The sequence below is a fragment of the Entomohabitans teleogrylli genome, assembly GCF_001484765.1.
GTDB lineage: Bacteria > Pseudomonadota > Gammaproteobacteria > Enterobacterales > Enterobacteriaceae > Entomohabitans > Entomohabitans teleogrylli.
The window spans coordinates 1-57,671 of the sequence record NZ_KQ947382.1 but is presented as its reverse complement, the minus strand read 5'-3'; the positions used below and the strand labels follow the sequence as shown (position 1 = coordinate 57,671).

Annotated in this window: 53 protein-coding genes and 5 tRNA genes (1 of these 58 running past the window's edge); 13 read left to right on the top strand and 45 right to left on the bottom strand. The window is 56.5% G+C overall.

The window, feature by feature from the left end; all coding sequences use genetic code 11:
* The 6 genes from AQ981_RS10985 to AQ981_RS27635 form a co-directional block, all read right to left on the bottom strand.
* A protein-coding gene (locus AQ981_RS10985; RefSeq protein WP_058911794.1) for a GlxA family transcriptional regulator crosses the window boundary here: on the bottom strand, positions 1–96 show its 5' end (the start). It extends 825 nt beyond the left edge of the window; only the first 96 of its 921 coding nucleotides appear in the window; the start codon lies at positions 94–96; the stop codon falls past the left edge of the window.
* Positions 97–117: 21 nt separating this feature from the next.
* Positions 118–660 (bottom strand): cysteine hydrolase family protein, encoded by a 543-nt coding sequence (locus AQ981_RS10980; protein ID WP_058911793.1) that lies wholly within the window; start codon positions 658–660, stop codon positions 118–120.
* 137 nt (positions 661–797) lie between these two features.
* Entirely contained in the window at positions 798–1,241 is a 444-nt protein-coding gene (gene yiaA / locus AQ981_RS10975) for an inner membrane protein YiaA (RefSeq protein WP_058911792.1), read from the bottom strand.
* Between the two features lie 215 nt (positions 1,242–1,456).
* A complete protein-coding gene (xylB, locus tag AQ981_RS10970) occupies positions 1,457–2,908 on the bottom strand; it encodes a xylulokinase (protein WP_058911791.1) in 1,452 nt (483 codons plus the stop codon).
* A gap of 75 nt (positions 2,909–2,983) precedes the next feature.
* Positions 2,984–4,306, bottom strand: a complete 1,323-nt coding sequence (gene xylA, locus AQ981_RS10965; protein WP_058911790.1) for a xylose isomerase — start codon at positions 4,304–4,306, stop codon at positions 2,984–2,986.
* 382 nt (positions 4,307–4,688) lie between these two features.
* A complete protein-coding gene (locus AQ981_RS27635; protein WP_154675931.1) occupies positions 4,689–4,829 on the bottom strand; it encodes a hypothetical protein in 141 nt (46 codons plus the stop codon).
* A gap of 266 nt (positions 4,830–5,095) precedes the next feature.
* Here AQ981_RS27635 and xylR point away from each other — a divergent pair, with 266 nt between their 5' ends.
* Positions 5,096–6,274 (top strand): D-xylose utilization transcriptional activator XylR, encoded by a 1,179-nt coding sequence (gene xylR, locus AQ981_RS10960; protein WP_058911789.1) that lies wholly within the window; start codon positions 5,096–5,098, stop codon positions 6,272–6,274.
* A 29-nt stretch (positions 6,275–6,303) separates the two neighbouring features.
* Here the strand turns inward: xylR and corA are convergent, their stop codons facing one another.
* The 8 genes from corA to lptM form a co-directional block, all read right to left on the bottom strand.
* Positions 6,304–7,254 carry a magnesium/cobalt transporter CorA gene (gene corA, locus AQ981_RS10955; protein WP_058911788.1) on the bottom strand — a complete coding sequence of 317 codons (951 nt, stop codon included), beginning with the start codon at positions 7,252–7,254 and terminating at the stop codon, positions 6,304–6,306.
* Positions 7,255–7,405: 151 nt separating this feature from the next.
* The gene (ysgD, locus tag AQ981_RS28515) at positions 7,406–7,513 is read right to left on the bottom strand and encodes a YsgD/CorL family protein (protein ID WP_420809752.1); all 108 of its coding nucleotides are present in this window, start codon (positions 7,511–7,513) and stop codon (positions 7,406–7,408) included.
* A 63-nt stretch (positions 7,514–7,576) separates the two neighbouring features.
* Positions 7,577–9,739, bottom strand: coding sequence for a DNA helicase II (gene uvrD / locus AQ981_RS10950; protein WP_058911787.1), 2,163 nt, complete (start codon positions 9,737–9,739; stop codon positions 7,577–7,579).
* 125 nt (positions 9,740–9,864) lie between these two features.
* Positions 9,865–10,581: a 5-amino-6-(5-phospho-D-ribitylamino)uracil phosphatase YigB gene (yigB, locus tag AQ981_RS10945; protein WP_058911786.1), complete on the bottom strand. Its 717-nt coding sequence runs from the start codon at positions 10,579–10,581 to the stop codon at positions 9,865–9,867.
* Positions 10,578–11,486, bottom strand: a complete 909-nt coding sequence (gene xerC, locus AQ981_RS10940; RefSeq protein ID WP_058911785.1) for a tyrosine recombinase XerC — start codon at positions 11,484–11,486, stop codon at positions 10,578–10,580. Before xerC ends, yigB begins: the two co-directional genes overlap by 4 nt.
* A complete protein-coding gene (locus AQ981_RS10935) occupies positions 11,483–12,187 on the bottom strand; it encodes a DUF484 domain-containing protein (protein WP_058911784.1) in 705 nt (234 codons plus the stop codon). The genes xerC and AQ981_RS10935 overlap by 4 nt, the downstream gene beginning before the upstream one ends.
* On the bottom strand, positions 12,184–13,008 hold the full coding sequence (gene dapF / locus AQ981_RS10930) for a diaminopimelate epimerase (protein WP_058911783.1): 825 nt from the start codon (positions 13,006–13,008) through the stop codon (positions 12,184–12,186). The genes AQ981_RS10935 and dapF overlap by 4 nt, the downstream gene beginning before the upstream one ends.
* Positions 13,009–13,042: 34 nt before the next feature.
* Positions 13,043–13,249 (bottom strand): LPS translocon maturation chaperone LptM, encoded by a 207-nt coding sequence (gene lptM, locus AQ981_RS10925; RefSeq protein ID WP_058911782.1) that lies wholly within the window; start codon positions 13,247–13,249, stop codon positions 13,043–13,045.
* A gap of 183 nt (positions 13,250–13,432) precedes the next feature.
* On the opposite strand from lptM, the gene cyaY reads away from it, so the two are divergent.
* Positions 13,433–13,753 carry an iron donor protein CyaY gene (gene cyaY, locus AQ981_RS10920; RefSeq protein WP_058911781.1) on the top strand — a complete coding sequence of 107 codons (321 nt, stop codon included), beginning with the start codon at positions 13,433–13,435 and terminating at the stop codon, positions 13,751–13,753.
* Here the strand turns inward: cyaY and cyaA are convergent, their stop codons facing one another.
* On the bottom strand, positions 13,754–16,315 hold the full coding sequence (cyaA, locus tag AQ981_RS10915) for a class I adenylate cyclase (RefSeq protein ID WP_058911780.1): 2,562 nt from the start codon (positions 16,313–16,315) through the stop codon (positions 13,754–13,756).
* 290 nt (positions 16,316–16,605) lie between these two features.
* Here cyaA and hemC point away from each other — a divergent pair, with 290 nt between their 5' ends.
* The 4 genes from hemC to hemY are packed head-to-tail and all read left to right on the top strand — an operon-like array spanning position 16,606 to position 20,689.
* Positions 16,606–17,547, top strand: coding sequence for a hydroxymethylbilane synthase (hemC, locus tag AQ981_RS10910; protein WP_058911779.1), 942 nt, complete (start codon positions 16,606–16,608; stop codon positions 17,545–17,547).
* A complete protein-coding gene (gene hemD, locus AQ981_RS10905; protein WP_058911778.1) occupies positions 17,544–18,284 on the top strand; it encodes a uroporphyrinogen-III synthase in 741 nt (246 codons plus the stop codon). The genes hemC and hemD overlap by 4 nt, the downstream gene beginning before the upstream one ends.
* Positions 18,285–18,305: 21 nt before the next feature.
* Positions 18,306–19,496 carry a uroporphyrinogen-III C-methyltransferase gene (gene hemX / locus AQ981_RS10900; protein ID WP_058911777.1) on the top strand — a complete coding sequence of 397 codons (1,191 nt, stop codon included), beginning with the start codon at positions 18,306–18,308 and terminating at the stop codon, positions 19,494–19,496.
* A 2-nt stretch (positions 19,497–19,498) separates the two neighbouring features.
* On the top strand, positions 19,499–20,689 hold the full coding sequence (hemY, locus tag AQ981_RS10895) for a protoheme IX biogenesis protein HemY (protein WP_058911776.1): 1,191 nt from the start codon (positions 19,499–19,501) through the stop codon (positions 20,687–20,689).
* A 684-nt stretch (positions 20,690–21,373) separates the two neighbouring features.
* Here hemY and AQ981_RS10890 read toward each other — a convergent pair.
* The 19 genes from AQ981_RS10890 to trxA all read right to left on the bottom strand — a co-directional run bounded on the left by AQ981_RS10890 (position 21,374) and on the right by trxA (position 38,649).
* A tRNA-Pro gene (locus AQ981_RS10890) sits at positions 21,374–21,450 on the bottom strand.
* 35 nt (positions 21,451–21,485) lie between these two features.
* Positions 21,486–21,572: transfer RNA gene (locus tag AQ981_RS10885), tRNA-Leu, on the bottom strand.
* An 18-nt stretch (positions 21,573–21,590) separates the two neighbouring features.
* Positions 21,591–21,666 (bottom strand) — tRNA-His (locus tag AQ981_RS10880).
* Between the two features lie 66 nt (positions 21,667–21,732).
* Positions 21,733–21,809: transfer RNA gene (locus AQ981_RS10875), tRNA-Arg, on the bottom strand.
* Positions 21,810–21,911: 102 nt separating this feature from the next.
* Entirely contained in the window at positions 21,912–23,297 is a 1,386-nt protein-coding gene (gene thrP, locus AQ981_RS10870) for a bifunctional threonine/serine APC transporter ThrP (protein WP_058911775.1), read from the bottom strand.
* A 370-nt stretch (positions 23,298–23,667) separates the two neighbouring features.
* Positions 23,668–24,408 carry a lipopolysaccharide N-acetylmannosaminouronosyltransferase gene (gene wecG, locus AQ981_RS10865; protein WP_058911774.1) on the bottom strand — a complete coding sequence of 247 codons (741 nt, stop codon included), beginning with the start codon at positions 24,406–24,408 and terminating at the stop codon, positions 23,668–23,670.
* A gap of 10 nt (positions 24,409–24,418) precedes the next feature.
* Entirely contained in the window at positions 24,419–25,783 is a 1,365-nt protein-coding gene (gene wzyE / locus AQ981_RS10860) for an ECA oligosaccharide polymerase (RefSeq protein ID WP_058911773.1), read from the bottom strand.
* Positions 25,783–26,859 (bottom strand): TDP-N-acetylfucosamine:lipid II N-acetylfucosaminyltransferase, encoded by a 1,077-nt coding sequence (locus tag AQ981_RS10855; protein ID WP_058911772.1) that lies wholly within the window; start codon positions 26,857–26,859, stop codon positions 25,783–25,785. Before AQ981_RS10855 ends, wzyE begins: the two co-directional genes overlap by 1 nt.
* Positions 26,856–28,106, bottom strand: a complete 1,251-nt coding sequence (gene wzxE, locus AQ981_RS10850; protein ID WP_058911771.1) for a lipid III flippase WzxE — start codon at positions 28,104–28,106, stop codon at positions 26,856–26,858. Before wzxE ends, AQ981_RS10855 begins: the two co-directional genes overlap by 4 nt.
* A 1-nt stretch (position 28,107) precedes the next feature.
* Complete coding sequence (gene rffA, locus AQ981_RS10845) at positions 28,108–29,238, bottom strand: dTDP-4-amino-4,6-dideoxygalactose transaminase (RefSeq protein ID WP_058911770.1); 1,131 nt, start codon at positions 29,236–29,238, stop codon at positions 28,108–28,110.
* A gap of 4 nt (positions 29,239–29,242) precedes the next feature.
* The gene (rffC, locus tag AQ981_RS10840) at positions 29,243–29,920 is read right to left on the bottom strand and encodes a dTDP-4-amino-4,6-dideoxy-D-galactose acyltransferase (protein WP_058911769.1); all 678 of its coding nucleotides are present in this window, start codon (positions 29,918–29,920) and stop codon (positions 29,243–29,245) included.
* Complete coding sequence (rfbA, locus tag AQ981_RS10835; protein WP_058911768.1) at positions 29,898–30,779, bottom strand: glucose-1-phosphate thymidylyltransferase RfbA; 882 nt, start codon at positions 30,777–30,779, stop codon at positions 29,898–29,900. Before rfbA ends, rffC begins: the two co-directional genes overlap by 23 nt.
* Positions 30,780–30,800: 21 nt before the next feature.
* On the bottom strand, positions 30,801–31,874 hold the full coding sequence (gene rffG / locus AQ981_RS10830) for a dTDP-glucose 4,6-dehydratase (protein WP_420809751.1): 1,074 nt from the start codon (positions 31,872–31,874) through the stop codon (positions 30,801–30,803).
* Positions 31,865–33,127: a UDP-N-acetyl-D-mannosamine dehydrogenase gene (wecC, locus tag AQ981_RS10825; RefSeq protein ID WP_058911767.1), complete on the bottom strand. Its 1,263-nt coding sequence runs from the start codon at positions 33,125–33,127 to the stop codon at positions 31,865–31,867. Before wecC ends, rffG begins: the two co-directional genes overlap by 10 nt.
* Positions 33,124–34,254 (bottom strand): non-hydrolyzing UDP-N-acetylglucosamine 2-epimerase, encoded by a 1,131-nt coding sequence (gene wecB, locus AQ981_RS10820; RefSeq protein ID WP_058911766.1) that lies wholly within the window; start codon positions 34,252–34,254, stop codon positions 33,124–33,126. Before wecB ends, wecC begins: the two co-directional genes overlap by 4 nt.
* A 61-nt stretch (positions 34,255–34,315) precedes the next feature.
* Positions 34,316–35,362: an ECA polysaccharide chain length modulation protein gene (gene wzzE / locus AQ981_RS10815; protein ID WP_058911828.1), complete on the bottom strand. Its 1,047-nt coding sequence runs from the start codon at positions 35,360–35,362 to the stop codon at positions 34,316–34,318.
* Positions 35,363–35,373: 11 nt separating this feature from the next.
* Positions 35,374–36,492, bottom strand: coding sequence for a UDP-N-acetylglucosamine--undecaprenyl-phosphate N-acetylglucosaminephosphotransferase (gene wecA, locus AQ981_RS10810; RefSeq protein ID WP_058911765.1), 1,119 nt, complete (start codon positions 36,490–36,492; stop codon positions 35,374–35,376).
* A 206-nt stretch (positions 36,493–36,698) separates the two neighbouring features.
* Positions 36,699–37,958, bottom strand: coding sequence for a transcription termination factor Rho (gene rho, locus AQ981_RS10805; RefSeq protein WP_002444150.1), 1,260 nt, complete (start codon positions 37,956–37,958; stop codon positions 36,699–36,701).
* Between the two features lie 361 nt (positions 37,959–38,319).
* On the bottom strand, positions 38,320–38,649 hold the full coding sequence (trxA, locus tag AQ981_RS10800) for a thioredoxin TrxA (RefSeq protein WP_002444149.1): 330 nt from the start codon (positions 38,647–38,649) through the stop codon (positions 38,320–38,322).
* A 118-nt stretch (positions 38,650–38,767) separates the two neighbouring features.
* On the opposite strand from trxA, the gene rhlB reads away from it, so the two are divergent.
* On the top strand, positions 38,768–40,033 hold the full coding sequence (rhlB, locus tag AQ981_RS10795) for an ATP-dependent RNA helicase RhlB (RefSeq protein WP_058911764.1): 1,266 nt from the start codon (positions 38,768–38,770) through the stop codon (positions 40,031–40,033).
* Between the two features lie 6 nt (positions 40,034–40,039).
* A complete protein-coding gene (gene gppA / locus AQ981_RS10790; RefSeq protein ID WP_058911763.1) occupies positions 40,040–41,533 on the top strand; it encodes a guanosine-5'-triphosphate,3'-diphosphate diphosphatase in 1,494 nt (497 codons plus the stop codon).
* A gap of 61 nt (positions 41,534–41,594) precedes the next feature.
* Here gppA and rep read toward each other — a convergent pair whose 3' ends face one another.
* Positions 41,595–43,613, bottom strand: coding sequence for a DNA helicase Rep (rep, locus tag AQ981_RS10785; RefSeq protein ID WP_058911762.1), 2,019 nt, complete (start codon positions 43,611–43,613; stop codon positions 41,595–41,597).
* Between the two features lie 121 nt (positions 43,614–43,734).
* Here rep and ppiC (AQ981_RS10780) point away from each other — a divergent pair, with 121 nt between their 5' ends.
* Both ppiC (AQ981_RS10780) and ppiC (AQ981_RS10775) read left to right on the top strand, forming a co-directional pair.
* Positions 43,735–44,016 (top strand): peptidylprolyl isomerase PpiC, encoded by a 282-nt coding sequence (gene ppiC / locus AQ981_RS10780; RefSeq protein ID WP_058911761.1) that lies wholly within the window; start codon positions 43,735–43,737, stop codon positions 44,014–44,016.
* A 50-nt stretch (positions 44,017–44,066) separates the two neighbouring features.
* Entirely contained in the window at positions 44,067–44,348 is a 282-nt protein-coding gene (gene ppiC, locus AQ981_RS10775; RefSeq protein ID WP_058911760.1) for a peptidylprolyl isomerase PpiC, read from the top strand.
* Positions 44,349–44,429: 81 nt separating this feature from the next.
* Here ppiC (AQ981_RS10775) and ilvC read toward each other — a convergent pair whose 3' ends face one another.
* The gene (gene ilvC / locus AQ981_RS10770; protein WP_058911759.1) at positions 44,430–45,905 is read right to left on the bottom strand and encodes a ketol-acid reductoisomerase; all 1,476 of its coding nucleotides are present in this window, start codon (positions 45,903–45,905) and stop codon (positions 44,430–44,432) included.
* 164 nt (positions 45,906–46,069) lie between these two features.
* On the opposite strand from ilvC, the gene ilvY reads away from it, so the two are divergent.
* The gene (gene ilvY / locus AQ981_RS10765) at positions 46,070–46,954 is read left to right on the top strand and encodes an HTH-type transcriptional activator IlvY (RefSeq protein ID WP_058911758.1); all 885 of its coding nucleotides are present in this window, start codon (positions 46,070–46,072) and stop codon (positions 46,952–46,954) included.
* Here ilvY and AQ981_RS10760 read toward each other — a convergent pair.
* The 7 genes from AQ981_RS10760 to ilvL form a co-directional block, all read right to left on the bottom strand.
* On the bottom strand, positions 46,949–47,653 hold the full coding sequence (locus tag AQ981_RS10760; RefSeq protein ID WP_058911757.1) for a DUF2461 domain-containing protein: 705 nt from the start codon (positions 47,651–47,653) through the stop codon (positions 46,949–46,951). The two genes, ilvY and AQ981_RS10760, sit on opposite strands and share 6 nt — an antisense overlap.
* Before the next feature lie 10 nt (positions 47,654–47,663).
* The gene (gene ilvA / locus AQ981_RS10755) at positions 47,664–49,208 is read right to left on the bottom strand and encodes a threonine ammonia-lyase, biosynthetic (protein WP_058911756.1); all 1,545 of its coding nucleotides are present in this window, start codon (positions 49,206–49,208) and stop codon (positions 47,664–47,666) included.
* 2 nt (positions 49,209–49,210) lie between these two features.
* A complete protein-coding gene (ilvD, locus tag AQ981_RS10750; RefSeq protein ID WP_058911755.1) occupies positions 49,211–51,061 on the bottom strand; it encodes a dihydroxy-acid dehydratase in 1,851 nt (616 codons plus the stop codon).
* Between the two features lie 64 nt (positions 51,062–51,125).
* A complete protein-coding gene (gene ilvE / locus AQ981_RS10745; protein ID WP_058911754.1) occupies positions 51,126–52,055 on the bottom strand; it encodes a branched-chain-amino-acid transaminase in 930 nt (309 codons plus the stop codon).
* A gap of 16 nt (positions 52,056–52,071) precedes the next feature.
* Positions 52,072–52,335: an acetolactate synthase 2 small subunit gene (ilvM, locus tag AQ981_RS10740; RefSeq protein ID WP_058911753.1), complete on the bottom strand. Its 264-nt coding sequence runs from the start codon at positions 52,333–52,335 to the stop codon at positions 52,072–52,074.
* Positions 52,332–53,978, bottom strand: coding sequence for an acetolactate synthase 2 catalytic subunit (ilvG, locus tag AQ981_RS10735; protein WP_058911752.1), 1,647 nt, complete (start codon positions 53,976–53,978; stop codon positions 52,332–52,334). The genes ilvM and ilvG overlap by 4 nt, the downstream gene beginning before the upstream one ends.
* Before the next feature lie 140 nt (positions 53,979–54,118).
* Positions 54,119–54,217: an ilv operon leader peptide gene (gene ilvL / locus AQ981_RS25990; protein WP_071608871.1), complete on the bottom strand. Its 99-nt coding sequence runs from the start codon at positions 54,215–54,217 to the stop codon at positions 54,119–54,121.
* A 339-nt stretch (positions 54,218–54,556) separates the two neighbouring features.
* Between ilvL and AQ981_RS10730 the strand changes: the two genes are divergently transcribed.
* Positions 54,557–56,086: a YifB family Mg chelatase-like AAA ATPase gene (locus AQ981_RS10730; protein ID WP_058911751.1), complete on the top strand. Its 1,530-nt coding sequence runs from the start codon at positions 54,557–54,559 to the stop codon at positions 56,084–56,086.
* Positions 56,087–56,149: 63 nt separating this feature from the next.
* On the opposite strand, the gene AQ981_RS10725 is transcribed toward AQ981_RS10730, so the two are convergent.
* Positions 56,150–56,488, bottom strand: a complete 339-nt coding sequence (locus tag AQ981_RS10725; protein WP_058911750.1) for a MaoP family protein — start codon at positions 56,486–56,488, stop codon at positions 56,150–56,152.
* Positions 56,489–56,607: 119 nt separating this feature from the next.
* Between AQ981_RS10725 and hdfR the strand changes: the two genes are divergently transcribed.
* Positions 56,608–57,429 carry an HTH-type transcriptional regulator HdfR gene (gene hdfR, locus AQ981_RS10720; RefSeq protein WP_058911749.1) on the top strand — a complete coding sequence of 274 codons (822 nt, stop codon included), beginning with the start codon at positions 56,608–56,610 and terminating at the stop codon, positions 57,427–57,429.
* A 114-nt stretch (positions 57,430–57,543) separates the two neighbouring features.
* Here hdfR and AQ981_RS10715 read toward each other — a convergent pair.
* Positions 57,544–57,619: transfer RNA gene (locus AQ981_RS10715), tRNA-Trp, on the bottom strand.
* Positions 57,620–57,671 lie beyond the last annotated feature (52 nt).

Here is a 57,671-nt window from a genome sequence, read left to right as displayed (position 1 = left end):
GAAGGCATCACCGGCCAGCGCGAAAGTTTCCGCCGGCCCGGTAAGATCCAGCGCCAGCACGCCAGGTAACACAACAAACCAGATATCTGTCGCCATCTTCTTTCCTGCCAGGGAATATCAGTCCAGCGCTGCCAGGCAACCGTCTACATCCATCACGGTGGCAAAACGCCCATTCAGCACGGTTTCGGTACGGTGGCGCAGCGTCGCGCTATCCAGCGTTACCCCCTGCCAGCGCATCGGAAAAGTGAGCATCGCGGCGCTGACAAAGGTCACCCGATACCCCATATCAGACGCAATGCGCGCCGTGGTTTCACAGCACTGCTCAGTGCGGGTACCGCAAATAATCAGGTGATTAATATCCCTGACCCGCAGCCAGTGGTCCAGCCCGGTATCGGTAAAAGCGTTATGGACATGCTTATAGAAACTGACCGCTGGCTGATGATGCAGAAAAGGCATCGCCCGCACGTGGCCGGAGGCCAGCGAGAATGGCCCCGCCTGCGAAACGTGAAAAATATCCACCACCGGAACGCCACGCGCCTGGCAGCCGTCGATCAGCCGCAACATCTCCTGCTGAAACGCCGGAACATCCTGCTGCTGCCAGAAATCACAGTGCATGAAAGAGCACTGGGTATCAATATTCAGTAACGCACTACGGGTCATATTCGGACTCCTGATTTTGATGAGGAAGCCCTATTGTGGTGGGATTATTGACTGTGAAGAAGACCAGAATCGGACAGCAAACGACGCATTATGGACAATCGCGCCGGGCGCTTATGGCAGCCCGGCGCGTCCTGCGCTTAGTCGTGTTCCTGAGACGCCGGCATCGACAGAATGCTGTCCTCGCCTTTGTCATTGACCGCGTCGCGCACGTTCTTCTGAACGGCGATCGCGCCAAACAGGCTCAGGAAGAACGCCAGCCCATAGAACCCTTTCTCACTGAGTAGCAGTTCTGCGTTCCATAGCCCCACGGCCAGCAGCAATACGGCAACGATAAACGCCAGCAGGCAGGCGCCAAAATAGATAGGCGTGGTGGGAATATCCTCCATCCGGTCGCGCACCGTTTTCTGCAGCGAGATGGCGGCAAACAGGCCAAGAACCAGTACCGCAAAATAATAGCCCTTTTCATTGAGCTGCATTTCAGCACGCCACAACCCGATAAGATAAACCACAATACCGCCGATAAATGCCAGCCATGAAACGGCATTAAACGCCGGCGAAGTAACCTGAACAGACTTTTCCATTTAACGTTCCCTGATTGATCGATCCATTGATTAGGCTGCACGTTAGCAACCCGGCGCTCAGAATAACAGAGCGACGCAGAAACCGGCACCTGACAGAACCAGGAGTTATTCTCAATTTACTCCCCGGCCCCTGACGTAACAATACTGCGGCATGGCAAAAGAAAAAGGCCGCCCCGCAAACAGCGGTACGGCCCCGGTCTTCTGATTTTTTGCTGTCACATCAACGGCTTCAGCGTCTGGTAGAGCTGACTGAAAACCTGGCGCCGCCCGGCATAGTCGGCGTGACGCTGTGCATCAGGCTCATGCCGTTGCTCAAGTGGCAGTTGCGGCAACAGGGTGTGCAAATCGCAGCCCGGCGTCATGGCGATCTGCGCCAGCCGCGCCGCGCCCAGCGCCGGACCAACATCACCGCCGGTGCGGTAGTCAAGGGTCTGGCCGCTGATATCCGCCAGCATCTGACGCCAGTACGCGCTGCGCGCGCCGCCGCCGATCAGCGTGATACTCTGCGGCTTTACCCCACATTCGTGTACCACATCCATCCCCTGCGCCAGCGCATAACCCACCCCTTCAAGCACGCTGCGAGCCAGTTCTGCCGGGCCATGCTGATGGGTCAGGCCAAAGAAAACGCCTTTAGCCTGCGGATTATTGTGCGGCGTGCGTTCTCCGGAAAGATAAGGCAGGAACCACAGCGCGCCAGCGTCCTCGCTGGCCTGTTGCGCCGCGCTAATCAGCGCCGGCACGCTGTCCATACCGGTCAGTTTCACCGCCCAGTCGAGGCAGGAGGCCGCACTGAGCATCACCGACATCAGATGCCAGCGCGACGGCAGGGCATGACAGAAACTGTGTACCGCCTGTTCCGGCCGGCTGAGAAACCCGTCGCTGACGGCGAAATACACCCCGGAGGTACCCAGCGATAGCATGGCCTGCCCGGCATCGACCATCCCGGCGCCGATGGCTCCCGCCGCATTATCGCCGCCGCCCGCCACCACCGGCACCTGCGCCATTCCCCAGCGCCCGGCCGCCTCTGCGCTTAAAGCGCCCGTAACCTGGCACCCCTCAAACAGCGCCGGCATATGTTCCCGGCTCAGGTGACAGGCGTCGAGCATCCTGTCACTCCAGTCGCGCTGCGCCACATCCAGCCACATCGTGCCGGCGGCATCGGACATGTCGCTGGCGAACTCGCCAGTCATCCGCAACCGCAGGTAATCTTTCGGCAGTAAAACCTTCGCGACCTGGCGAAAGATCTCTGGTTCATGGCGTTCCACCCACAATAATTTCGGGGCGGTAAAACCGGGCATCATCAAATTGCCGGTGATGTCGCGCGACTGCGCTACCAGGGACTCCAGCAACTGGCACTCCCGGGCGCAGCGTCCGTCATTCCACAATATTGCCGGGCGCAGAACTCGCTGATGTTTATCAAGCAGCGTTGCGCCATGCATCTGGCCGGCGAGGCCAACGGCTTTAACACCGCGCAAATCATGCTGCCGTCCCAGCGCCTGCATCGCCTTATCCGTCGCCTGCCACCACTGCTCCGGGTCCTGTTCGGACCATAGCGGATGAAGGCGGGATACCGTCAGCGGTTCGGTACGGGAGGCCAGCACGTCTCCCTGCTCCCCGAGCAGTATCGCTTTCACCCCCGAGGTGCCAAGATCGATCCCGATATACATTGCCACCACTCCTTAACAGAGCGCCACGGCAGGCGTGGCGCAGTGTGGTTTATTTATTGAAAAGATATTCAGATCTTATTTATCGAACAGATAGTAGTTAACCAGGTTTTCCAGCCGCTCCTGCTGGCCGCTGCGATGTACCGGATCGAGGTTATGCTGCTGCGCGTATTGCGCCAGTTCCGCCAGCGTCAGCTGCCCCTTGAGGATTTGCTGCCCCAGCTCGCCGTTCCACCCGGCATAGCGCTGCGCCACACGCTTATCCAGTTCACCGTCCTCAATCATGCGGGCCGCGACTTTCAGCGCCAGCGCCATGGTATCCATCGCGCCGATATGGCCATAGAACAGGTCATATTTATCGGTGCTCTGGCGGCGCACTTTCGCATCAAAGTTCAGACCGCCGGTCGTGAAGCCTCCGGCTTTAAGGATCTCATACATCACCAGCGCGTTCTCTTCCACGCTGTTCGGGAACTGGTCAGTGTCCCAGCCCAGTTGCGCATCGCCGCGGTTGGCATCCACCGAACCAAAAATTCCCAGCGCGATCGCCGAGGCGATTTCATGATGGAACGAGTGACCGGCCAGCGTGGCGTGGTTAGCTTCGATGTTAACCTTGATCTCTTTTTCGAGGCCGAACTGTTTCAGGAAGCCGTACACCGTCGCCACATCATAATCATACTGGTGCTTGGTTGGCTCCTGCGGTTTTGGTTCGATCAGCAATGTACCGCGGAAACCTATTTTGTGTTTGTGCTCCACCACCAGTTGCATAAAGCGGCCAATCTGCTCGCGCTCCTGGCGCAGATCGGTATTCAGCAGGGTTTCGTAACCCTCACGCCCCCCCCACAGGACATAATTTTCCCCACCCAGTTGCTGAGTCGCATTCATCGCTGTAAACACCTGGGTCGCCGCCCGGGCGAACACTTCCGGGTCCGGGCTGGTGGCGGCGCCGGCGCCGTAACGTGGATTGGTAAAACAGTTAGCGGTTCCCCACAGCAGCTTCATACCGCTCTGCTGCTGTTTTTCTCCCAGTACATCAACCATTTGGGCAAAATGACTCAGATATTCATTCAGCGTCGCGCCTTCCGGGGAAACATCCACATCATGGAAGCAGTAATACGGTACATTCAGTTTGTAGAAAAATTCGAACGCCACATCGGCTTTCAGCTTCGCCATCGCCAGCGCGTCGCCGGCGTGCTGCCAGGGACGATCGAACGAGCCGATACCAAACATGTCGGCGCCGTTCCAGCAGAATGTGTGCCAGTAGCAGGCGGCAAAACGCAGATGATCCTCCATACGCTTGCCCAGCACCAGCTCGTCCGGGTTGTAGTGGCGAAATGCCAGAGGGTTAGTGGTTTTCGGGCCTTCATAGCGTACGCGGTCGAGTTGATCGAAATAGGCTTGCATAATGTGAACTCCGTATTCAGGGAAATGATGCTCTACAGCAGTAGAACCATCCTGGATTTTCCCTGCGCGGCGCTCAATTACGTTATTTCACAGGCGGATTCAGAGAATACCCAAACGTGCGCCAGCTCGCAAAAAAGGCTATATCACCGTCGTCAATAAAATTTTTACGGCACCATAAAATACGCTGACGATTAAAATTCGATCGCGGTCATATTTCACTTAAATAGATAAAAAATCATAACCCGGTAATAAGAACCCGTAATTGCCAGGCGAAAAGATCTGATATTAATGTTAGCCGTTGTTGTTAACGTTTCTTCATCTGAGTATCCGCGACCGGAGGCCTTACATGACCCACAACCACATATCCGGGCTGACGACTCTCTCAGGCGCATCCGTGCGCAACGGTGCCGTAACCCGCCACCCGGATAATATCCCGTAGCCAGCCCGCGCCATTATCCGGAGAAACGTTTAAAATAATCGCCCCTTTCATTTTATTCTCTTCAGGATGTTCAGATGTGGTCATAATAAGGGAGTCACAATAATGTATTCATCAAACCACAGCGCCGCGATTTACCCGCCCATCAATAATCAATGCCCGACATTTCTCTGCCTCACCAGCGGCGTATTAAGCCACCTTGTCGGCGTCCGGAAAATAATAAATCCACGGTTCAGTAACCTTAGTGCAAAAGGAAAGCCGCAACAGCTCACATTCTCAACGGTAAATCCCCCGGCAGCGTTTATTATCTGCTATTGAGTTGAGTGCTAACGTCTACGTCTGGAAACTACAACATGTTTGAGAAGCGTCACCGTATTACCCTGTTATTCAACGCCAACAAGGCCTATGACCGCCAGGTGATTGAAGGTGTGGGGGAGTACCTGCAGGCGTCGCAGTCTGAATGGGACATCTTCATTGAAGAGGATTTCCGTACCCGTATTGAACACATTAAAGAGTGGCTGGGCGACGGCGTCATCGCCGATTTTGATGATAAAGAAATCGAAATCCTGTTGGCCCATACCGATGTGCCAATCGTCGGCGTCGGCGGCTCTTACCATCGCCCGGAGGACTATCCGGCGGTGCACTATATTGCTACCGATAACTTTGCGCTGGTGGAGCGCGCTTTCCTGCACCTGCGGGAAAAAGGCGTCCACCGCTTTGCCTTTTACGGTCTGCCTGCCTCCGGCGGCAAGCGCTGGGCGCAGGAGCGGGAACACGCGTTTCGTACTCTGGTCAGCCGCGAGAACTATCAGGGGGTGGTTTATCAGGGGCTGGAGACGGCGCCGGAAAACTGGCAACACGCCCAGAATCGCCTCGCCGACTGGGTGCAAACGCTCCCGCCCCAGACCGGTATTATCGCCGTCACCGATGCCCGGGCGCGCCATCTTCTACAGGTCTGCGAACATTTACACATCCCGGTGCCGGAAAAGCTGTGCGTGATCGGTATCGATAATGAAGAATTGACCCGCTATCTGTCCCGGGTAGCGCTGTCATCCGTCGCCCAGGGCACTCGCCAGATGGGTTATCAGGCCGCCAAACTGCTGCATCGCCTGCTGGCCGGGGAAACATTACCCCTGCAGCGCATCCTGGTTCCGCCGGTACGGGTGATCGAACGCCGCTCCACCGACTACCGCTCGCTTACCGATCCGGCGGTAATCCAGGCCATGCACTATATCCGCAATCATGCCTGTAAAGGGATTAAAGTGGAGCAGGTGCTGGATGCCGTGGGCATATCGCGCTCCAATCTGGAGAAGCGTTTTAAAGAAGAGGTGGGTGAGACCATTCACGCGGTGATCCACGCCGAAAAGCTTGAGAAAGCCCGCAGCCTGCTGATCGCCACTTCGCTGTCGATCAACGAGATCTCCCGGATGTGCGGCTATCCGTCGCTACAGTATTTTTATTCGGTGTTTAAGAAAGAGTATGACGCCACCCCCAAAGAATATCGCGAACGTCATGGCGAAGCGCTGATGTAAGGCCGACGCGGCGCCGGCCTCACAGAGGGTCACAGCCAGTTACGGCGCTTAAAGTACAGGTACGGCGCCAGCCCGGCCAGAATCATGAAAATGATCGCCGCCGGATAGCCAAAACTCCAGCGCAGCTCCGGCATGAACTCAAAGTTCATCCCGTAGCTGGAGGCCACCAGCGTCGGCGGCAGGAATACCACGGAGACCACTGAGAAGATCTTAATAATCCGGTTCTGCTCGATGTTAATGAAGCCCATTGCCGCCTGCATCAGGAAGTTCACCTTCTGAAACAGTGATTCGTTGTGCGGCAGCAGGGATTCAATATCGCGGATGATCTCTCTGGCCTGCTCCAGTTGGCTGCCGGGCAGACGCGCTTTACGTACCAGAAAGTTGAGCGCACGCTGGGTATCCATCAGACACAGGCGCACTTTCCAGCCGATATCTTCCTGCCCCGCCAGCGTGGAAAGCGCGTCGTCATACTCATCCCCCTGCTGGCCCTCCATGATCACCCGGCTGAGCTTTTCCAGATCGCTGTAGATGTTTTCGATCTGATCGGCGAGCTGTTCGATTTTGGTCTCGAACAGATCGAGCAACAGTTCATAAGCATTGCCGTCGACCATTGACTGATTGCGGGCGCGCATACGGTACAGGCGAAACGCCGGCAGTTCGCGCTCGCGCAGGGTGAACAGACGGCCATTGCGGATAGTGAACGCCACGGTGGAGTTACCGGTGTGGTCTTCCGCATCTTCAAAAAGAAAAAATGAGTGAATGTGCAGGCCGTCTTCGTCTTCGAAAAAACGTGCCGATGCTTCGATGTCTTCCAGTTCCGGCCGGGTGGCCAGACTCTGGTCCAGTTCGCTCTGAACGCGCTGGCGCTCATCGTCGTCGGGCTCCATCAGATCCACCCAGACAGCATTGGCCAGCGTATCCACCTCATCAAGTTCAAGGCGTGACAGACGATTGTTTTCCAGTTGAAATGCGCTCAGCATGACCGGTACTCCCAGGACAAAATGTCATCAACAACACTTCGCGGAGCACACCGAAACGAGCAGAGTTTCAGAGCCAACGATCTGACTCAATGCGACGGGAGAGAATCGGGTCGCCGATAACCACTAAGGCTATCAGCATAAGAGGACAGCCTTAGTGGTTATTCCTGGATAACAGGTTAATGAGCCAGCATCTACTGGGTGTGTCCAAGGCGAGTGTCCTCTTAGTGTAATCGTGCGCGCATGTTACGCCAGCCGCCATATGGCGTCAACACGCAACCCGCAGCCGCAATGGAATAAATCGTTGCCAGTGTAACGCCCCGGCTCAGACGGTTTCCAGCCGCGCGTACGCCGCCACCAGCCACTTAATGCCCTGCCCCTGAAACGCCACCTGCAGACGACTATGCTCGCCGCTGCCTTCCAGATTGACAATCGTTCCTTCACCAAATTTCGGGTGACGCACCCGCTGCCCCAGCTTATAGCCGGTATCATTCTGGGCGACCGGCGTCCCCATGCGCTGGTGACTGACCGGACGACTGACGCTGGCGCGCAGCCGCACCTCTTCCACGCACTCCTCCGGCAGTTCGCCAATAAAGCGCGATGGGCGATGATATGCTTCTTTACCGTACAGACGGCGGGTTTCCGCGTAGGTCATGGTCAGTTTCTGCATCGCCCGGGTAATCCCCACATAGGCAAGGCGCCGCTCCTCTTCCAGACGGCCGCCTTCATCCAGCGACATCTGGCTCGGAAACATTCCTTCTTCCATACCGACGATAAATACCTGCGGGAATTCCAGCCCTTTCGCCGAATGGAGCGTCATCAATTGTACCGCATCCTGCCAGGTATCAGCCTGCCCTTCCCCGGCCTCCAGCGCGGCGTGGGAAAGAAAAGCCTGCAGCGGCATCAGGTCTTCATCTTCATCGTTGTAACTGAACTGGCGCGTCGCCGTGACCAGTTCCTCAAGGTTTTCGATCCGGGTTTGCCCTTTTTCGCCCTTCTCCTGTTCGTACATCATCCACAGGCCGGAATCGCGAATTACCCTGTCGGTCTGCACATGCAGCGGCATTTCCGCCGTTTCATGGGCCAGCGCGTCAATAAGCTCGATAAAACGCTGCAACGCGCTGGCGGCGCGACCGGCGAGCGCTTTTTCCTGCAACAGCAACCGGCTGGCCTGCCACAGGGTCAACTGGCGATCCCGGGAAGTCTGACGCACCACATCCAGCGTACGATCGCCAATACCGCGCGTCGGGGTATTCACCACCCGCTCGAAAGCCGCATCGTCATTACGGTTAGCGATCAAGCGCAGGTAAGAGAGCGCATCCTTGATCTCCTGGCGTTCGAAGAAGCGCATACCGCCATAAATGCGATACGGCATACTGGCCTGCAACAACGCCTCTTCCAGCACTCGCGACTGGGCGTTGCTGCGGTAGAGAATCGCGCATTGTTCCAGCGCGCCGCCGTTTTCCTGCCACACCTTGATGCGGTTGACCACAAAACGCGCTTCGTCCAGCTCATTAAAAGCGCAGTACAGGGAGATAGGCTCGCCGTCGCTGCCATCAGTCCAGAGATTTTTCCCCAGCCGCCCGGCATTGTTGGCGATCAGGGCATTCGCCGCGTTAAGGATGTTATTGGTCGAGCGGTAGTTCTGCTCCAGACGAATAGTTTTCGCCCCGGGAAAATCGTTGAGAAAGCGCTGAATGTTCTCGACCTGCGCGCCGCGCCAGCCATAAATAGACTGGTCGTCATCGCCGACGATCATCACCTTGCCGCTATCCCCGGCCAGCAGGCGAATCCACGCGTACTGAATACTGTTGGTATCCTGAAACTCATCCACCAGGATATTGGTGAAGCGTTCCCGGTAGTGGTTAAGAATATGAGGTTTATTAAGCCACAGCTCGTGAGCGCGCAGCAGCAACTCGGCGAAATCCACCAGCCCGGCGCGATCGCACGCTTCCTGGTAAGCCTGGTAGACCTTCTGCCAGGTCTGCTCTACCGGATTACCATAGCTTTCAATGTGCTGTGGGCGCAGCCCTTCATCTTTTTTGCCATTGATGTACCACATCGCCTGGCGCGGCGGCCACTGCTTCTCATCGAGATTCATGGCCTTAATCAGCCGCTTCAGCAGACGCAGTTGATCTTCGCTGTCGAGAATCTGGAAATCCTGCGGTAAACCAGCGTCCATATGGTGAGCGCGCAGCAGACGATGAGCCAGACCGTGGAAAGTCCCGACCCACATGCCGCCCTGGCTGGTGCCCATCAACTGACCGATACGGTGGCGCATTTCCGCCGCCGCTTTGTTGGTAAAGGTCACCGCCATGATCGAATACGGCGAGCAATTTTCCACCGACATCAGCCAGGCGATACGATGCACCAGCACCCGCGTCTTGCCGCTCCCCGCTCCGGCCAGCACCAGCAAATTGCCGCGCGGCGCCGCAACGGCCTCGCGCTGGTTATCGTTCAGGCTATCAAGCAGGTAAGAAACGTCCATTGGCACCGCCGCGCTTATCAGGTGAGGGTCACTCCCCGTCATACTGTCGGCCGCGCCAGACAAATGCCCGCAGCCGGATGAGGTAAAAGCAAAAACCCTGGATTTTTATACATAACAATCGGGGATTATATCAGCGTCACAAGGGATGCCAAACGGGAAATCTCCAGATGCGGCAACAGCCGGCTATCGTCGATATGCATCAGGTTACCGCCCCGCAGATTAATCCAGCAAGTCTGCATACCGCAGCGCAACGCCCCCGCGACGTCGGTAGTCAGATCGTCGCCGACGTGCAATATCTCCCGATGGGCGATCCCCAGGCGCTGCGCCGCCAGCGCATACATATCGTTAAACGGCTTCGAACGCCCGTCGGGACCGGCGCGCAGAATGAAACGGAAATATTTCGCCAGCCCAAACTGCTGCGGGTCGGCGTTACCGTTGGTGATAGCCACCAGCGGCCGCTTGCTGGCCAGCGCCTCCAGCGCCTGGTGGGTTTCCGGCGCAATCTCAATACGGCTGCGCCACAGGGCGAAGTTCTCCATCGCCTCGCGCGCGCCACGGGTTGCCGCATCGCCGGAAAGCCCGGCGTTAAGTAGCGCCCGCTCAACGCTGCGCCGGCGCCACTCCGTTACATCGTGGTAGATATCCGGCTCTTCCTGACGCAGTTCCTGACGCAGGCGCTGAAAATCCACCACCTGAAATTCACGCAGTGCCGGGTGGTAATTCTGCACAAAAGCGATCGACTCCAGCTCGGTACGGCGGATCACTGGCCGGTTATCGTACAGGGTATCGTCGAGATCGAAAGTGATGGCGGAAATTGTCCCCAACGGTCGGTAAAATTTCATGATTTTTTTCCTCGTTTGGCGCGTGGATGCGCCGCATCATACACCGAAGCGAGGTGTTGAAAATCGAGATGGGTATAGATTTGCGTGGTGGAGAGGTTAGCGTGGCCCAGTAATTCCTGAACCGCGCGCAGATCGCCGCTGGATTCCAGCATATGGGTGGCGAACGAATGGCGCAGCTTGTGCGGATGCACATGGCTGCTCAGCCCCTGCTTAATCCCCCATTCGGAAAAACGCTTTTGCACATTGCGGGCGGAAATACGTTTCCCCTGTTTTGACAGAAAAACCGCATCATCCTCCGGCCCGAACAGCTCGCGTAAATCAAACCAGTGCTCCAGCCAGGTTACCGCGCTGCGCCCGATGGGCACCCGGCGCTCCTTACTGCCTTTGCCCATCACCCACACTTCGCCGGTGGCGAGATCGAGATGCCGGCAATCCATATTGACCAGTTCCGACAAGCGCAGCCCGGCGCCATACATCACTTCCAGCATCGCCCGGTCGCGCACCGCCAGCGGATCGTTGATATCAATGTCCAGCAACTGATTAACATCATCCACTTCGATGTTTTTCGGCAGGTGGCGCGGCGCTTTAGGCGCCGAAACCCCCTTCGCCGGATTGGCCTTCATTTCTCCCTGGCTCACCATCCAGTCGAAAAAGCTACGCAGCGCCGACAGACGCAGAGCGAGGCTCGACGCCTGGAGCCCGGCGCGCCGGCTGCGCACCACAATACCGCGGACCGCCGCCGCATCGCACTGCGCCCAGCTTGCCAGGCGCCCCTCTTCCGCCAACTGAACAACCGCCCGCAACTGGCGGCCATAGTTCAGTAAGGTGAGCGGGCTGAGCTGGCGCTCGACTTTCAGATAACGCAGAAAGCGTTCAACGGCCTCCTGCAAAGGGAGGACCGTCATACCCGCTCGATCCAGCGAGAAAGCAGTTCCGGCAGCATCAGCGCCACTTCCTGGATAAGATGGGTGCCCTGACCTGCCTGATAATGTTGCGGATCGCGACTGCTGAAAATAATCACGCCCTGATCGCCATCGCCGCCGAGCATCGACATCGCCACGGATCCTATCGCTTTACCCTGCGGCAGCATCAACAGAAGTTCCGGCCCGTGCAGCGGCCCCAGATAGTGCAGCGCATCGCCGAAGCGCTGAATGCGCAGCGGCTCAAAGGCGTTACGGTTCAGCGCCAGATAGGTGAAATCGGACGGCGCGCCAATGCGCCAGCGATCGGGGAACAGGCGAATGTTGGCGCCCGCCAGCCCCATTTCCCGGGCCCAACGGTGCAGACGGTTCAGCATATCCTGTAAACTGTCGGCGCCCGCCAGACGGCTTTGCAGCTTCAGCAGGCGGTAGAACAGGCTCTCATTGGTCCGCGCCTGTTCAAGCAGCAGAGACATGTCGCCTTCCAGCTCGCTAATGTAGTGGCGCTGGCGCGCCATATGCCACTCCACCAGCGACACCGTACCGCGCACCGGGTGCGGCACTCGCATTTGCTCAACCTGACGCGCATTGCGAATAAAGAAATCCGGGTGTTGCCGCAGATAATCACAGACCTCCTGGTCTGTCAGTTCCGACGGTTGCTCCTGAGTTTCTCCGGCATTATTCATAGATGTATAAATCCATCATAGACGTGAGTGGCGGGACCGGTCATAAACAGCGGCTGACCTGGCCCCTGCCAGGCGATATCCAGACGCCCGCCGGGTAAATCGACGCGCACCCGCTCTGCCAGCAGGCCCTGCTGAATCCCCACGGCCACCGCACCACAGGCGCCGCTGCCGCAGGCCTGGGTTTCGCCGGCGCCGCGCTCATACACCCGCAGACGCACATATTCGGTATTGACCACCTGCATAAAACCGATATTGGCGCGTTCCGGAAAACGCTCATGGCTCTCCATCACCGGGCCGAGGGTTTCCACCGGCGCGGTGTCCACATTCTCAACCTGAATCACACAGTGGGGATTTCCCATGGAAACCACGCCGCACAATACTGTCTGCTCGGCGGCGCGCATAATATAAGTTTTTTCCGCTTTGTTGGCGCGAAACGGCACCTGGGCAGGTTCGAAAATCGGCTCCCCCATGTTGACCCGCACCAGCTCGTCTTCCGTGACGCTGAGCACCATCCGCCCGTTGGCGGTACTCACGCGGATGTCGCGTTTGTTCGTCAACCCCTTGAGGCGGACAAAGCGCGCAAAACAGCGCGCGCCGTTGCCGCACTGAGCCACTTCGCTCCCGTCGGCATTGAAGATCCGGTAATGAAAATCCAGATCGGGATCGTAGGGCGGTTCGACAACCAGTAACTGATCGAATCCCACCCCCAGATGACGATCGGCAAGCCGGCGGATCAGTTCAGGCGAAAAATAGACGTTCTGGGTGACCGCATCCACGACCATAAAATCGTTACCAAGGCCATGCATTTTTGAGAACTGCATCTCTCACTCCATTACCGCGACTTTCGCACGGCCCTTACTGGGAAATGACCTGGGTCGGGCCGTTGCCCTGGGCGCGATCGTTACGCGCCGGCTCCCCTGACTGCAGTACCGGCGCGGGCGCTTTCTCCACGCCAGCCGGTTTATTGTCCTGCGGCGGGAAATAGAGGGGCCCCTTCAGGCCACAGCCCGCCAGATTCAGGAGAACCAGCATTACAGCCAGCTTACTCGCCATATTTTTCATACCTGATAGCCTGTCATTAATTCATTCTGCTATCTATCATCGCAGGTGATCCCCGAAAAGCAAATAGTCGTTATCACAGAGGGATACTGAAAAAACGTCGCCGGCGGCAACGCCGCGCGGAGCAATTCCTATTCCAGCCCAATACTTTTATACTGCCGCGACGACTTACAACAGGAAGTGGATATGAACGACAGTGAATTTCATCGCCTTGCCGACAGCCTGTGGCTGACCATTGAAGAACGCCTAGACGACTGGGATGGCGACAGCGATATCGATTGTGAAATCAATGGCGGAGTACTAACGTTGAGTTTCGAAAACGGCAGTAAAATCATCATTAACCGCCAGGAGCCGCTGCATCAGGTTTGGCTGGCGACCAAAAACGGCGGCTACCATTTTGACCTGAAAGGGGATGAATGGATTTGCGATCGCAGCGGCGCAACGTTCTGGCAGTTGCTGGAAGAGGCCTGTTCGGCGCAGTCCGGCGAAACGGTCAGTTTCCGCTAATCAGGACTGGTAGCGATGTAACAGCGGCGGCGCGGCGCTATCGTCGTTGTCGTCCTGATTGGCTGGCGCGGTTACCCGACCCGGCTGGGAGCGAAAAGGTATCACCTGGGTGCGCCCGTCGCTTTTCACAATCTGGTAGAACTGCGGCAGGTTAAAGTTGATAAAACTGGAGCCATAGGTAAACCTGTCGTGAGAGGAAGAGTAGAAGCGGCTCACATCGCGCACCAGTTCCTCCATGCTGCCTTCGCAGTGGTGGTAGACCTCCGCCCGGTTGGTCTCATCCAGAATATAAATATTGAAACCCTGCTCGCGGTCGCTCTCTTCAAAGAAGAACTGAATAATCCCCTCACTGGCGAAACCATCTACCACCGGCGGTAACTGCACATGGTGGGTTTCTACCTGAACGGACAGCCCGTGCAATTTGTTGTGGGAGATTGCGCCGTAAAACTCAACGGCATTTTCCAGCTTCTGCACCGACACACTGAGGCGCTCAAAGAACAGTCCCCAGGTCTGGCCCGCCACCCGCAGCGCTTTGAAGCGCCCCGGCTCCAGACGCGTACTGGACAGGCGCAGCTCAATACACTCCGACACCAGCTGCTGTACCCGGGTGCGGATCAGCCCACGCAAATGCTGGCTATAGCAGAAGACTTCCACGCTATCCGGCGGCGCAGCGTCCTGATGCATTTTGCCGAGGATCGTTTTCAGCGCTTCGATCATCGCCTGCTCGCCGTTAAAGTGCAGGGTACGCACTTCATTCCATGAATTGCGGTACAGCAGATCGACGCTACCCACCAGGCACTGCTGATCTTCGCCAAAGCTGAAAACATCCAGCTTACGGAAATCAAAATGCACCACCTGGTTACGGAATGCCGCGGTAGGATCGTATTCAAGGTTAACGATAATCGCCAGATGGCGGATTTCGCAGGGGCTGTACAGCGCTTTCGGCGACGGAGACGGCAGGCGCAGCGGGAAGTGGTGTGAAACATCCGCCACCATCTCCTGCAGTTTCGGCAGATCGACAATACCGTTGCCCTTGATAAACAGGCGGGTACGGGAGGTCAGCAGGCCGTTAAACCAGGCCCAGGCCACCAGCTTATTAAGATAACGGTTATATTCCAGCGGCTGATGGCTGACAATCGAGTCCATATTCGGCGCGCGATTATATAAATACCATCCGCTGCGGTTAGCGCGCCCCGGCGGCACGTGGATGAACGTCAGATTCGGCTCCGACAGGTCCGGGGAGATCTGCGGGTTCACCAGCGTTACTTTACCCGGCAACGCTTCAAAGGCCGCGTACAGTTTGCGGGTCAGGACGCCAATATCCTGCGGGCTGGCGCTGACGCTAAGATTGTTGCGCCGCGCGAAACGAATCAAATTGCGGTAGCTCTGCATCATCGCATCGAGCAGCTCGTTATGGGCCCGGCGCACTTCATCGATTTTCCAGTTCGCCCGGTTATCAAGCATTGTCAGCCGCGCGTTATCCCAGCCCCACTCTTTCACCAGTTGGCTCAGGACTTCCCGACGCCAGCCGACGCAGGCCCGCTCACGGGAGAGTTTTTCACACACTTTCAGATAAAAACAGCGGCGCACCAGATCCAGCCGGGCAGTATCTTCAATCTGCACCAGGTAGCGGGTAACGCGCTCAAGCATCATGCAGTAAGGATCGAGACCGAATGAAACGATTTCACCATCGTGCAGACGCTGTTTGATCTCTTTGGCCAACAGCCGGGTATTGGGGTATTCCCAGGAATAGGCTTCCAGCAGCAGGGTTTTCAGCACCGCTTTATAAGGAGAGTCGATACTCTTGTACAACTGCCAGAGGCTGGCGCCGAAGTACTCTTCCGCCGACATGGAGCTCAGCCCGCCGAGATCCAGCCACTCATTGGGCGTCAGTACGCCCTGGGCATACAGCGACATGACATAATCGTCGTAGTGTTCTTCTTCGTCGCCGGGCACCATATTCCACAGAATACGTTTCCCCGCCAGGCGCACCGCGGTGCGGTAGAATTCATCCAGCAACAAAATATGCTGTGTCGAACCGCAGTCCTCACCGCCGAGGCTACCGCTCTCATTATGGCGGAAGCGGTTTTCGTCAATCAGGAAAAAGCTTACTTCAACGCCGAGCGACGCAGCCCATGTTTCCAGCAGGCTGCACTTGCGCTGCAGTAGCTGGCGCTCTTCGGTATCCAGCCACGACTGGTGGCAGACCCAGATATCCAGATCCGACGAACAGCTTTGACCAACCGAGGAGGTACTGCCCATGGAGTAGACGCCGGTAATGGGAAGTTCCCCGGGCAACGTCTTCTGGGGCGGCATACCGCGCATCAGTTCCAGTTCATGAAGGTAATGGCGTTGGGTTTCATCAGGCGTGTAAAGGCAAATACCGTGGGGAACGTTACCGTCAAGGAACCCCGGCATTAGCGGATGATGATAGTGCAACAATGTCGGCAGAAGACTGTATACCTGCTGGAAAGCAGGTCCCATGGCGGCCAACGCGCGATCGACACGCAGTTGGTTGATGGCATCCAGTCTCTGTTTCAGAGTCTCAATATAGAGGTACAAGACATATCGCCTGATGGTTTCAGTATTTCAAAAAAAAGTCCTGCTTCAGCGTATCGCCTTTATCATTTTATGTGGCGCCAGGCTGACAATTGCTGGAAACGTGATCAATTTAACACCTTGCTGATTGACCGTAAAGAAAGATACGCTACCCGATGAGTTTAGCACCGCCTGGCCATCTTTTTTCCCATAATACGAACTACATCCCTCTTTTTATCCAAAAGCCGTTGAAACTGACAGCCTTTCGCTAACAATGTTAGGATGGTCAGCGGACGATAATGACGGTAACAAGCATGTTAGACAATGTAATGAGAATTGCCACTCGCCAGAGCCCGCTCGCCCTGTGGCAGGCGCACTACGTGAAATCCCGCCTTGAGGCCTGCCATCCAGGACTGACGGTTGAACTGGTGCCAATGGTCACCCGGGGTGACGTAATCCTTGATACGCCGCTGGCGAAAGTGGGCGGCAAAGGGCTGTTCGTGAAAGAGCTGGAGCTGGCGCTGCTGGAAAACCGGGCGGATATCGCCGTGCATTCCATGAAGGATGTGCCGGTCGAATTCCCGTCGGGGCTCGGACTGGTCACTATCTGTGAGCGTGAAGACCCCCGTGATGCCTTTGTCTCCCACCATTACGCCAGTCTGGATCAATTGCCGCCCGGTAGCGTTGTCGGCACTTCCAGCTTGCGCCGCCAGTGCCAAATCGCCGCACGGCGTCCGGATCTGCAGATCCGCTCCCTGCGCGGTAATGTCGGCACCCGTCTGAGCAAGCTGGATAATGGCGAATATGACGCCATTATTCTGGCCGTCGCCGGGCTGAAACGTCTGAAACTGGAGCAGCGCATTCGCTGCGCCCTGGCGCCCGAAGTATCATTACCTGCGGTCGGTCAGGGGGCGGTCGGTATTGAATGCCGGCTGGACGATGCGCGGACCCGCGCGCTGCTCGAACCGCTTAACCACCCGGAAACGGCGTTGCGCGTCAGCGCGGAACGGGCGATGAATACGCGCCTGGAAGGCGGATGCCAGGTACCGATCGGCAGCTATGCCGAACTGATTGATGGCGAGATCTGGCTGCGCGCCCTGGTCGGTGCCCCGGACGGTTCGCAAATTATCAGCGGCGAACGGCGCGGCAAGCCGGAAGATGCCGAAGCGCTGGGCGTGTCGCTGGCCGAAGAGTTGCTTAATAAGGGCGCCCGGGAAATTCTTAGCGCCGTATATGGCGGAGACAGCGCGCTATGAGTATCCTGGTCACTCGCCCTTCCCCCGCCGGAGAACAGTTAGTTAGTCGGCTGCGCGCGCAGGGGCGGGAGGCCTGGCATTTACCGCTGATTGAGTTTTCCCCGGGACAGGGACTCTCCGCGCTTCCCGGGCAGCTTAACGATCTGCGGCCTAGCGATTTAGCATTTGTGCTATCGCGGCAGGCGGTGAGCTTTGCTCATGGCGAACTTTCCCGCCGCGGTATAGCGTGGCCGGGTGGTATTCAGTGGTTTGCTATCGGCCGCGCCACCGCTCTGGCCCTGCATCAGGTTAGCGGCCTGCCGGTCAGTTACCCTCTGGATCGGGAAATCAGCGAAGTATTGCTACAATTACCAGAATTACAAAATATTTCCGGCAAGCGCGCGCTGATTCTGCGCGGTAACGGTGGCCGGGAACTGCTGGCGGAAACCCTGACGCAGCGCGGCGCCGACGTCGCGTATTGTGAATGTTACCAGCGGCAGGACCGGCATTACGATGGAACAGAGGAAGCCGGCCGCTGGCAGGCCAGGGGTGTGAGCACGCTGGTCATCACCAGCGGCGAGATGCTCCACCAGCTTTTTGCTCTGATACCCGACTGGTACCGAACCAGTTGGCTACTACGCTGTCGGCTGATCGTCGTCAGCGAACGGCTGGCGAACCAGGCCCGGGAACTGGGCTGGCAGGATATTCGGATCGCTGACAATGCAGATAACGATGCGCTACTGCGCGCGTTGCAATAACACAAATAATGGGATGCCATAATGACGGAACAAAAAGACGCCTCCGCCATGGTTGAAGAAACCACGCCGGCCACCGCGGCGACGCCACAGCCGGAAAATGCAGACAAGACGCCGCAACCGGAAAAAACGCAAAAACCGTCCCGTAGCGGCACCGCGGGTATCGCGCTGGGCGCGATCGCCATCGCGATAGCCCTGGCGGCCGGCGCCGGTCTGTACAGTTGGGGCAAAAGCCAGGCCACCGCCCAGAGCGCGGCCAGCGATGCGCTGGCCTCACAACTGACGTCGCTGCAAAAAGCCCAGGATCAGCAAAAAGCCGGACTGGAAGCGCTGGTGAAACAGCAGGCCGACCAACTGGCGCAAGCGCAGTCCCGTCAGGCCAGCCTGTCCCGCGATCTGGAGGAGTTGCAACAAAAAGTCGCCACCATCACCGGCAGCGACGCCAAAACCTGGATGCTGGCGCAGTCCGATTTTCTGGTCAAACTGGCAGGCCGTAAACTATGGAGCGATCAGGACGTCACCACCGCCGCCGCGCTGCTCAAGAGCGCTGACGCCAGCCTGGCTGATATGAACGATCCCAGCCTGATTACTGCCCGCCGGGCGCTGACCGACGATATCGCCACCCTCTCTGCCCTGACCCAGGTAGACTTTGACGGCATCATTCTGAAGCTCAATCAGCTTTCCGATCAGGTGGATAACCTGCGGCTGGCGGACAACGACAGCGACGGCTCGCCGATGGACGAAGACAGTAGCGAGATCTCCACATCCCTGAGCGAGTGGCGCCAGAATTTGACCACCAGCTGGCATAATTTTATGGACAGCTTTATCACCATTCGTCGCCGTGATGAAACAGCCGTGCCTCTGCTGGCGCCAAACCAGGATGTGTACCTGCGGGAGAATATCCGCTCGCGCCTGCTGGTCGCTGCCCAGTCAGTACCGCGCCACCAGGACGAAGTTTACAAACAGTCGCTGGAAAATGTCGCGACCTGGGTACGCGCTTACTACGATACTAACGATTCCGTCACGAAAGCGTTTCTTGAAGAGCTGGACGGTCTCAGCCAGCAGAGCATCAGCATGGATGTACCGGATACCCTGAAGAGCCAGCCGATTCTGGAAAAACTGGTGCAGACCCGGGTGCGCAGTCTGATCGCGCAGCCTGGCGCAGTGGCGGCCGGCGCTGAACAGAATGCCGCCGCCGCACCGCAGGGAGAATAGGTATGATTAAAGTCCTTATCCTTTTTCTGTTACTGATCGCCGGGATCGTCGTCGGACCGATGATCGCCGGGCATCAGGGCTATGTGCTGATCCAGACCGACAGTTACAACATTGAAACCAGCGTGACCGGCCTGGCGATCATTTTGATCATGGCCTTAGTGGTGATCTTCGCCGTTGAATGGTTACTGCGGCGGATCTTTCGCACCGGCGCCCGTACCCGCGGCTGGTTCCTTGGTCGCAAACGCACCCGCGCTCGCAAGCAGACCAGCATGGCGCTGTTGAAACTGGCGGAAGGCGACTACCAGCAAGTTGAAAAGCTGATGGCGAAAAATGCCGATCACGCAGAACAGCCGGTGGTTAACTATCTGCTGGCCGCCGAAGCCGCGCAGCAGCGCGGTGACGAACTCCGCGCCAATCAGCATCTGGAGCGTGCGGCAGAACTGGCTGACAACGATCAGATCCCGGTAGAAATCACTCGGGTACGTCTGCAACTCGCCCGTAACGAGAACCATGCGGCGCGCCACGGCGTTGATAAACTACTGGAAATCACTCCGCGCCATCCGGAAGTCCTGCGCCTTGCTGAACAGGCCTATATTCGCACCGGCGCGTGGAGTTCACTGCTGGATATTCTCCCTTCAATGGAAAAAGCGCAGGTCGGGGACGACGAACACCGCCTCGCCCTGAAGCGCCAGGCATGGATGGGGATGATGGATCAGGCAATGGCCGATCAGGGCAGCGAGGGCCTGAAAACCTGGTGGCGCAACCAGAGCCGCAGAACCCGTCACGAAACCACGCTGCAGGTTGCTCTGGCAGAACATCTGATTGAATGTGACGACCATGAGATGGCGCAGCAAGTGATTCTCGACGGGTTAAAACACCAGTTTGATGAGCGCCTGGTGGCGCTGATGCCGCGCCTGAAGAGCCCGAACCCGGAACAGCTGGAGAAAGCGCTGCGTCAGCAGATCAAAACCCAGGGCGATCGCCCACTGCTGTGGAGCACCCTCGGTCAACTGTTGATGAAACACGGCGAGTGGCAGGAAGCGACGGTTGCGTTCCGCGCCGCCCTGAAGCAGCGTCCGGACGCCTGTGATTACGCCTGGCTCGCCGATGCGCTGGATAAGCTGCACCAGCCGGAAGAAGCGGCCGCCATGCGCCGCGACGGGTTGTTATTAACCCTGCCAAACAATCAGTAACCTGTTATCTCCACCTCCCTGCGGAGGTGGACTTCCTTTTCTGCAGGCCCGCCGCCACGCACGCTATTACGACATAAAAAAACACCTGCCCGGGGGCAGGTGTTAAAACAGGTCTGTTTGACAACAAACTGGTGCTTCACTCAACGTTATGTCCATGGTGTTTGATGAGGCCGCTGCGCGACGACATCTGACGGTGGACGATAAGCACCGTAAATGGCTCTGCATCATTCCGGGGTTTATGAAGCCATCAGGCGAGCATAAGAAGTGGAATGAGCATCTACGGACGTAATAATGCACGAAATATGCCAGCGGCGCACCAGGAAAATACTTAATGCTAACTCCTTAATCTGACACTAGTAATGCCCACCGTTCCCTGATCTTGTCGCATCTTCTGGCAACAATCCCCCACCTGACGCGCCATTGACTGTCGCCTGTAGGCGACAACTGGTAAGGCAATATAAAAACACTTTGCTTTTCATGATATTAAATGTCTTCGATAAGAGACAACGCCGGTAAGCGCTGTCTGTATCAGGAGACAAACGCAATGGCAATGGCAATGGCAATGGCAATNTGGCAATGGCAATGGCAATGGCAATGGCAATGGCAATGGCAATGGCAGGCGAGGAAAAACGCAACAGTGGGAAAAGAAAACAAAAAACCCTGCTATTAAGCAGGGTTCAAAGATGGTCGGCGAGAGAGGATTCGAACCTCCGACCCACTGGTCCCAAACCAGTTGCGCTACCAGGCTGCGCTACTCGCCGATGTACATACTTTTTGATTCTTGTTCAATTTGGTGTGGTGCGAGGGGGGGGACTTGAACCCCCACGTCCGTAAGGACACTAACACCTGAAGCTAGCGCGTCTACCAATTCCGCCACCTTCGCATAACCCACTTAAATTGATGGGGTGGCTAATGGGACTCGAACCCACGACAACTGGAATCACAATCCAGGGCTCTACCAACTGAGCTATAGCCACCACAGAAAACTTTACGCGACTATGTTAAATAACATATCGCCGCAGCTCAAGCGCCTGAACGTAAAATGGCGCGCCCGACAGGATTCGAACCTGAGACCTCTGCCTCCGGAGGGCAGCGCTCTATCCAGCTGAGCTACGGGCGCGTAGCGCCGTTGCGGAGGGGGATACTACGGACTTCGCGCCCTGCTGTCTAGTGCTTTTTTTAAGAAAATGAGCGTTTGGTTATGCTTTGCGCATTCTGTCGCTTATCCATCCATTCTTTCTCCGGCGATATGTCGACCAAGCCCAAAAACCTTATATGCCAGCGTCACCGCAGCCATAAACAGCGCCCCAACAATCAGCGACATGCGCGTATCTTCGTTAATTCCCATACCAATCAATACGCAGATCAGAAACGCCATCGTCAGAAAGTTAGTCCACGGAAACAGAATAGAGCGGAACGGATGGCTGGCCAGCGCCTTGCGATGTGCCTTCCGGAAGCGAATCTGGCTTATCAGAATAACGAACCACGGCACCATCCCCGGCAGCACGCTGGCGCTATACACATAGACAAAAACGCGCTGTGGATTAGGTATCAGGTAATTCAGGCACGAACCCAGTAAAAGAATCGCTATTGATATGCCAACCCCGGCCACGGGTACACCGCTGCGCGACACGCGCGCCACGCCGGAGGGCAACTGGTGATTTTTCGCCAGTGCATATAGCATGCGCCCACAGCTGTACATACCGCTGTTACATCCAGACAGTGCCGCAGTCAGCACTACAAAGTTGATAATTCCTGCCGCGGCGGTAATACCAATCTTTGCAAAGGTCAGCACGAACGGACTGCCGTTACTGCTAATCTGATTCCACGGGAAGATGGTCACAATGACAAAAATGGCCCCGACATAGAAAATCAGGATCCGCCACAGCACCTTCCCAACCGCGCTGCGCAGAGTCACCTGGGGATTTTTAGCCTCTCCAGCGGTGATACCGATAAGCTCCACCCCCTGATAAGAGGCCACTACAATACACAGCGCCGTCAGCAATCCTTTCCAGCCACCGGCGAAAAAACCGCCGTGCTGGGTCAGATTGCCAAAGCCAGTGGCGTGACCGCCATTGCCAAAGCCAAAGAAAATAACCCCCAGCCCAACCACAATCATCACGATAATGGTGGTGACCTTGATCATCGCGAACCAGAACTCAATTTCCCCATACAGCCGTACCGCCGCCATATTGGCCAGCGCCACCAGCGCCACGGCGAGCAACGCGGGTATCCACTGGGGCAGTTCAGGGAACCAGAACTGCACGTACACGCCGATGGCGGTAATCTCTGAAATCCCCACCGCCATCCACATAAACCAGTACGACCATGCCGTCAGGTAGCCGAAAAAGGGACTCATATAGCGATGCGCGTATACAGCAAAAGAGCCGGTCACCGGTTCAAGGAAAAGCATCTCCCCCATGGAGCGCATGATGAAGAAGACAAACATACCGGCAATAATATAAGCCAGCAGAACCGACGGCCCCGCCCACTTCAGGGTACTCGCCGAGCCCATAAACAGCCCTACGCCAATCGTCCCGCCCAGGGCGATAAGTTCAATATGTCGCGCTTCCAGCCCGCGCTGAAGCTGCGGTTGTTTCTCTGCCATAAATCCTCAATATCCTGTCGGTAAAACGTCCGGCTGTACCGGTTATAGTTATGGTCGCTGCCATAATTCATGATGCGCTATTTCCGCCATGAAACAAATAGCCTGCTCACTATGTATTACCATCATTAATAAAAGCCGCAGATGTTTTCCTATTTTCACCAAAATGGCAAATTTTGATTAACAAATGGAATAAAAACGCCTGACGGGAGAAAGCCCTGCAGGTATGGCCCGACAGACGTTAATGCGCAGAATGGAGAATGTGGGAAGCAGAGCAATTCCCGAAGGTGCAAATCTACCTGCTGGCCGCCCCTTTACAGGATGGCCCGCACCCGGGGTCAGGTACGGGCGGATTCAGGGAGCCGCTACGGCGCTAGATTTGGCCGCTATAATGCCAGGCCAGATAGCGCAGCAGGCGCAACTGGCGACGAATACGGCTGGGCTGAGCAAGCAAACGGTATAGCCATTCCAGCCCCAGATCCTGCCACAGCTTCGGCGCTCTTTTAACATGGCCGGTAAACACATCGTAGGTACCGCCAACCCCCATATATAGCGCGTGAGGATGCACTTGCCGACAGTCGCGCATCAGAATTTCCTGGCGCGGCGATCCCATCGCCACGGTAACAATTTGCGCGCCGCTATCGCGAATTCGTTCAAACAGCGCCTGACGATCCGCAACGGAAAAGTAGCCGTCCTGAGCGCCAACGATATTAACCTGCCACTCCCGGCGCAGCTTCTGCGCGGTTTCCTCCACGACCTCCGGACGACCGCCGACCAGAAAAACCCGCGAACCTTCACGACCGGCCCGCGCCATCAGCGCTTCCCAGAGATCGGCTCCCGCCACCCGGGAAACCTGCGCCCCGGGGTATTTCTTACGCACCGAGCGCACCACGCTGATCCCATCCGCATATTTGAATTCAGCGGCGCCAATCAGTTCGGCGATCTGCGGATCGGCCTCCATGGTGAGGATTTTTTCAGCATTAATCGCCACCAGCGTTCCCTGTTTCAGGTGACCATCCGCATACAGATAGTCAAGGGCATGAGCCATATCCCGCCATCCCAGCAATGACAGGCCGCGCACCTGATAGACAGGCGCATCTTTTACTTCAGTCATGTTTTCCTTGTCACATATTTTGTGTTGAAGAAGAAGATGACAGCGTCGGCAAACGGCGACTACGCACCAGCCCAACGCTATCCAGCAGCCAGAAAATCAACTTCGCCAACAGCAAACAGAGGCCAAAAACCACCATAAAAAAGACCACCCGCGACACGAACGCGTCCAGCCCTTCACGGGCCAGCACGATCATGTTGAAGATAGCGCCAAAACAAAAACTGTTAATAATTGCCGCTTTATAGCGGTTTGATTCCTGCATAGCCCGGCTATAAAGCCAGTCAAACCACTTTATAATTAACCCGACCAGTACCGCGCCAGGGGCAATAAACCATCCCCCGCCCATCACGACCAGTGAACCGATCAGCGTTGGTGAAATAGCCAGCCCGGAGTGATTATTCAACACTTCCCAGGTGAAGTAGTTTGCGGTATTGAGTATCACGCCCGGCCGCTCCGGCCACAGCCACGTCGGGATAAAGACATAGAAATCCCGGGCGATCGGCGCCAGTCCCTGGAACTCAATTTTGTCGTAATTCTGCAACAGCAGCGCCAGATTTTCCCAGGGCGAAAAAGTGTCGCGCGTCAGATATAAAAAGGTGTAAAACGCTTCCGCGCCGCTGACATCGAGGCTATAGCGCTTCAGCGCCAGCCAGAACATGCCGATAATCCCAGCCACCCCGGCGGATGCCAGCATCCACAGCGAGATCCAGCCGCGAATAATGCCAATAAACAAAAAGATAGCAAACGCGATAATAATGTTCGCGCGGGTTCCGCCAACAATCACATAGGTGAGCATGCCGAACCCCACCGTCGCGACTAAGAAAAACAGCCACATGCGGAACGACGGGCGCAAAAAGTAGACCACCAGCATCGCCGGAATAAAGAAATAGAAAAAACGCTTCAGAGCAACGCCGGAGACTTCGCTGGAAAAAATCTGGCTGTAAGACTGGAGCCGGAACAGCAGGAAACCATTATGGAGAAAGAACACGGTTACGCTGGCCAGCGCCAGCAGCATCAGTATTCCCCACGCCAGATGCGTCTCCAGTCGGTTCATGGTGAACAGCCCCGACCCGCTATGCGCCGACGGCGCGGGTTTACGCAGCCGGGTTTTATAGGTGACAAAATAGATGCCATAAAAACAGGCCGCCGCCAGCAGGGCCTGTAACAGCACCTCCGGCGGCACTACGCTGACATCGAAGCGGAACACCAGCGTTGCGGTAAGCGGAAAGCCAAAGAAGAAAGTCAGCAAAAACAGCAGTGAGAAGAAGACATTAAAGTTGAAGCGCACACGGCGGAATTCGCGCAGTGTGACGATACCGATAAACAGCACCGAGACCAGCCACACCACCAACAGACCGCAGAATTGTAGTGGACTCATCACACTTCCCCCACCGCGCTGCGCAGGGCCTGATGCCAGCCCGTAATATAATTCGGATTAAAAAACGCAATGCGCGATTTATCCACCAGCATCAACTGACGCTGCGCCTCTCTGACCGTCTCCTCGTTGAGCGGATCGCCGCTAAACAGCACAGGAATGTGCTGCTCGGCCATATCCTGCCAGAATGGATTTTCCCGGCTCAGCACACAGGGCACGCCGGCCTGAATCAACAGACATAGCGTCCCGATCCCCTGCTGGCGCTCAAAGATAAAATAGCCAAGACTGCAGCGCCGCAAGAGCGCCAGATAGTCATCGAACGCCACCTGTTCACGTAATATTTGCAGGTTTTCGCCGCTGAACAGCGCCGCCCCCGTCCGCTGTACTTCATCAATATAGGACTGATTATTGGCCGGATAGCCCATCGGCACGATCACCTGCGCCGTGTCGCCGAACTGGCGATGGATGGCCTGCAGCGCGGCGATATGGTTATTACTCCGATCGCCGGAGTTGCCTACCAGAATCGTCATTTTACCCTGCCGTTCGCCGCCGCGGGCCAGTGAGTTAAGCTGCGGATTCATACGGGTTGGAAAATAGAGCAACTCGCCCTTAACGGCAGGGTGGCGCCGGTGATACCAGCTAAGATCGCCGCGGGTACCGAACACCCGCCCCACCCGGCCCTGGGCGATACACCGCAGCAGATAAAACAGGCGAAACTTCAGGCTTCCGGACACTTCATACAAATCGGCGCCCCAGATATGCCAGTTGACCTGCGCAGCCCGAACACGGCCGCTCAACAGCGCCAGCCATAGAGTGGTATTGAACTGACCATGCAGAAAAAAACGCTGCTGGCGATCTGCCCTTGCCCGGGCAATCACCGCCTGGGCCAGCGCTTTTTTAGTTGGGTAACAGTGAAGCGTCAGCCGATCGAATGCCCTGAATGCCTGCGCATCACGGGTCACCACCATAAATTCACGGGCGTGAACCGAGGACGAGGCCAGTTCATCATTGAAAAACCGCAGTACCGTCTGATTGTGGTGAGGAATGTCCGATCCCAGGACATGAATCAAGGTCATCATGATCGTCTACGCCAGAGTAAAAATACGCCGCTGCACAGCGCAAAATAAACAATATACGTCGCCATATAGGCCTGGGCGGCGCCGGCCGCCCCGTGAGCCGGGATTAGCCAGTGGGAAAAGCCCGTCAGCAACGCGAACTGACTGACTTCCGCCAGAAGGTAAAAACGCAACGATGCTTTGGCAATCACCAGATAGCCATAAACATAGGCGCCAACTTTCAACACATCGCCGATCAACTGCCAGACGAACAGGTCGCGCATGGCGGAAAACTTCGCCGAAAACAACAGCCAAATCGCAAAATCCCGCAGCAGCCAGACAGTAAAACTGACCGCCGCCACCGCCAGTAGTACAAAGCGCAGCGAGCGGCCAATCTCCCGGCTGATATCCCGCGTCGCCGTCAGCCGCGACAGGGTGGGCAGCAGATAGACGCTAAACGACGCGGTAATAAACTGCAGGTAGGCATCGGAAATGCTGCTTACCCCCTGCCAGATCCCAACTTCGTCCCAGCTGTAATGCTGCGCCAGTAGATTACGCATCATCACGTAAGCCAGCGGCAGGGTCACCGAGGTTATCAGCGCCATTATGGTAAATTTACCGAGGCTCACCGCCAGCGCCTTGTCCCAGCAGGGCCGGAGAAATCGGCAAGGCAGGTGGGCGCGACGCCGCAGTATCACCATCGCCGGCACCACCACCAGCGCAGGCACCAGCGCCAGCCCCAGCAATGCCCCTTCATAACCGCCAATACGCCAGCAGACAAAGTATGCCGCCACACCGATCAGGCTGCCGGCTATCAGCGCCAGAGCATTGCCCAGCGCATCGCGAAAGCCTTTGATAATCGCCAGAGTAAAGTTGGCCCAGGCAATTCCCATTTGCACCAGCGCCACCAGACGCACCACATGCTGATACTGGTCGTGGCCAAACAGCCCGATACTGATTGGCCGCGCCGCCAGCAAAAACGCCAGCGCCAGCAAAGTGGAAAACCCTATCACCAGCGAGGAGGAAGTACCCACTACCCGACGCAGCATCTCCGGCTGCTGCTGATATTCAGCCACATACTTAGTGACGCCGTTAAAAATCCCGGCCCCGGCCAGGACTCCCAGTACGGTGACCATCTGGCGAAAATTGCCGGCCATCCCGACGCCGGCAGGGCCATAGGCCACCGCCAGCAGCTTTACCACCAGCAGTCCGACGCCAATTTTTACCAGTGTAGACCCAGCGGTCCACACGGAGGCTTTGGCTAACGACATATCAGGCGAAATAGCTCAGCAACGTATTAATCACCGTTCGCTGATTCACCGCAGACAGGTTGTAGAACAGCGGCAGGCGCAACAGGCGTTCGCTCTCCGCGGTGGTATAGCGGTCGTCGCCGGCAAAGCGGCCAAATTCCCGGCCGGCAGGGCTGGAGTGCAGCGGGATGTAATGGAACACCGCCAGAATCTCCGCCTCCTTCAGCCAGTCGATCAGCCTGCTGCGATCCGCTTCATCGCGCAGCTTGATGTAAAACATATGCGCATTGTGGACACAGTCGGCGGGAATGGTCGGCAGTTCGATACGCCCGGCGCGCGCCAGCGGCGCCAGCGCTTCTTCATAGTTATGCCACAGCGCCAGGCGCTGCTGATTAATGCACTCTGCCGCCTCCAGTTGCGCCCACAGGTATGCCGCCTGTAAATCGGCCATCAGATAGCTGGAGCCGACATCGCGCCAGGTGTATTTATCCACCTGGCCGCGGAAAAACTGGCTGCGGTTAGTCCCTTTTTCGCGAATGATTTCCGCCCGCTCGACCAGCGTTGGATCGTTAATCAGCGTCGCTCCGCCTTCGCCCCCGGCGGTATAGTTCTTGGTTTCGTGGAAACTGAAACAGCCTATATGACCAATACTCCCCAGCGCCCGCCCTTTATATGTCGACATCACGCCCTGAGCGGCGTCTTCCACGACATAAAGATGATATTTGGCCGCCAGCGCCATAATGGCATCCATTTCGCAGGCGACTCCGGCGTAATGCACCGGAACGATGGCCCGGGTCTTATCGGTGATAGCCGCTTCAATTTTACTCTCATCGATATTCAGGGTATCCGGACGAATATCCACGAATACGATGGTCGCGCCGCGCAGCACAAAGGCGTTGGCGGTAGAAACAAAGGTGTAGCTCGGCATGATCACTTCATCGCCGGGCTGAATATCCAGTAGCAACGCCGCCATTTCCAGCGATGCGGTGCAGGATGGCGTCAGCAGCACTTTCTTACTGGCAAAGCGCTGTTCCATCCACTGCTGGCAGCGCCGGGTAAAACCGCCGTCGCCGCACAGCTTGCCGCTGGCCATAGCTGACTGCATATAGTCGATTTCGGTTCCCACCACCGGTGGCGCATTAAATGGAATCATCTTTTCACCTGTATAACCAGTAAGCGCTGCTGTCAGGCACAGCGCCGCTGTGAATATAGCGTCGAATTGCGGCGCGGTTGCTGATCTGGGTAGCGACGAACAGTTGCGTCAGTCCGCGCGTTTCACACCAGAAGCGCGCCGCCGCCATCAGCGCTTCCCCTGCGCCGCGTCCGGCCAGCAGACCGATGCGCGCCGCGCCGCCATCAAGCTGGCGTAGTGTAACAAATCCCCGGCAGGAGGCATCCGAATTGCGCAGTATCAGACACTGATGATCGAAGGTCCCCCGTACCGCGTTTTCTACCCAGCAAGCATAAAAGCGCCCGCTGTCCTGCGGCTGGTACCACGGGGCGCGAAAGCGGCTCTGGCTGAACTGGCGCGCCGCCATCTCACGCAGCATCGGGATATCCGCCGCGTCAGCGACCTGCAGGCCGGCATCGCGATTACCACTCCCCACCGCCAGCAGAAAGTCGATTTCCCCTTCCACCAGCCGGAAGCCCAGCCCCTGTAACGCATCCAGCCGATCGCTGCGCGCACTGGCGATTTTCGCCTGTACCCGCGGCCAGGCCGCCAGCCGCGCTTCATTGAGCGGTTCGCCATTGGCCGTAAAGCGCACAATACCGCTGCGGATGGCGAAGAATTCGCTCTCCCAGTTCAGGGGGTCAATACTGGCGAGGACGCGCACGCAATAGCTCCAGTAAATATTGGCCGTAGCCGGTCTTCTCCAGACGCAGCGCCGCCTCGCGGACCCCGCCGTCGTCCAGCCAGCCATTACGCCAGGCGATCTCCTCAAGACAGGCGATCTTGAATCCCTGGCGTTTTTCCACTGTCTGCACAAAGGTACTGGCTTCAATCAGGCTGTCGTGGGTGCCGGTATCCAGCCAGGCAAAACCGCGCCCCAGCAGTTCCACTGTCAGTTGCCCGGCCTCGAGGTACATCTGGTTGATGGAGGTAATCTCCAGCTCGCCGCGCGCCGAGGGTTTCACCCGCTTCGCATAATCCACCACGTTGCTGTCGTAGAAATACAGACCGGTTACCGCCCAGTTAGAACGCGGCTGCGCCGGTTTTTCTTCCAGCGACAGAGCGCGGAAATTGTCATCAAATTCCACCACGCCAAAGCGCTGCGGATCCATCACCTGATAGCCGAAAATCGTCGCGCCGGCCTGGCGACTGGCCACCTGACGCAGTTTCGGGCTAAACCCCTGGCCGAAAAAGATATTGTCACCCAGCACCAGACAGGAAGGTTCGCCGGCCAGAAAATGCTCGCCTATGATAAATGCCTGCGCCAGCCCGTCCGGACTCGGCTGCGCCGCATAATCCAGGCGAATACCGAATACATCGCCATTACCCAGCAACCGCTGATACGAGGCCTGGTCTTCCGGCGTGGTAATAATCAAAATGTCGCGAATCCCGGCCAGCATCAGCACCGACAGGGGATAGTAAATCATCGGCTTGTCGTAAATCGGCAGTAATTGCTTCGACACGCCGCGGGTTATCGGATGCAAACGGGTTCCCGATCCTCCCGCCAGAATAATACCTTTCATTGGCCGACTCCGTTGTCAGATTCAGCGTTTCAGGCCCAGGCGTTCGCCCTGATAGCTTCCGTCGAGAACCTGTTTCCACCAGGCTTCATTCGCCAGATACCACGCCACCGTTTTGCGAATGCCGCTGTCGAATGTCTCCTGCGGACGCCAGCCCAGTTCGCGCTCGATTTTCCCGGCGTCGATGGCGTAGCGCCGATCGTGCCCGGGACGATCGGCGACAAAGGTAATCAGATCGCGATAGTGGGCCACGCCGGCCGGTTTATCCGGCACCATGCTCTCCAGCAACTGGCAGAGGGTTTCCACCACCGCCAGGTTGGTCTTTTCGTTATGGCCGCCGATGTTATACGTCTCCCCCGGCGCGCCGCGGGTCGCCACCAGATACAGCGCCCGTGCGTGATCTTCAACAAACAGCCAGTCGCGAACCTGTTGGCCGTTGCCGTATACCGGCAGCGGCTTACCGGCCAGAGCATTGAGGATCATCAGCGGAATTAACTTTTCCGGAAAGTGGTACGGCCCGTAATTGTTGGAACAGTTGGTGACCAGCGTCGGCAGCCCGTAAGTACGCAGCCAGGCGCGCACCAGATGGTCACTACTGGCCTTGGAGGCGGAATAGGGGCTGCTCGGCGCATAAGGCGTGGTTTCCGTGAAGAAATCCTCTGCGTCGTGTAGATCCCCGTACACTTCATCTGTGGAAATGTGGTGAAAACGAAACGCCGCCCGACGCGGCTCAGGCAGCGCGCTCCAGTAGCCGCGCGCCGCTTCCAGCAGGGTGTAAGTGCCAACGATATTGGTTTCGATAAACGCCGCCGGGCCGTCAATGGAGCGATCGACATGGCTTTCCGCCGCCAGATGCATTACACAGTCCGGCTGCCAGCGGGCAAACACCCGCTCCAGCTCTCCGCGCTGGCAGATATCCACCTGTTCAAACGCGAAGCGATCGCTGTCGGCCACCGGCGCCAGCGACGCCAGATTACCGGCGTAGGTGAGCTTGTCCACCACCACCACGGCATCGCCCGTGTTGCCGATGATATGGCGCACCAGCGCCGATCCAATAAACCCGGCGCCCCCGGTCACCATAATCCGTTTCAACGCCATACTCCTTTGGTATCCACCAGCCACGGCTGTTTAATATCCGTACCAGGAATGGCTTTAAAGGCCTGATGGTCGACCAGCATGACCAGCACATCCGCCTGCTCCAGCGCTTCATTCAGGCCGACCAGACGCCCTTTATCCGCCAGCTTCGCCGGCAAATGGTGGATATTCGGCTCGACAATCAATAGCTCGCCGCGCTGCCACTGGCCGATGGCGTGGGCCACCTCCATCGCCGGGCTTTCGCGCAAATCGTCAATATCCGGCTTAAAGGCCAGCCCGAAGCAGGCAATCCGGATGCTCTCCGGCTGGCGACCGGTCGCCATCAGGCAATCGGCTACCGCGGCTTTAACTTTTTCCAGCACCCAGTGGGGCTTGCTGTCGTTAACTTCCCGGGCGGTGCGAATTAGTCGCGCCTGCGCCGGATTCTGGGCCACGATAAACCACGGATCGACAGCGATGCAGTGGCCGCCGACGCCAGGGCCGGGCTGCAGAATATTGACGCGCGGATGGCGGTTGGCCAGACGAATCAGCTCCCAGACATTGATATCCTGCTGGTCGCAAATCAGCGACAGCTCATTGGCGAAGGCAATATTGACATCGCGGAAGCTGTTTTCCGTCAGCTTACACAGCTCCGCGGTGCGTGAATTGGTCACTACGCACTCGCCTTCAAGGAAAATTTTATACAGCTCACTGGCGCGGGCGGAGCAGGCCGGCGTCATACCGCCAATAACGCGATCGTTTTTGAACAGCTCGACCATGATTTTCCCCGGCAGAACGCGCTCCGGGCAATAGGCGATATTCACATCGGCGCTCTCCCCGACCTGCTGGGGGAACGTCAGATCCGGACGCAGCGCCGCCAGACAGGCCGCGACTTCCTCGGTCGCGCCCACCGGCGAGGTGGATTCCAGAACCACCAGCGCGCCTTTCTTCAGCACCGGGGCAATAGAGCGCGCCGCCGCCTGAACAAAGGCCATGTCAGGTTCATGCTCACCCTTAAACGGGGTTGGCACCGCTATCAGGAAAGCATCAGCTTCTACCGGCGTCGTACTGGCCCGTAAATGACCGCCTTCCACGGCGGCCTTGACCACCCTGTCCAGCTCTGGCTCGACAATATGAATTTCCCCGCGATTGATGGTATCCACCGCGCCCTGGTTAATGTCGATGCCGATGACCTGCCTGCGACGCGACGCAAACGCCGCCGCGGTCGGCAGGCCTATGTATCCCAGGCCAATAACAGAGATTGTTTCAAAACTCATGACGCCACCTGATGCTGTTTCAACGCCGCCAGGATACGCATACACGCCTTACCATCTCCGTACGGGTTATGGGCCCGGCTCATCGCCTGATATTCGTTGTCGTCCAGTAACAAGCGGTTCACCTGGTCGACGATAGTTTGGGTATCGGTCCCCACCAGACGTACAGTACCCGCCTCCACGGCCTCCGGACGTTCCGTGGTATCGCGCATCACCAGCACGGGTTTACCCAGCGAAGGCGCCTCTTCCTGAATACCCCCTGAATCAGTGAGAATCAGATACGCCTGGTTCATAAGCCAGACGAACGGCAGATAGTCCTGCGGTTCAATCAGGACAACATTACTGGTGTTGCCGAGAATACGGTTGACGGGTTCGCTGACATTGGGGTTCAGATGTACCGGATAGACAATCTGCACGTCCTGGTGGCTGGCGGCGATCTCAGCCAGCGCCTGGCAAATATGTTCGAATCCCTGGCCAAAACTCTCGCGGCGGTGTCCGGTCACCAGGATCATTTTTTTACCGGGATCGAGGAACGGGTAGCGGCCGGCCAGCGACTGCGCCAGTGGCTCATCGGCCTGTAACCGGTCGCGTACCAATAACAGCGCGTCGATCACCGTATTGCCGGTCACAAAAATCCGCGCATCGGCAATATTCTCGCGCAGCAGGTTTTGCCGGGACGTTTCCGTCGGCGCGAAATGCCAGCTGGCCAGGTGGCCGGTCAGGGTCCGATTAGCCTCCTCCGGCCATGGGGAGTAGAGATCGCCGGTACGCAGGCCCGCCTCGACATGCCCGACCGGGATACGCTGATAGAACGCGGCCAGGCTGGCGGCGACCGTCGTAGCCGTATCGCCATGTACCAGCACCGCATCCGGTCGGAACGATTCCAGCACCGGTTTCAGCCCTTCCAGGATGCGACAGGTAATTTCCGTCAGCCCCTGACCCGGCTTCATGATGTTGAGATCGTAGTCCGGCTGGATTGAAAACAGGTGCAGGACCTGATCCAGCATCTCACGATGCTGGGCCGTTACGCATACCCTGGCGTCAAAGCAGGCGTCTTTCGCCAACGCATGTACCAGAGGCGCCATTTTGATGGCTTCCGGGCGCGTGCCAAAAACTGTTAACACTTTCACAGCGATTCTCTTTTTGTTAAAAAATGATGAAGAACCCTTGTCGTCCCTCGTTCACCCAATATCAGTCGCGCGGACGCCGCACCAGCGCCACGCCGGCCCCGACCATGGCCCCGACAATCCCCCACATCACCATTAGAAAAGCGCGGCGCGGGCTGTCGCGTTTCACCGGCTCCTCCGGCGTACGCAGATAACGATACGTCTGAAAACGTGGCTCCAGGGTCGGGCCGACATTCAACGTCGCCAGCATGGCCCTGTTTTGCTCATAATCCACATCGTAGTCCGGGCCCGCCGCCTGCAAATTTTCCAGCCGCGCCTGCAATAGCGGGCGCCCCAGCATGAATAGCTCCGAGTCAGGCAACTGCTCTGCCGGGACATCGGTTTCCGCCCGGCTGATGTTGTTACGCATGGCGATGCTCAGCGCCTCCTGGACACTGCGCACTTTGCGTTCGAACAACGCTCTGGCTACCGCGTCCTGGCGTTTTACCTGGGCTTTCATCTGGATAGTTCTCGCCGCCCATGCCCCTTTCAGCTCTTCATTCAGATGGCTGGCGGCCCGCTGGCTGGCGAACGCCACATACTGGCGTAGCAGGTTATTGGCATCCGCCGCCGTTTCCGCCACCAGTTTGATATTATCGTTGATATTGCGCAGCGGATCGGCGAATGAGAACTGGATGTCATTGATCAGCTCGTCGAGCAGCGCCGCATCGGCCTTACTGTTGCCGCTCTGACGCTGCTTGTAATAATCGGTCTGCGACCAGAAATCACGCCGGGTATCCCAGGACGAGAGCTGCATGATGAACTCTTTATAAGCTTCATCCATGACCGAAGGCAGCGCCGGAGTTTCCTGGTTAATTTTACTGTCCAGATTGCGCAGGAACTGCGCCTGGGAGTAATAACCGCTCAACATGTTGACTGCCGGCCGGTCGGTGATAGCCGTGGCGCTCCACTCCTGGCGGGCAAAAACCGTGTACACCAGCGCCCCCAGGCCAAACAGCGCCCCCAGGCCAATAATCCACAGTTTTCCACGCCACAGGGTGTGGAACAGGCCGCGAATATCCAGCTCGTTATCCGCCGTCGCCGGCCGTTCTCCGGGTATCTGTTGTTTCATCGCTTCCCCAATCATGGTCTGGTTAAGGGTGGGTTCTTGTTGTTACCGCGGCGCAGCCGCCTTTTTACGCGCTTCACGAAGCGAGCCACTTTCCAGGCGCGTTTGATGCAGTAGCCATAAAGCAAAAACGCAAGCAAGAACAGTACCAACATGAACCATTCCGGGAAAATGGCATAGTACTCGCTCAGCACACCGATCGACGCCAGCAGCGCCGCGGCAAAGGTAATCAGGACAAACGCCTGCCGGGAAGTGAACCCGGCGCGCATAATTAAATGGTGGATATGCTGGCGGTCAGCGGAGAATGGGCTCTGACCTTTGCGCAGGCGCCGATACATGATGGCAATCATATCCATCAGCGGAATGGCGATAATCCACAGCGCGGTGACCGGGCTAATCGGGTGGGTTTCCCCCTGGGTGGTTTCCAGCAGCAGCCAGATTAGCGTGAAACCGATAAACGTACTGCCGGCATCCCCCATAAACACTTTATAGCGACGCCCCAGCACACCAAGATTAAGCATAATATAAGGCAGGATGGCGGCAATCATGGCGAAACACCACATCGCCAGGCTAAGCTGGCCGTCAAACAGCAGAATCGCGCCCAGCGCGGCAAAAGAGACACAGGAAAGGCCGCCGAGCAGGCCGTCGATACCGTCCACCATGTTGAATGCATTGATGGCCGCCCAGACGGCAAACAGCGTCAGCACATAGCCGAACGGCCCGAGAAACAGCTCCCACGACCCAAAAATAAAACCGAGACTGTTGAGATACAGACCGCCGGCGAACATCATCACAATAGCGATACCGGCCTGCACCGCAGCGCGAATTTTCACACTGATATCGTAGCGGTCGTCGAGAGCGCCGACCAGCACCAACACCCCGGCGCAGAACAGATACAGACGCGCCCAGGGAATGTAGTAACTCGACGTCACCCATGCGATAAAAAATGTACAGCAGATCCCAAAATACACAGAGATGCCGCCAACCAGCGGAATCACTCCCTGATGTCGTTTCCGATAGTTCGGCTTATCCACCAACCCAATTCTTTTGGCGATTTTTCGTGCAAAGAAAAGAAAAACCAGCGTCAAAATAAAAACCAGAACGAGGTCAGTACACATGCTCAGTAGGTTCACAATAACGACTCTCTGCCAAAACTTGCAGTTTTCATAAGCAAAAACTATGCCAGAACAAACAACAAAAAACACCGCATGCACAAAAGGCTCATGGGCGCATAACAGATCGGTCCTGCCGGGGATCAGACAAATGGCTAATTCATATCGTATATAGCAGAAACGAAAAACGCCACGTCAAAGCGTGGCGTTCCCCGAGTTTCTTGCGATTACGAGCGCTTCATCATATCGAAGAATTCGTCATTGGTTTTGGTCATCGCCAGTTTGTTAATCAGGAACTCCATGGCATCGATCTCCCCCATCGGATGGATAATCTTGCGCAGGATCCACATTTTCTGCAGTTCTTCCTGAGTTGTAAGCAGTTCTTCTTTACGGGTACCGGAACGGTTGTAGTCAATAGCCGGGAAGACGCGCTTTTCAGCGATCTTACGCGACAGGTGCAGTTCCATGTTGCCGGTGCCTTTAAATTCTTCGTAGATAACCTCGTCCATTTTGGAACCGGTATCGATCAGCGCCGTGGCGATAATGGTCAGGCTGCCGCCCTCTTCGACGTTACGCGCGGCGCCGAAGAAACGCTTCGGCCGGTGCAGAGCGTTGGCGTCCACACCACCGGTCAGCACTTTACCGGATGCCGGAACCACGGTGTTGTAGGCGCGCGCCAGGCGAGTGATGGAGTCGAGCAGAATGATGACGTCTTTTTTATGCTCAACCAGACGTTTCGCTTTTTCGATCACCATTTCCGCAACCTGAACGTGGCGCGATGCCGGTTCGTCAAAGGTAGAGGCAACCACTTCGCCTTTTACCAGACGCTGCATCTCGGTCACTTCTTCCGGGCGTTCGTCAATCAGCAGCACCATCAGCACACAGTCCGGATGATTGTAGGCGATGCTCTGGGCGATGTTCTGCAACAGCATAGTTTTACCGGCTTTCGGCGGTGCGACAATCAGACCACGCTGACCGCGGCCAATCGGCGACGCCAGATCCAGTACGCGCGCGGTTAAGTCTTCGGTAGAACCGTTACCGCGCTCCATCCGCAGACGGGAATTCGCATGCAGCGGCGTTAAGTTCTCAAACAGAATCTTGCTGCGGGCGTTTTCAGGTTTGTCGTAGTTAACTTCGTTAACCTTCAGCAGAGCAAAATAGCGCTCACCCTCTTTCGGCGGGCGAATCTTACCGGAGATAGTATCCCCTGTGCGGAGGTTGAAACGGCGGATTTGGCTGGGAGAAACGTAGATATCATCGGGACCGGCAAGGTAGGAACTGTCTGCGGAGCGGAGGAATCCAAATCCATCCTGTAATATCTCCAGCACACCGTCGCCAAAAATATCCTCGCCACTTTTCGCATGCTGTTTGAGGATAGCGAAAATAATATCCTGCTTGCGCATACGGGCCAGGTTTTCCAGTCCCATGTTTTCGCCGAGAGTAATCAGCTCAGAAACCGGCGTATTCTTTAATTCGGTAAGATTCATAATGGTGGGTTCTTAAACTCGGGGTAAATCTCGAACTTAGTATCGTGAATGGTATGGCAGGGTCATCCTTGCCTGTTTATGGCCTTCGCCAGATGTCTTATCGCGGTCCGGATACAGGAAAACGCAGAACTGAAACAACAAGACAGACCGGGGAATAGCCCGATATCGATTACATAACCACACGCTTGCTACGCACTACAGCAGATGAGTTTACAACAGTAATAGCCAGCGGGAAGTCAGGGTAAAACAGATTCAATTCTAAGGTATGTTCAGAATGCAGTAGAACTAACATAACACGCCGGGGACCGGTCGTCCAGCAGGCGACCAAAAATAGCGCCGCCGCACGACCGAAAAATTCGCCTTATGCCAGATTAGCATCCAGGAATTCTTTCAACTGACCTTTAGACAGCGCGCCCACTTTGGTCGCCGCCACTTCGCCGTTCTTGAACAGCAGCAGCGTCGGGATACCGCGAATGCCGTACTTCGGCGCGGTGGCCGGGTTCTGATCGATGTTCAGTTTAGCCACCGTCAGTTTGCCCTGATATTCATCAGCGATCTCATCAAGAATGGGGGCGATCATTTTGCACGGACCACACCACTCTGCCCAGAAATCAACCAGAATCAACCCGTCCGCTTTGAGCACATCCGTGTCGAAACCGTCGTCAGTCAGGTGAATAATTTTATCGCTCATGTTTTACTCCACAGGATTAAGACTACCTTGTTGGTGTAGCATTAACCAACGTAAGGTTGACTTTATTTCACCGGATACGCTTTCGTAAAGCAATAGTTAGCTGATATTCTAACACTCTATGAGCAAAACACATTTGACAGAACAGAAGTTTTCCGACTTCGCCCTGCACCCGAAGGTGGTTGAAGCCCTTGAAAAGAAAGGGTTCTACAACTGTACTCCAATCCAGGCACTCACTCTTCCGCTGACGCTGGCGGGGAAAGATGTTGCAGGGCAGGCGCAAACCGGTACCGGCAAAACGATGGCGTTCCTGACGTCAACGTTTCATTATTTACTCTCACACCCGGCCCCTGAAAACCGCCAGGTGAACCAACCACGCGCCCTGATAATCGCGCCGACCCGCGAGCTGGCAGTGCAAATTCATTCCGATGCCGAACCGCTGGCAGCCGCGACAGGTATGAAGCTGGGCCTCGCCTACGGCGGCGATGGCTATGATAAACAGCTGAAAGTGCTGGAGCACGGCGTCGATATTCTGGTCGGCACCGTCGGGCGTTTAATCGACTACACCAAACAGAACCATATCAGCCTTGGCGCTATCCAGGTCATGGTGCTGGACGAAGCCGATCGCATGTTCGATCTCGGCTTTATTAAAGATATCCGCTGGCTATTCCGCCGTATGCCGCCGGCCGATCAGCGCCTGAATATGCTGTTCTCCGCCACCCTCGCTTATAAAGTGCGTGAACTGGCGTTTGAACATATGAACAACGCGGAATACATCGAAGTGGAACCGGAACAGAAAACCGGCCACCGCATTAAAGAAGAGCTGTTCTATCCTTCCAACGAAGAAAAAATGCGTCTGCTGCAGACACTGCTGGAAGAAGAGTGGCCGGATCGCGCGATTGTCTTCGCTAACACTAAACACCGTTGTGAAGAGATCTGGGGCTATCTGGCAGCGGACGGCCATCGCGTCGGTCTGCTGACCGGCGATGTGGCGCAGAAAAAACGCCTGCGTATCCTCGACGAATTCACCCGCGGCGATCTTGATATTCTGGTCGCGACCGACGTCGCGGCGCGCGGATTGCATATTCCTGCCGTCACGCATGTCTTTAACTATGACCTGCCGGATGATTGCGAAGACTATGTACACCGTATCGGTCGAACCGGCCGCGCCGGCGCCAGCGGTCACTCTATCAGTCTGGCATGTGAAGAATATGCGCTGAACCTTCCGGCGATTGAGACCTATATCGGTCACTCGATCCCGGTCAGCAAATATAACCCGGACGCCCTGCTTAGCGAACTGCCGCCGCCGAAACGCCTGAGTCGTCCGCGCTCCGGTAATGGCCCGCGCCGCACCGGCGCGCCGCGCAACCGCCGTCGCATGGGTTAACAGGCTATGTCCGGTTCCGCCTCGCTGTATGCCGCCATCGATCTGGGCTCCAACAGCTTTCACATGTTGGTGGTGCGCGAGGTGGCCGGCAGTATTCAGACCCTCTCGCGCATTAAACGCAAAGTGCGCCTCGCCGCTGGTCTGAATACCGACAATAGCCTGTCGGCGGAAGCGATGGAGCGGGGCTGGCAGTGTCTGCGGCTGTTCGCCGAACGGCTGCAGGATATCCCCGGCGATCAGATCCGCGTGGTCGCCACCGCTACGCTGCGTCTTGCCACCAACGCCCAGGTTTTTATCGACCATGCGCAGACTATTCTCGGCTGCCCGGTTCAGGTTATTAGCGGCGAGGAAGAAGCGCGGCTGATATACCAGGGAGTGGCTCACACCACCGGCGGCGCCGATCGGCGTCTGGTCGTGGATATCGGCGGCGCCAGTACCGAACTGGTCACCGGCACCGGCGCGCAGGCGACCTCGCTATTCAGTCTGTCGATGGGTTGCGTAACCTGGCTGGAACGCTATTTTGCCGATCGCAATCTGGCGCCGGAGAATTTCGCTGCCGCGGAACAGGCAGCCCGTGAAGTACTGCGTCCCGTCGCCGATGAGCTACGCCGCCACGGCTGGAAAGTCTGCGTCGGCGCCTCCGGTACTGTTCAGGCATTACAGGAAATTATGATGGCTCAGGGGATGGATGAACGCATCACCCTGTCGCGGCTCCTGCAACTGAAACAGAGAGCTATCCAGTGTCTGCGTCTCGAAGAGCTGGAAATCGAAGGGCTGACTCTGGAGCGCGCGCTGGTATTCCCCAGCGGGCTGGCGATTCTGATCGCCATCTTCAACGAGCTGAAAATTGACTGTATGACGCTGGCTGGCGGCGCGCTGCGCGAGGGACTGGTTTACGGGATGCTACATCTGGCCGTCGATCAGGATATTCGTAGCCGCACAGTGCGTAACATTCAGCGCCGTTTTATGGTGGATGTCGAGCAGGCTCAGCGCGTCGCGCAGCTGGCTGGCGATTTCGCTCAGCAGGTGTCCGGGGAATGGCAACTGGAACCGCTGAGCCAGGAGCTACTCAGTAACGCCTGTCTGCTGCATGAAATCGGGCTGAGTATCGATTTCCGCCAGGCGCCGCAGCATGCCGCCTACCTGATACGCCACCTCGATTTGCCCGGTTTCACGCCGGCCCAGAAGCGGTTGCTGGCGGCTCTGCTGCTGAACCAGATCAACCCGCTCGATCTCTCGTCGCTGCATCAGCAAAACGCTGTGCCGCCGCGGGTCGCCGAGCGCCTTTGCCGCCTGCTGCGTCTGGCCATTCTCTTCGCCGGGCGCCGTCGCGACGATCGGCTTCCGCAACTGGCGCTACATGCCAGCCAGGACCATCTACAACTGTCGGTCTCCGCTCCCTGGCTGACCACACATCCGCTACTGAAAGAAAATCTTCAGCAGGAAGTGTTGTGGGAAAGCTATGTTCACTGGCCGCTGGATATCGCAGAAACACCATAATGGGTTTCACCGCAGGATAGCCGCGCCGGCAGTGGCTATCTCTGCGCCATATCCGCATTCGTTACTTCTTCGCTTTGGCCAGCATCGCCCGGATATTGGCGACATTGGCCTGCCCTTTGTGCATCCGCTCCTCGGCGCTGACCACTTTGCGCTCAGTTTCCCAGATCAGGTCATCCTGTGGAAGTTCCAGCAGAAAACGGCTCGGCTCCGGACGCACCAGTTCGCCGTACTGACGCCGCTCCCGGCACAGCGTGAAGACTAACTCTTTCTGCGCCCGGGTGATCCCCACGTAGGCCAGCCGCCGCTCCTCATCGACATTGTCTTCATCAATGCTGCTCTGGTGCGGCAAGAGCCCCTCTTCCATCCCCACCAGATAAACGTAGGGAAACTCAAGACCTTTGGAGGCGTGCAACGTCATCAACTGGACCTGGTCGGCCTCTTCATCGCTCTCTCCGCGCTCCATCATATCGCGCAGCGTGAAGCGGGTGACCACCTGAGTCAGGGTCATCGGCTCCTCCAGTTCGCTGCCCTCCAGCATCTCCGTCATCCAGCTAAACAGCTGGTTGACATTTTTCATGCGCATCTCCGCGGCTTTCGGGCTGGCGGAGGTTTCATACAGCCAACTCTCATAATCGATGCCGCGGATCAGATCGCGTACCGCCGCCACCGGCTCCCGCTCAGACAACCGGGCGATATCCCCCAGCCAGTGCGTAAAGCGGGTCAGCGACTCATAGCCGCGCCCGGTCAGGGTCTGGCTCAGCCCGAGATCAAAACTGGCGGTGAACAGACTTTTATTGCGCTGCGTCGCCCACTCCCCCAGTTTCTGGAGCGTGGCCGGACCAACTTCCCGCTTCGGCGTATTCACAATGCGCAGAAAAGCGCTGTCATCGTCCGGATTGGTCAGCACCCGCAGGTAGGCCAGCAAATCTTTAATCTCGGGGCGGGAGAAGAATGAGGTGCCCCCGGAAATTTTGTAGGGAATGCGATTCTGCATCAGCATTTTTTCAAACACACGCGACTGGTGATTGCCACGGTAGAGGATCGCGTAATCCTTATATTGGGTTTTATTAATAAAGTGGTGGGCGATCAGTTCACCGATCACCCGCTCCGCTTCATGTTCTTCATGGTTGGCGCTCAACACTTTCAACTCGACGCCATAGCCCAACTCGGAAAACAGACGCTTTTCAAATACGTGCGGGTTATTGGCGATCAAAATATTGGCGGCTTTCAGGATGCGCCCGGAAGAGCGATAATTCTGTTCCAGTTTGATGACCTGAAGCGCCGGAAAGTCCTTGCTCAGTAGCACCAGATTCTGTGGGCGCGCCCCACGCCATGAGTAGATCGACTGATCGTCATCCCCCACCACGGTAAAACGCGCCCGGCTCCCCACCAGCAGCTTCACCAGTTCATACTGGCTGGTGTTGGTGTCCTGATATTCATCCACCAGCAGGTAGCGAATACGGTTCTGCCAGCGCTCTCTGACCTCTTCATTACGCTGTAGCAACAGCGTGGGCAGCAGAATCAGATCGTCGAAATCCAGTACATTACAGGCTTTGAGGTGCGCATCATACAGACTGTAGCAATGCGCGAATATCCGCTCCCGCTCACCCTTCGCCTGCGCCGCTGCCTGGGATGGGCTCAACAGGTCATTTTTCCAGTTAGAGATGGTCGACAGGAGCTGCTGTTGTAGCACTTTGTCCTCTTCGATCAGCCCTTCCGTCAGCTCCTTAATCAACGCCATCTGATCGGTATCGTCGAACAGCGAAAAATTCGCCTTCATCCCCAACGCCGCATATTCGCGCTTGATGATTTCCAGCCCCAGAGTGTGGAAAGTGGAAATCAGCAAACCGCGCGCCTCTTTACGCCCCAACGTCTGGGCAACGCGCTCTTTCATCTCGCGCGCCGCCTTGTTAGTAAACGTGACTGCCGCAATATGGCGCGCCTGATAGCCGCAACCGCGGATCAGGTGGGCGATTTTATTGGTGATAACGCGCGTTTTGCCGGAACCGGCTCCGGCCAGCACCAGGCAGGGCCCGGTAACAAATTCGACGGCTTGCTGTTGGCTGGGGTTAAGACGCATAACGTTGACTCAATTTCCTGACGGGGGAAGGATTGTAGCAGAAAGCCGGGCGGAGATTTACCGCTGTCCGCCAGCGAATGATAGAGTGTGAGCTAACTGATTTACGCTTCGGGAATTTATTATGGCAAAAAGCGCGGCGGCACTGCACATTCTGGTGAAGACGGAAAAACTGGCCCAGGAAATCCTCGCAAAGCTGGAAAAAGGCGTCAGCTTTGATCATCTGGCAAAACGTTACTCCACCTGTCCATCCGGCCGCAACGGCGGCGATTTAGGGGAGTTTAAACAGGGCGTGATGGTGGGTCCGTTCGATAAAGCGGTCTTCAGTTGCCCGCTACTCAAGCCCTGCGGCCCGATCAAAACCAAATTCGGCTATCACATTATCAAGGTGCTGTATCGCCGCTAGCGCATGCTATTATTGCGACCCGATTCATCTCAATTACCTCAGAGCACTTCATGGCTAAAACCGCGGCAGCAATGCATATCCTTGTTAAAGAAGAAAAACTGGCACACGACCTGCTGGAGCAGATTAAAAACGGCGGCGATTTTGAGAAGCTGGCGAAGAAGCACTCAATTTGCCCGTCGGGCAAAAAAGGCGGTCACCTGGGCGAATTCAAACAGGGCCAGATGGTGCCGGCGTTTGATAAAGTGGTCTTCTCCTGCCCGGTACTGGAGCCAACCGGCCCACTGCATACCCAGTTCGGTTACCACATCATTAAAGTGCTGTATCGTAACTAACAAACAGCCCGGTAGCGCAGAGGCTTACCGGGCTGATGAGCATTAATCATCGGGTAAGCGCAGCGCTACCCGATATTCTGATTACCCCGCGACGGCGATGCGTTTCATGTCCGTCATATAACCGCGCAGTTTTTTACCCACCTGCTCAATAGCATGGCCGCGAATCGCTTCGTTAACATCGCGCAGTTGCGCGTTGTCTACCGCGCCTTCAGCAATCGCTTTACCCAGATCACCCGGCTGCAGCGTGGTCATGAACTCTTTCAGCAGCGGTACGCAGGCATAAGAGAACAGGTAGTTACCGTATTCGGCGGTATCGGAGATAACCACGTTCATTTCATACAGGCGCTTACGGGCGATGGTGTTGGCGATCAGCGGCAGCTCGTGCAGTGACTCATAGTAAGCAGACTCTTCGATGATGCCGGAATCCACCATGGTTTCGAACGCCAGTTCAACACCCGCTTTCACCATCGCGATCATCAGCACGCCTTTATCGAAGTACTCCTGCTCGCCGATCTTGCCGTCGTACTGCGGCGCGGTTTCGAACGCGGTTTTGCCGGTCTCTTCGCGCCAGGTCAGCAGTTTCTTATCGTCGTTCGCCCAGTCCTCCATCATGCCGGAGGAGAATTCACCGGAGATGATATCATCCATATGTTTCTGGAACAGCGGCGCCATGATCTCTTTCAGTTGCTCAGAGAGCGCATAAGCGCGCAGTTTCGCCGGATTGGACAGGCGATCCATCATCAGAGTGATACCGCCCTGCTTCAGCGCCTCGGTGATCGTTTCCCAGCCGTACTGAATCAGTTTTTCCGCATAAGCCGGGTCAGTGCCTTCCTGCACCAGCTTGTCAAAGCACAGCAGGGAACCTGCCTGCAACATGCCGCACAGAATGGTTTGCTCGCCCATCAGATCAGATTTCACTTCCGCAACGAAAGAGGATTCCAGCACGCCGGCACGATGACCGCCCGTCGCTGCAGCCCAGGCTTTAGCAATCGCCATACCTTCGCCTTTCGGATCGTTTTCCGGGTGAACCGCGATCAGGGTCGGAACGCCGAATCCACGTTTGTACTCTTCACGTACTTCGGTGCCCGGGCATTTCGGTGCAACCATCACCACGGTGATATCTTTACGAATCTGCTCGCCCACTTCAACGATGTTGAAACCGTGGGAGTAGCCCAGCGCGGCGCCATCTTTCATCAGCGGCTGTACGGAACGCACCACGTCAGAGTGCTGTTTGTCCGGCGTCAGGTTAACCACCAGATCCGCCTGCGGGATCAGCTCTTCGTAAGTCCCGACCTTAAAGCCGTTTTCGGTCGCTTTACGCCAGGAAGCACGCTTTTCCGCAATCGCTTCTTTACGCAGAGCGTAGGAGATATCCAGCCCGGAGTCACGCATGTTCAGACCCTGGTTGAGGCCCTGAGCGCCGCAACCGACAATGACCACTTTTTTCCCTTTGAGGTAGCTGGCGTCATCAGCAAACTCATCGCGCGCCATAAAGCGACATTTACCCAGTTGCGCCAGTTGCTGACGCAGATTCAAAGTGTTGAAATAGTTAGCCATTGTGTAACTCCGTGATGTCATATTGTGCTTGTTGTTCAGAACGCCAGCCGTGTCAAAGCCTGCGATAATGACTCCACTATATGACAGGAAATGTATTGCGCAAATTGATATATTAACAACGTGACGTTGCACAATGCGCAATAATAAACCCGGGGCACCGAATCATGGATTTACGCGATCTGAAAACCTTTCTCCATCTGGCGGAAAGCCGCCACTTTGGCCGTAGCGCGCGGGCGATGCACGTCAGCCCCTCGACCCTTTCGCGCCAGATTCAGCGCCTGGAAGAGGATCTCGGCCAACCATTGTTCATCCGTGATAATCGAACCGTCACTCTGACCGAAGCCGGAGAAGCGTTGCGCACCTTCGCCCAGCAAACCCTGCTGCAGTATCAACAGTTGCGACACGCCATCGATCAGCAGGGACCATCGCTCTGCGGCGAACTGCACCTGTTTTGCTCGGTCACCGCTGCCTACAGCCATCTGCCGCCGATTCTCGACCGCTTCCGGGCCGAACATCCCTCGGTGGAAATTAAACTCACTACCGGCGATGCCGCCGACGCCATGGAAAAAGTAGTGACCGGGGAAGCCGATCTGGCAATTGCCGGCAAGCCAGAGACCCTGCCTGGTTCAATAGCCTTTTCGATGCTGGAAAATCTGGCGGTAGTGCTGATTGCGCCAGCGCTGCCGTGTCCGGTGCGCAACCAGGTCAGCGAGATCGATCCCGACTGGTCGAAGGTGCCGTTTATCCTGCCGGATCAGGGCCCGGTCCGGCGGCGGATTGAACTGTGGTTCCGGCGCAACAAAATCAGTAATCCGGCCATTTATGCCACGGTAGCCGGCCACGAGGCGATGGTTTCAATGGTGGCGTTGGGCTGCGGCGTGGCGCTGATCCCGGAAGTGGTGCTGGAAAACAGCCCGGAGCCGGTGCGTAATCGCGTGCTGATCCTTGAGCGCAGCGATGAAAAAACGCCCTTTGAACTGGGCGTCTGCGTACAAAAAAAGCGGCTCCACGAGCCGCTGGTCAGCGCATTCTGGCGACTGCTGTCATAAATCAGCCGGGTCAATCTGCTTCATGGACTCCACATTCATCAGCCATTGATACAGCGGCTCCAGTTGGCGGAAACCATGAGTCAGCGTCTGCGCCAGTTGCGGATGGAAAAGCGGCTCCACATCGCTGCTGGTAACCATCACGGCAAAAGATTTGCGGTGATACCACGATGAGATAACCGGATCGAGGTCTTTCACCAGCAACCGCTTATAACTCTCCCCCACCAGTTCAAACCCACCCTGGCAGCACTGCTGCGCAACGGCCAGAAACGGCTGTGGCCGCTGTTTCAGGGTATGGCGGAACAGATCCATCGTCGCTTTGCTGGCGCTGTAATAGCCCAAACCATAGCGCAACATATCCGGCCCCAGTTCAAAGAAATAGGCCGGCGCATCAGTCCAGTCTTTCCCCGGCCGTTTAAACGTCAGCCACATCCGGCTGCGGTAGCGGGATTTGTCGTGAGAAAAACGCGTATCCCGGTGGATACGCGACAGAGTTTTACCAATGGCGGGGCGGGTTTCAAATTGCGGGTCGATCTCCAGCATCGCCAGCGCCAGGGTATCCACCAGCGCCCGTAAGGGGGTTAGCAGGCTTTGCTGGTAAACATCGCGATGCGCCTCAAACCACTCTTTGTCGTTTTCAATACGCACCTGCTGGAGAAAGGTCAAACCCTGTTGCTCAAATCCCGCGAAGCTCCCTGCCATACCTGGTTACCTACCCTTTTAAAAAGAAACGGAATGCCGGGTTATCGGTCTCGTCGTGGCAATCATAACCCAGTTCATGCAGCCGGGTTTCGAAATCCGGCTCATGCTGACCCAGCTCAAACGCCGCCAGTACTCTGCCGTAGTCCGTACCGTGGCTGCGGTAATGAAACAGCGAAATATTCCAGTGCGTCCCCAGCGTCTGGAGAAAGCGCAACAGCGCCCCCGGCGATTCCGGAAACTCGAAACTATACAGACGCTCCTGCAGCGGCTTCGACGGGCGACCACCCACCATATAGCGCACGTGCAACTTGGCCATTTCATCGTCGGAGAGATCCACTACGCCGTAACCGCCTTGCGTAAGCAGCGCGATGATCTCTTCACGCTCTTCCACGCCGCGGCTCAGCCGGACGCCGACAAAAATACAGGCCTCGCGATCGTCGGCGAAACGGTAATTAAACTCGGTCACCGCCCGCCCGCCCAACAGCTGGCAGAACTTCAGGAAGCTGCCCTTCTCTTCCGGAATGGTTACCGCCAGTAGCGCTTCACGCTGTTCCCCCAGTTCGCAGCGTTCTGAAACGTAGCGCAGACCGTGGAAGTTAACATTCGCCCCGGAAAGAATATGGGCCAGATGTTCGCCGCGGATGTTGTGCTGCTGGACATATTTTTTCATTCCCGCCAGCGCCAGCGCGCCAGAAGGTTCCGCCACGGCGCGTACATCCTCGAACAGATCTTTCATCGCCGCGCAGATAGCGTCACTGTCCACAGTGACAATATCGTCCAGATAAGCCTGGCAGAGGCGAAAGGTCTCATCGCCGATACGCTTCACGGCAACCCCTTCGGCAAACAGCCCGACCCGCGGTAAATCTACTGGCTGCCCGACATCCAGCGCCGCCTTCAGACAGGCGGAGTCTTCCGCTTCCACCGCGATCACTTTGATCTGCGGCATCAGTTGTTTGATCAGCACCGCCACGCCAGCCGCCAGTCCGCCGCCGCCCACCGGCACAAAGATACGATCGAGGTGAGCATCCTGCTGTAACAGCTCCAGTGCCAGCGTACCCTGTCCGGCGATCACCGCCGGGTGGTCAAACGGCGGCACCCAGGTAAAACCCTGCTGCTGAGCCAGCTCAATGGCTTTGGCTTTCGCTTCATCAAAGTTGGCGCCGTAGAGCAGCACTTCGCCGCCAAACCCACGTACCGCGTCCACCTTGATATCCGCCGTAGCGACCGGCATCACAATCAGCGCTTTCACCCCAAGACGGGAAGCGGAGAACGCCACGCCCTGGGCATGGTTGCCCGCAGAAGCGGTAATCACGCCGTGCGCTTTTTGCTCTTCGCTCAGGCCGGCCATCATCGCGTAAGCGCCGCGCAGTTTGAAACTGTGCACTGGCTGGCGGTCTTCGCGCTTAACCAGCACCACGTTGTCCATCCGGGCGGAGATCTTTTCCATCTTCTGCAGCGGCGTCACCTGAGCGGCTTCATAGACCGGCGAACGCAGTACCGCCCTCAGGTACTCCGCCCCTTCCGGGGCGGCTGACAGGGGTTGGGATTCGGCCATACTCAACCTCCCAGTTTCGATTTATCGCGCACCGCGCCTTTATCCGCACTGGTGGCAAGGCTGGCGTATGCGCGCAGCGCAAAGGAAACCTGGCGCTCACGGGCTTTCGGCGTCCACGCCTGGTCGCCGCGCGCTTCCTGCGCTTCACGACGCGCCGCCAGCTCTCGATCGCTCACTTCCAGCTGGAGGCTGCGACCCGGGATATCAATCGCGATGATATCGCCGTCTTCAATCAGACCGATGCTCCCGCCGTTGGCCGCTTCCGGAGAAACATGGCCGATAGACAGACCGGAGGTACCGCCCGAAAAACGACCATCAGTAATCAACGCGCAGGCTTTGCCCAGACCCATCGACTTCAGGAAGCTGGTCGGGTAGAGCATTTCCTGCATCCCCGGCCCGCCTTTCGGCCCTTCGTAGCGGATCACCACCACATCGCCGGCCACTACTTTGCCGCCGAGAATGGCTTCCACCGCATCATCCTGGCTTTCATACACTTTCGCCGGACCTGTAAATTTCAGGACGCTGTCGTCTACTCCGGCGGTTTTTACAATACAGCCATTTTCCGCGAAGTTGCCATACAGCACCGCCAGTCCGCCGTCCTGACTGTAGGCATGTTCCAGGGAACGAATACAGCCCCCGGCCCGATCATCATCCAGCGAATCCCAGCGGCACGACTGCGAGAAGGCTTCTGTCGTGCGAATGCCCGCCGGACCGGCGCGGAACATCTCTTTCACCGCCGAATCCTGCGTCAGCATTACATCATACTGCTCAAGGGTTTGCGGCAGGGTCAGGCCCAGCACGTTGGATACATCGCGGTTCAGCAGGCCGGCGCGATCCAGTTCGCCGAGGATCCCCAGCACGCCGCCTGCGCGGTGGACATCTTCCATATGGTATTTCTGCGTGCTTGGCGCCACCTTACACAGTTGCGGCACTTTGCGTGACAGGCGATCGATGTCGCTCATCGTGAAATCGATTTCCGCTTCCTGAGCCGCCGCCAGCAGGTGCAGTACTGTGTTAGTGGAACCGCCCATAGCGATATCCAGCATCATGGCGTTTTCGAACGCCGCTTTGTTAGCGATATTGCGCGGCAGCGCTGAGGCGTCATCCTGTTCGTAGTAACGTTTGGTCAGTTCGACGATACGCTTCCCGGCATTGAGAAATAGCTGTTTACGGTCGGCGTGGGTCGCCAGCAGGGAACCGTTACCCGGCTGAGAAAGCCCCAGCGCTTCCGTCAGGCAATTCATCGAGTTGGCGGTAAACATCCCCGAGCAGGAACCACAGGTCGGGCAGGCGGAACGCTCGTACTGGGCGCTCTCTTCATCGCTGACGTTCGGATTGGCGCCCTGAATCATGGCATCGATCAGATCGAGTTTAATGATTTTATCGGACAGTTTGGTTTTACCGGCCTCCATCGGGCCGCCGGAGACAAAGATCACCGGAATATTCAGACGCAGGGAGGCCATCAACATCCCCGGGGTGATTTTGTCGCAGTTGGAAATACACACCATGGCGTCCGCACAATGAGCATTAACCATGTACTCCACCGAATCCGCGATCAGCTCGCGGGAAGGCAGGGAATAAAGCATGCCGCCGTGTCCCATGGCGATACCGTCATCCACGGCAATGGTATTAAACTCTTTGGCGACGCCGCCGCTGGCTTCAATCTGCTGCGCAACCAGTTTACCGAGATCGCGCAGATGCACGTGGCCCGGCACAAACTGAGTAAAGGAGTTAACCACGGCGATAATCGGCTTCCCGAAATCGGCATCGGTCATCCCGGTTGCGCGCCACAGGGCGCGGGCACCCGCCATATTACGGCCGTGCGTGGTAGTGGCGGAACGATACTTAGGCATGCTTTAGTTACTCCCAGTCTCTGTCTAAAATAAGCGGGACGCTGTGTGCCGTCCCGTTTTTATCTTAATTATTAACCTGATCCAACCAGCCCCACTTGTCTTCGGTTTCACCGGTGAACAGACCGAAGAAGGCTTGCTGAATACGTTTAGTGACCGGGCCGCAGCGCCCTGCCCCTACCTGGATACCATCCACACTGCGCACCGGGGTAATTTCCGCGGCGGTGCCGGACATAAAGACTTCATCAGCCAGATACAGGGATTCCCGCGACAACACCTGTTCGCGGACTTCGATACCCAGATCTTTCGCCAGTTTGATAATCGCGTCGCGGGTGATCCCCGGCAGCGCGGAAGAGGTAAACGGCGGAGTAAACAAAATACCGTCTTTCACTTCGAACAGGTTTTCCCCTGCTCCTTCAGACAGATAGCCGTTTACATCCAGCGCGATCCCTTCCTGATAGCCGTGACGGCGCGCTTCGCTGCCGACCAGCAGAGAAGAAAGATAGTTGCCGCCCGCCTTCGCTGCCGTCGGAATGGTGTTCGGCGCCGCGCGGTTCCAGGAAGAAACCATCGCATCGATCCCCTGATCCAGTGCTTCCGCGCCAAGGTAAGCGCCCCACGGGAACGCCGCGATGATCACGTCTGTGTTATATCCCGGAGGCGGGTTAACGCCCATACCAACATCGCCAACAAAAACCAGCGGACGAATATAGGCGCTGGTCAGGTTGTTTTTGCGAATCACCTCACGACAGGCTTCCATCAGCTCATCAACGCTTTGTGAAACCGGGAAACGGTAAATTTTGGCTGAATCATGCAGACGCTGCATATGTTCACGATGACGGAACACCACCGGACCTTTGTGAGAGTCATAGCAACGGATACCTTCAAACACAGAGGTACCATAATGCAGCGCATGGGACATCACGTGAACCTTTGCCTCGCCCCACGGAACCATCTCGCCATTGAACCAGATGTAATCAGCTTTTTTGGTCGTCATTTTTCTTCCTTTGCGCTCAGGCGCGGATTTGTTGTGATGTAAGTTGCGGTTGCTGAATTTCGACGCAGGCGACGTCAGCCAGCTTGCTTAATTGACTAAACAGTAATTCGACAGGCCGGGGGCTGGCAACGGTCAATTCGATATTAATGTTCCCGGGAACGGCGGCGGACGCCATATTCATGGCGCAGACCTGAAAGCCGCGATGGCGTACTACGCGCAGTACGCGCTCCAGCGTTTCCGGACGAAAACGGGCCTGAACGGCGAGCTGATGTTGCATCATGATAATTTCTCCAGCATTTGCGAGTTACTGGCACCGGGGGGTACCAGTGGCCAGACGTTCTCAAGCTCATCAATTGAGACGTGAAGCAGATAAGGCCCATCGCTGTTCAGCATGGCATCCAGTGCCGCTTCCACCTGGTCTTTACGAGTAATGTGCCGGCCGGGAATGCCGAAAGCGCTGGCCAGCGTAAGAAAATCGGGATTATCAGAGAGTGTGGTTTCACTATAACGGGCGGAGAAGAATAGCTGTTGCCACTGGCGCACCATGCCTAAACGCTGGTTATCCAGTAAAACAATTTTTAACGGTAACTGTTTTCGTTTTACGGTCCCCAGTTCCTGAACGTTCATCATGAACGAACCGTCTCCGGAGATACAGATTACCGTATCCTCCGGCCGGGCCACCTGGGCGCCAACCGCCGCAGGCAGGCCAAAACCCATGGTGCCCAGTCCGCTGGAAGTGATAAAATTTTCCGGGCGGTTGAAGGACATATGCTGAGCCGCCCACATCTGGTGCTGGCCGACATCTGTGGTCACGACCGCGGTAGCCGGTTTGCGCTCCGATAACTGTTTTAGCAGCAGCGGCGCATAAATAGCGTCTCCCGGGTGGTCGTAGCGCCAACCGTGCTCCGCCTGCAGCGCGCCCACTTCCGCCCGCCAGTCGTCCAGTTGCAGCGGCTGCGCCAGCGCCGGAAGCAAGGCATTCAAATCGCCGCGCAACCCGACATGCGCCTGGCGCAGTTTGTTCATTTCCGCCGGATCGATATCCATATGGATAACGCTGGCATGAGGCGCGAATGTGTCCAGTTTACCGGTCACCCGATCGTCAAAGCGCGCGCCGACGGCAATTAACAGATCGCACGCCTGAACTGCCAGATTTGCGGCTTTATTGCCGTGCATCCCCAGCATTCCCAGATAAAACGGCGACTCAGCGTTAACTGCTCCCAGCCCTTTCAGGGTACAGGTCGATGGAACGCCGGTTACCGCAATGAATTCACGCAGCGCAGGTACCGCCTGAGCCATCCCTACACCACCGCCGATATACAACATCGGTTTACGCGCGGCAGCCAGCATCTGGCGAGCCTGCTCCAGTTCGCTAACCGGCAGAGCAACGGCATCTTCCACTGAGGCGAGGCACGGTTCCAGATCGGCCTGAGCCAGTTGAATATCTTTCGGGATATCGACTAAAACCGGTCCCGGACGACCCGATCTAGCGATTTCAAACGCCTCTGCCAGCACTTGGGGCAACTCTTCTACCGATTCCACCAGAAAGCTATGCTTGGTACAGGCCAGAGACAGACCCAGTACATCCACTTCCTGGAAGGCGTCAGTACCAATGAGCGGTGCGGCAACCTGACCGGTAATCGCCACTACCGGCACCGAATCCAGCAGCGCATCCGCCAGACCGGTCACCAGGTTAGTCGCCCCCGGGCCTGATGTGGCGATACACACGCCAGTTTTCCCGGTAGCGCGCGCATAACCGATAGCCGCCATCGCCGCGCCCTGCTCATGCCGACAGAGTAAGTGCTCCACGCCGCCGTCGTACAATGCATCATAGACCGGCATAATTGCCCCGCCTGGATAGCCGAAAACCGCTTCAACTCCCTGCGCTCGCAACGCATGTACCACCCACTGTGCACCATTCATAGTTAGTTACCTGTCACATTGCCGAAGAAACAGAATTTTATTCTGTAGCGCATTCTCTGCTCTTCCTGCATTTCTAAAGGCCAACAAAAAACCCCCGGACCTTTCGGTGCGGGGGTTCTTTTCGATTAAGACTCTGACTTCTAAGCCTTTCTATCTCCGAGCATAGCCCCGCACGGTGGGATAATAATCACCACCACACTTATCACGACCAGGCTAATCACTCGTAGAAGGGCTGTCATCTTCTGTTCAATCTTGCTTCTTGTTCGAAGGAATACCTAAAGAGTTATCACAGAGGATGCTGCACTGACAAGAAATTTTTATTGACGATTTTTCGGCACAGAAATTTATTGAATAAAAAATTATTATTTTTCATAGAGTAAGGTAACTTTTCAAAATCTGCTCTTTTTTACCTTGTTACAATCAACATAAGAGAAAACTATCTTTTGCGATCAGGCCTCCATTCTTCATGAACTACGGCGAAAACAAGGAAATAATCTCCTATATAAGTCGTAGATATTGATCTTCCCCGTTCAGTCCTCCTCTTGTCGATGGCATACTCCAGCCGGCAAGGAGGAGCTATGTCGCTGGCCATTATTCATACCAGAGCCGCACTGGGAATTGCCGCACCGCAGGTGACCGTTGAGGCGCATATCAGCCAGGGGCTTCCGGCATTAACCATTGTCGGGTTACCGGAAACCACCGTGAAAGAAGCGCGCGATCGGGTACGCAGCGCCATCATTAACAGCGGATATACCTTCCCTGCCCGCAAGATCACCATCAATCTGGCCCCAGCCGACCTCCCTAAAGAGGGCGGGCGATACGATCTTCCCATCGCGCTGGCGCTCCTTGCCGCTTCTGAGCAACTTTCTACCAACCGGCTGGCGGATTATGAGTTCATTGGCGAACTGGCCCTTAGCGGCGCGCTGAGGGGGGTTTCCGGCGCTATTTGCGGGGCCAGAGAATCCCTGCTGGCTGGCAGACAGATTGTCGTCTCCGAAGAGAACCAGCATGAAATCGGCTTACTGGAGCTGGAAGGGTGCCATATTGCCGGCAATCTGGCAGAAGTCTGCGCCTTCCTGGAAGGTAAAGCGCAGTTGAGAGCGCCGCAGCGCAAACCGGACGCGCCGGGTGACAGTGGGCCTGATATCAATGAAATTATCGGTCAGGCGCAGGGAAAGCGGGTACTGGAAATCACCGCCGCGGGCGGACATAACCTGTTATTAATGGGGCCACCAGGAACCGGTAAAACCATGCTCGCCAGCCGCCTCGGTGGCCTGTTACCGCCCCTGAGCGCTGAAGAGGCGATTGAAAACGCTGCAATCCTTAGCCTGGTAAATCCGTATGCGCTGGAAAAGCAATGGCGTTTGCGCCCCTTCAGGGCGCCGCACCACAGCGCATCATTAAATGCGATGGTTGGCGGCGGAACGCTACCGGTCCCCGGAGAGATATCTCTGGCGCACAATGGCATACTATTTCTGGACGAGCTCCCGGAGTTTGAGCGGCGGGTGCTGGATGCGTTAAGAGAGCCCATCGAGTCAGGAGAAATCCATATTTCCCGCACCCGTGCCAAGATATGTTATCCGGCCCGCTTTCAGCTTATCGCCGCCATGAACCCCAGCCCGACCGGGCACTATCAGGGGAGTCATAACCGCAGTTCTGCGCAACAGGTGATGCGCTATCTGAGCCGCCTGTCCGGGCCTTTTCTGGATCGTTTCGACTTATCTCTGGAGATCCCCCTCTTACCACCAGGGGTACTCAGCCAACAGGCACAGGAAGGCGAATCCAGCGCCATAGTCAGGGAAAGAGTAGTCTCCCTGCGTCACCAGCAACTGGCGCGCCAGGGAAAGCTAAACGCGGCGCTGAACAACCACGAAACGCGTCACTACTGTAAGCTCACAGCAGAAGATGCCGTATGGCTCGAAGAGGTGTTAATCAGGCTTGGTCTGTCTGTCCGGGCCTGGCAGCGACTGATTAAAGTCTCCCGTACTATCGCCGATATGGCGCACGAAGCGGATATTCAACGCCCGCATATTCAGGAAGCACTGAGTTACCGGGCAATCGACAGGCTTCTGATTCACTTACACAAACAGGTATCACAGGGTATCTGATAAAGGTTATCCTGGAAGGTGACAGGAAGAGGGATAAAAAAACGGGGCATCGTGCCCCGTCGTTTAATCATCATTGTCGCTATAGTCTTCTACTGTATCCATCTGCGGCTTACCGCCGGACAGGGTATGAAAACGTCTGGGGCGCTTAATACGCGCCATGTACTTACTCCAGACACGCTCCGCTTCTGACGCTGGCTCACGTTCACCGCGGCATACGGCTACAAAAAGCTTTTCTTCTTCGGTAATGGGTTCACGTTTACCAAGATCCAGCTCATTGAAAGCATATCCATGACGTTCAAGTAACTGTGCCTCTTTGATGGTGAAGTCACCATGACGAGAGAACCCGCGCGGATAATGTTTATTGTCGAAAAATCGATTAGTCGTCGTAAAGCTTTCCGCCATCCTACACGCTCCTAATTCTCTTGGCCGAGCTATTTATGGCGCGGAGTATTAGTTAGGCTTGACATAGTGTAAAACAAAACATTTAAATCATAACGACAAAAAATTTTTTGGAGAGCGTTGTGGATACTGAATTGCTGAAAACCTTCCTGGAAGTGAGCAGAACACGTCACTTTGGCCGGGCGGCAGAAGCACTCTATCTTACCCAGTCAGCAGTTAGCTTTCGTATTCGTCAGCTTGAAAATCAGCTTGGAGTAAACCTTTTTACCCGCCACCGGAACAATATTCGTCTGACCTCCGCAGGTGAACGTTTACTCCCCTATGCCGAGAACTTGATGAACACCTGGCTGGCGGCCAAAAAAGATGTCTCCCTGACCGCGCAGCATAACGAATTCTCTATCGGCGCCAGCGCATCGCTGTGGGAATGTGTACTTCCCCGTTGGCTGGAGCATGTCTATCGGGATAATCCTGATATGCAGATTGAAGCGAGAATTTCACAACGCCAGTCGCTGGTAAAACAACTTCATGAACGGCAATTGGATCTCCTGCTTACCACCGAATCTCCTAAAATGGACGAATTCAGCAGCCAGTTACTGGGGCAATTTGATCTGGCCTTATATTGTTCAGCGCCGCTACGCCCTGAAGGTAAATTACAGTATCTACGCCTGGAGTGGGGGGCCGATTTCAGACAACATGAAGAAGATCTGATTGCCATGGACGCGATCCCAGCGCTGACAACCGGTTCAGCAAAGCTGGCCTGCCAGTTGCTCCCCTCTCTTAACGGCTGCACCTGGCTTCCTGTTTTATGGGCCGAGTCGCGTAAGGATCTGGTCAGGATGCAGCAGCGCCCGATTTTAACGCGTCCACTGTACGCTATATGGCTGCAAAACTGTGATAAGCAGGAACAGATTAAAATGTTGCTAAAAAAGCCGCTGGTTGAATGACAGCGCTTTATGCATGCATGGAATGAATGTGTTTTACCCCAGGTATGGGTAAGAAACCTCTGGCAGGTAAATTTCAGGCAAAAAAAATCCTTAGCAAATGCTAAGGATGTTTTCTGGCAGGGGCGGAGGGACTCGAACCCCCAACACCCGGTTTTGGAGACCGGTGCTCTACCAATTGAACTACGCCCCTAAATAGGGTGGCGGAACGGACGGGACTCGAACCCGCGACCCCCTGCGTGACA

Coding starts and splice junctions, on each gene's coding strand:
- AQ981_RS10980 (WP_058911793.1), bottom strand. CDS start 660: ATGACCCGTAGTGCGTTACTGAATATTGATACCCAGTGCTCTTTCATG.
- yiaA (WP_058911792.1), bottom strand. CDS start 1,241: ATGGAAAAGTCTGTTCAGGTTACTTCGCCGGCGTTTAATGCCGTTTCA.
- xylB (WP_058911791.1), bottom strand. CDS start 2,908: ATGTATATCGGGATCGATCTTGGCACCTCGGGGGTGAAAGCGATACTG.
- xylA (WP_058911790.1), bottom strand. CDS start 4,306: ATGCAAGCCTATTTCGATCAACTCGACCGCGTACGCTATGAAGGCCCG.
- AQ981_RS27635 (WP_154675931.1), bottom strand. CDS start 4,829: ATGACCACATCTGAACATCCTGAAGAGAATAAAATGAAAGGGGCGATT.
- xylR (WP_058911789.1), top strand. CDS start 5,096: ATGTTTGAGAAGCGTCACCGTATTACCCTGTTATTCAACGCCAACAAG.
- corA (WP_058911788.1), bottom strand. CDS start 7,254: ATGCTGAGCGCATTTCAACTGGAAAACAATCGTCTGTCACGCCTTGAA.
- ysgD (WP_420809752.1), bottom strand. CDS start 7,513: ATGGCGGCTGGCGTAACATGCGCGCACGATTACACTAAGAGGACACTC.
- uvrD (WP_058911787.1), bottom strand. CDS start 9,739: ATGGACGTTTCTTACCTGCTTGATAGCCTGAACGATAACCAGCGCGAG.
- yigB (WP_058911786.1), bottom strand. CDS start 10,581: ATGAAATTTTACCGACCGTTGGGGACAATTTCCGCCATCACTTTCGAT.
- xerC (WP_058911785.1), bottom strand. CDS start 11,486: ATGACGGTCCTCCCTTTGCAGGAGGCCGTTGAACGCTTTCTGCGTTAT.
- AQ981_RS10935 (WP_058911784.1), bottom strand. CDS start 12,187: ATGAATAATGCCGGAGAAACTCAGGAGCAACCGTCGGAACTGACAGAC.
- dapF (WP_058911783.1), bottom strand. CDS start 13,008: ATGCAGTTCTCAAAAATGCATGGCCTTGGTAACGATTTTATGGTCGTG.
- lptM (WP_058911782.1), bottom strand. CDS start 13,249: ATGAAAAATATGGCGAGTAAGCTGGCTGTAATGCTGGTTCTCCTGAAT.
- cyaY (WP_058911781.1), top strand. CDS start 13,433: ATGAACGACAGTGAATTTCATCGCCTTGCCGACAGCCTGTGGCTGACC.
- hemC (WP_058911779.1), top strand. CDS start 16,606: ATGTTAGACAATGTAATGAGAATTGCCACTCGCCAGAGCCCGCTCGCC.
- hemD (WP_058911778.1), top strand. CDS start 17,544: ATGAGTATCCTGGTCACTCGCCCTTCCCCCGCCGGAGAACAGTTAGTT.
- hemX (WP_058911777.1), top strand. CDS start 18,306: ATGACGGAACAAAAAGACGCCTCCGCCATGGTTGAAGAAACCACGCCG.
- hemY (WP_058911776.1), top strand. CDS start 19,499: ATGATTAAAGTCCTTATCCTTTTTCTGTTACTGATCGCCGGGATCGTC.
- thrP (WP_058911775.1), bottom strand. CDS start 23,297: ATGGCAGAGAAACAACCGCAGCTTCAGCGCGGGCTGGAAGCGCGACAT.
- wecG (WP_058911774.1), bottom strand. CDS start 24,408: ATGACTGAAGTAAAAGATGCGCCTGTCTATCAGGTGCGCGGCCTGTCA.
- wzyE (WP_058911773.1), bottom strand. CDS start 25,783: ATGAGTCCACTACAATTCTGCGGTCTGTTGGTGGTGTGGCTGGTCTCG.
- AQ981_RS10855 (WP_058911772.1), bottom strand. CDS start 26,859: ATGATGACCTTGATTCATGTCCTGGGATCGGACATTCCTCACCACAAT.
- wzxE (WP_058911771.1), bottom strand. CDS start 28,106: ATGTCGTTAGCCAAAGCCTCCGTGTGGACCGCTGGGTCTACACTGGTA.
- rffA (WP_058911770.1), bottom strand. CDS start 29,238: ATGATTCCATTTAATGCGCCACCGGTGGTGGGAACCGAAATCGACTAT.
- rfbA (WP_058911768.1), bottom strand. CDS start 30,779: ATGAAAGGTATTATTCTGGCGGGAGGATCGGGAACCCGTTTGCATCCG.
- rffG (WP_420809751.1), bottom strand. CDS start 31,874: ATGGCGTTGAAACGGATTATGGTGACCGGGGGCGCCGGGTTTATTGGA.
- wecC (WP_058911767.1), bottom strand. CDS start 33,127: ATGAGTTTTGAAACAATCTCTGTTATTGGCCTGGGATACATAGGCCTG.
- wzzE (WP_058911828.1), bottom strand. CDS start 35,362: ATGAAACAACAGATACCCGGAGAACGGCCGGCGACGGCGGATAACGAG.
- rho (WP_002444150.1), bottom strand. CDS start 37,958: ATGAATCTTACCGAATTAAAGAATACGCCGGTTTCTGAGCTGATTACT.
- trxA (WP_002444149.1), bottom strand. CDS start 38,649: ATGAGCGATAAAATTATTCACCTGACTGACGACGGTTTCGACACGGAT.
- rhlB (WP_058911764.1), top strand. CDS start 38,768: ATGAGCAAAACACATTTGACAGAACAGAAGTTTTCCGACTTCGCCCTG.
- gppA (WP_058911763.1), top strand. CDS start 40,040: ATGTCCGGTTCCGCCTCGCTGTATGCCGCCATCGATCTGGGCTCCAAC.
- rep (WP_058911762.1), bottom strand. CDS start 43,613: ATGCGTCTTAACCCCAGCCAACAGCAAGCCGTCGAATTTGTTACCGGG.
- ppiC (WP_058911761.1), top strand. CDS start 43,735: ATGGCAAAAAGCGCGGCGGCACTGCACATTCTGGTGAAGACGGAAAAA.
- ppiC (WP_058911760.1), top strand. CDS start 44,067: ATGGCTAAAACCGCGGCAGCAATGCATATCCTTGTTAAAGAAGAAAAA.
- ilvC (WP_058911759.1), bottom strand. CDS start 45,905: ATGGCTAACTATTTCAACACTTTGAATCTGCGTCAGCAACTGGCGCAA.
- ilvY (WP_058911758.1), top strand. CDS start 46,070: ATGGATTTACGCGATCTGAAAACCTTTCTCCATCTGGCGGAAAGCCGC.
- AQ981_RS10760 (WP_058911757.1), bottom strand. CDS start 47,653: ATGGCAGGGAGCTTCGCGGGATTTGAGCAACAGGGTTTGACCTTTCTC.
- ilvA (WP_058911756.1), bottom strand. CDS start 49,208: ATGGCCGAATCCCAACCCCTGTCAGCCGCCCCGGAAGGGGCGGAGTAC.
- ilvD (WP_058911755.1), bottom strand. CDS start 51,061: ATGCCTAAGTATCGTTCCGCCACTACCACGCACGGCCGTAATATGGCG.
- ilvE (WP_058911754.1), bottom strand. CDS start 52,055: ATGACGACCAAAAAAGCTGATTACATCTGGTTCAATGGCGAGATGGTT.
- ilvM (WP_058911753.1), bottom strand. CDS start 52,335: ATGATGCAACATCAGCTCGCCGTTCAGGCCCGTTTTCGTCCGGAAACG.
- ilvG (WP_058911752.1), bottom strand. CDS start 53,978: ATGAATGGTGCACAGTGGGTGGTACATGCGTTGCGAGCGCAGGGAGTT.
- ilvL (WP_071608871.1), bottom strand. CDS start 54,217: ATGACAGCCCTTCTACGAGTGATTAGCCTGGTCGTGATAAGTGTGGTG.
- AQ981_RS10730 (WP_058911751.1), top strand. CDS start 54,557: ATGTCGCTGGCCATTATTCATACCAGAGCCGCACTGGGAATTGCCGCA.
- AQ981_RS10725 (WP_058911750.1), bottom strand. CDS start 56,488: ATGGCGGAAAGCTTTACGACGACTAATCGATTTTTCGACAATAAACAT.